Raw genomic sequence first — 54760 nt, forward strand, 5'->3', positions numbered from 1 at the left:
GCTCGACCGCATCGAGACGCAGCTCATCGCCAACCGCCTGCCGCTCGTGGGCGTGAGCGTGGCCGCGGTTCCCTGGGCCAACACGCCCTTTGTCCTCACGCTGCACTGGCACGGCTTCGTCGAGACGAGGCTCGCGGACGTGACCGATGCGAACGTCGTCGCCTACCAGCCGGTGCCCAGCTCGGCGCTGCAGGTGAACGAGCGCTGGGATCGCCTCGAGGAGCTCGAGAACGCGGTGCTCGACGTGGCCTGGGAGCTGGGCTCGTGGGATCTGGCTCGCCGCGAGGCGCCCCCGTTCATTCGTCCCGGCTCGAGCGCACAGGAGTCCCTGGAGTGCATGGGCGCCTTCGGGAATCTCCCCATCACCCTCGAAGGCCAGTTGCCCATCGTGGCCGAGGTGCCGGACGGAGAGGAACTCATCGATGCCGCCGGGCGATCGGGCTACGTGCAGTGGATGTTCCGCCCTGTTCGCGGCGGCGTGTGGGCGGACATCGCGGACGATACGACCTTGCAGGAAGGCGGGTACCGCAATCCCCCCTGCCCGATGCTGGCGGCGCCGACGAGGCCCGGCGCAGCACGGCGCGTGGTGTACCAGTTCGGCCGGAGCGACAAGCTGGTGAGTTGACCGCCGGCAGCTACCGGGGCGGCAACAATGTCATGATGCGGCTGGCATTTCCCTTCCAGGCGCCCCATGTCCCTCACACCGGGTGATCACGATCTGGTCATCGGCTCGTCGTGGTCTCTCGGCCAGCGATCGGGCCTGCTGTTGCTCGCGATGCTCGTGCCGGCCATCCTGCTGTTCGATTTCGTCTCCGGGAAAGGCGTTTCGCTGCAACTTTTCTACCTCGTTCCCGTCGGCATCGCGGCGTGGACCCTCGGGGCGCGTGCCGGCTACGCGATCGCGGCCGCCACGGGCCTGTCGTGGGCATTCGTGGCCCTGGCCTCCCGGGGCATGGAAAGCACGCTCGGCGCCCTGGCGTGGGAAATCGGCTCGACCTTCGGCCTGTACCTGTTCGTGGCCCATGTCCTCACGCGTCATCGCAGGTTCATGGAAGGGCTTCGCGCGACGGCGCGGGTGGACGGCGAAACCGGCGCCCTGTCGCGCCGCGAGTTCGATCGGATCCTGGACTCCGAGGTGCGGCGCTCCCGGCGCTATCGCCGGCCGCTGGCGCTTCTGCTGTTCGACATCGCGGAGGTTCGCGGCCAGGCGGCCGGCCACCTGGCCGCTGCCGTCCGCTCGCTGCAGGCGCAAGCCCGCGAGGTGGACTCCGTGGCGAGAATCGCGGACCGGCACTTCGCGGTCCTCCTGATCGAATGCAAGGAGCCGGAGCCCACTCTCGTTTACGAACGGCTGCGCGATGTCCTGGTCACCAACCTGCGGCTTGCGGCGACGGACGTCGCTGCCGGGCTGGTCATCTACCGGGGCGCCTCCGTGATCTCCGGCGGCACTCTCCTGGCGCTGGCCGAGAGCCATGCCGCCCTGGCCAAGACCGGCACCGGATTCGCCGAAGCGCAGGCAGATTGACCGCTGCTGCGCCGGCCGCGGCGTTCAAAGGGGCTTTTTCAGCGTCATTGCGCCCCTGATCTCCTTCGTGCGGTAGCCCACGGCCTTGTCCTGCGGGTAGAGCGCGGCCAGCTTCTCGCGCACGGCGGGCTTCATCGCCGCAGGATCGCCATGACAGCCCAGGCAGAGCTCCTGGGTAGGCAACGCCTTCATGTAGCGGTAGGACTTCTGCCCGCCTTCGGCGACGACCTCACCCTTTTCGAGCGTGGCCGGGTTCTCGCCTGCCGCGGCACGACGGTCGAAGTCCTCGAGCACGGCGCGCTCCCAGGCGTCGGGAGTCGCCTTCGGGTTGCGGTTCTTCAGGCTCACGCGGCGCACGGCCCATCCCGATTCCTCGGAGGCCGCCTTCGCAAGTTGCGGCGCCTTGTCGCGACAGACCGAGATGGCGCCCTCCGGCCCGCCTTTCTCGATCTCGACGCTCAGGACGGCCAGCAGTTTTGGGGGCAGGGCGCCGGCGACCTTGCGGGCTTCCGGGAGGAGGTCGGAGGCGAATGCGGGGAGCGCGGCGAGCAGAACGGTGGCGAGCAGGGTCTTCTTCATGGCGGGGTCCGGGGGAGGGTCGAAAGGGGCCGCCTGGCACGCGACCCGGCGGCGCCTTCATCTGGCGCTCTCCACGCGGTGTCCGGCAATACCTCCTTTGAGCAACCCCACCAGCGACTGTGAGCGCACACTCCGAGCGTTCTGCAGCCTGCCGCTCTTGAACTTGGGCCGCAGCGGCCTTATTATTAGCACTCGCTGCGGGTGAGTGCTAATGCCCGCCTTATTCGCGTCGGGGAGCCACTCCCTGAATGCCCTTCCGAAACACTCAGACAACCGAGGAGTCCAGCAATGAAACTGCGTCCCCTGCATGACCGTGTGATCGTCAAGCGCCTGGAAGAGGAGCGCAAGACCGCCTCCGGCATCGTGATTCCCGACACCGTCGCCGAGAAGCCCGACCAGGGCGAGGTGATGGCGATCGGCCCCGGAAAGAAGAACGACGAGGGCAAGCTTTTCCCCGTCGACGTCAAGGTCGGCGACAAGATCCTCTTCGGCAAGTACTCGGGCACCACCGTCAAGATCGACGGCGAGGAGCTGCTCGTGATGCGCGAAGAAGACATCATGGCCGTCGTGGCCTGATCGCTTCCCCCCAATCATTCGAAGAGGAACAACCATGGCTGCCAAAGACGTCAAATTCAAGGAACATGCGCGCGTTCGCATGGTCGCCGGCGTGAACATTCTCGCCGACGCGGTGAAAGTCACCCTGGGCCCCAAGGGCCGCAACGTGGTTCTCGAGCGCTCCTTCGGCGCCCCCACCGTCACCAAGGACGGCGTGTCGGTCGCGAAGGAAATCGAGCTGAAGGACAAGTTCGAGAACATGGGCGCGCAGATGGTGAAGGAAGTCGCCTCCAAGACCTCCGACATCGCCGGTGACGGCACCACGACCGCGACCGTGCTCGCCCAGTCGATCGTGGCCGAGGGCATGAAGTACGTGGCCGCCGGCATGAACCCGATGGACCTGAAGCGCGGCATCGACAAGGCCGTACTCGCCACCGTCGAGGAGCTGAAGAAGCTGAGCAAGAAGTGCGAGACCAATGAGCAGATCGCCCAGGTCGGCTCCATCTCCGCCAATGCCGACGAGAACATCGGCAAGATCATCTCCGATGCCATGCAGAAGGTCGGCAAGGAAGGCGTGATCACGGTCGAGGACGGCAAGTCGCTCGACAACGAGCTGGACATCGTGGAAGGCATGCAGTTCGACCGCGGCTACCTCTCCCCGTACTTCATCAACAATCCGGATCGCCAGATCGCCATCCTCGAGGACCCGTTCGTCCTCCTGCACGACAAGAAGATCTCCAACATCCGCGACCTCCTGCCGGTGCTCGAGCAGGTGGCCAAGGCCGGGCGTCCCCTCCTCATCGTCGCCGAAGACGTCGATGGCGAGGCGCTCGCGACGCTCGTCGTGAACAACCTGCGCGGCATCCTCAAGACCTGCGCCGTCAAGGCACCGGGATTCGGCGACCGCCGCAAGGCCATGCTGGAGGACATCGCCATCCTGACGGGCGGCACGGTGATCGCCGAAGAGCTCGGGCTCAAGCTCGAGAACGTGACCCTGAAGGACCTGGGCAAGGCCAAGCGCATCGAAGTGGCCAAGGAAGACACCACGCTCATCGATGGCGCCGGCAAGGAAGACCAGATCAAGGCGCGCGTGGCGACCATCCGCGCCCAGATCGAGGAAGCCACCAGCGACTACGACAAGGAAAAGCTCCAGGAGCGCGTGGCCAAGCTCGCCGGCGGTGTTGCGGTGATCAAGGTCGGCGCCGCCACCGAAGTCGAGATGAAGGAGAAGAAGGCCCGCGTGGAAGACGCGCTGCACGCGACGCGCGCTGCCGTGGAAGAAGGCATCGTCCCGGGCGGCGGCGTGGCGCTGCTGCGCTGCAAGGCCGCGATCGAAAAGGTCAAGGGCGACAACACCGACCAGGATGCCGGCATCAAGATCGTGCTGCGTGCCGTCGAGCAGCCGATGCGCGAAATCGCCCGCAACGCGGGTGACGAGCCCTCCGTGGTCGTGAACAAGGTCCTCGAAGGCAAGGGCAACTACGGTTACAACGCCCAGACCGGCGAGTACGGCGACATGGTGGCGATGGGCGTTCTCGATCCCACCAAGGTCACGCGCTGCGCTCTCCAGAACGCGGCTTCCGTCGCGGCTCTCATGCTCACGACCGACGCGATGGTTGCCGAGTCGCCCAAGGAAGACAAGGGCGGCGGCATGGGCGGCGGCGGCATGGGCGGCATGGGCGGGATGGGTGGCATGGGCGACATGGACATGTAACCCGCCTCCTCTCCCCGCTCCTTCAGGAGAGCAGTCGGGGGTGAGGAAAACGAAAGGCCCGCTTCGGCGGGCCTTTTTCTTGTGCCCGCCGGGCTCAGCCGGTGCGGCCGTCGGGCAGCTCGCGCCGCAGGTAACCCAGCCTGCAGCTCTTTTCGAGCTTGCCGGCGAACTTCGGAAAGTCGAGCCCGTAGCGCGCGCGCATCGCCTTGGCTTGCCCGTCGATCCAGCGCCAGCGCGGCTCGAAGGCGGGGTCGCGGAAGGCGAAGGCGACATGGTTTCCGTCGTCCGCGATGGGGAGCAGGATCACGTTGCCGGCGAAGACGGTGCGGATCATGGCGAGGTGCGCGAGTCTCTCGGCCTTCTCGCCCACGAGGTTGGCCACCATCACGCCGCGCTTCGAGAGAATGCCGCGCACGTCCTCGTAGAATTCGCGCGTGCACAGGGAGGGCGCAACGCCGTCGCGGTCGAAGGCGTCCACCAGCACGGCTTCGGGCTTTTCCTCGCACTGGGCAACGTAGCCTGCCGCGTCGGCCAGCGCCACCGTGAAGCGCGCATCGTCCGGCGGGACCAGGAACTGGTCGCGGAACGCGAGGATGTCGGGGTCGATCTCGACCGCCGTGATGCGTGCGGCAGGCAGGTGCCGATGGCAATACTTGGCGAGCGAGCCTCCGCCCAGGCCCAGCAGCAGGATCGCGCGCGGGTCGGGCAGGAACAGCAGGAACCCCATCATCTTGCGGGTGTAGGCGAACTCGAGCGCGAAAGGATCCGCCAGCCGCATCTCGCTCTGGATGAAGGCGCGAGTGAAGTACAGGCAGCGCGCCCCGTCGTCCTCGATGACGAACGGCCTCGAATAGGTCCGGGCGAGCACGCGATCCAGTGTCGCTTCGCGGTCGCAGTCGTCCGCCTCGAGCAGGCGGATCACGCCGCCTTCGTTGGCGAAGGGGTTCGGCAGTTCCAGCATCGGGCTACGCCGCCTGCAGCATGAACTCGACCTTGACTGCCTCGAAGGGAAATTCCACGCTTCCGTCCCCGGTTCGGTTCAGCACGCCGGCCTTCAGCAGCGCCGTTACGTCGCCGTGTACCGCCTTGACGTCGCGACCCACGCGCCGCGCTGCCTCGCGGATTGAAACGGGGCCGGCGCCGCACAGGGCCTTGAGAAGCTCCCATCGCTTGGCTGTCAGGACCTTCCAAAGCAACTCGGGAGTCGCGAACCCGATGCGTGCCTCGCGTTCGGCGCGCCCGGTCTTCATGGCGAGGGTCGCATCCTCCAGCGTCGTGGCCAGGGATCGAACTTCAAGAACGACGGTTTTCACGGTTCCACCTTTCAATGTCTGCGCGGAAGTCGGCCATCAACTTGCCGGGCGAGGAGAACGCATAGGATCGTTCGGCCCTGCCGAAGTGCCGATGATCGCCCTTGCCGCGTTCGTTGTCGTACAGCACCACGCACTTGCCGGCGACGACATAGGCCAGCCTGCACTTGTAGCCACGTGTCGAGGGCTCCACCGGACGCGGAACGCGCCACAGGGCAATCTCGGCGAAGGCATCCTCCTCGAGAACGACGCGATGGAGGACCAGCGCGACGGCTTTCATGTTGGAGAGAATAACAACACATCCAGGTGTTGTCAATTACTCCAACACAGAGCCCTTCAGCGCGCTTGTCCCATCGCCGAGAACACGCGGTCACGCCGCTCGCGGTCGCTCCCGTCGGCCACGCCCGGCTGGGCGCACCAGGCGAGGAGGCGATCGCCTGCCGTGCCGCCACCGGCCGCGGCGCCGCCGCCGAAGCGTTCCTTCAGCAGCTTCACCTGCAGGGCCAGGCGCTGCGGCTGGAGCTCGGCGGGACTTTCGAGGCCGAGCGCCATTTCCAGCTCGAGGAGCCCTTCGCGCCGCGCCTGGCTGCCCCGCTCGATGCGAGGCCGGTACTGCCCGGCGGTGGAGGCTTCCACCAGCGCGGCGAGCGCGGCGTCGCGCCTCGCAGCCATCTTCTTTTCCCACGCGGCAGGCAGCTCGGGCATGGCGCTCCAGCGTTCCTTCGCGGCTTCGGGCGATGCGGCCCCGGCATCGGCGAGCAGGGCGGCCTCGAGTTCACCGCACAGGCGGTCCTTCTCGTCGAGCGTCTTCCACACCGCGGCCTCGCGGGAGCGAACCCGGGCCGAGAGCGACGCTTCCACGTCCTTCACCGCGCTCCTGAATCTTCCTTCGAGCGCGCGTAACCCCGGGTCCGCCCCGCGCGTGCCTGCCCGCCAGCGATCCTGCAGGTCACGCAGCGCGGTGCGAGCTTCCTTCTCGTCCCTGTCGGTCGCCTTTGCCAGCTGTTCGAGCTGCGCGCACGTGTCCTCGAGCGTGCGGCGGCCTTCCGTCTTGCGGCCGTCCTCCTCCTTGCGCTTCGCATGGCGCGCCTCGAACACGCCATCGCACGCGGCGCGGAATCGTTCCCACAGCGCCCGTTCGTCGCGCTGCGCCAGCGGGTGCGCCTTGGAATGCTCCTGCCAGCGCGCCTGGATGGCCTTCACCAGCGAGGGGGCCTCGCGTTCCATCGCCCGGGGCAGCAGCGCCTCGACTTCCGCGATCAGCGCCAGGCGGCCGTTCTTCGCCTCTTCGCGCGCGCCGGAAAGCGTTGCGCGCAACGGGGCGAGCGCTTCCTTGAGGCGGGCGTCGAGCTTCTTCCACGCGCCGGGATCGACACTGCCCAGTTCCCCCTCGCGCCAGGCGCGGTCCGTTTCGCGTAGCCAGCGCTCGATGGCGCGCGGATCCGGCGTCTCGCCCAGCAGGGTGGGCACATGCGCGCCGGCGGCGACGATGAACTCCTCGCGCTGCTTGCGCGCGAGTTTCCTTTGCGCCGCCAGCTCGGCGAAATGCCGGGCGGCGGGCGCGTAGGCCTTTTCGCAGGCGCCGTCGAAGCGTTCCCAAAGCGAACGGGGCACGCCGGCGTGTTGCGCGTCGAGCGCCTTCCACTCGTCGCGAAGCTTCTTCACCTCGGCGGCGGTGCGCGACGCGTCCTGCGGCTGCGTGACGAGCGTCTCCGCGCGTTCGCACAGCTGCACGCGCGCGTTCTGCTGGCCGAACGATTCCCAGCGCTCCAGCTCGCCCAGTTGCTGGCCGATACGGCCCATGCGCTGCTGGGCCGGCTTCGGCAACGCCGCGGCATCGGACTTGATCGCCTTCATCTCGTCCACCGCGGCACGCGCCGCGTGCACCTGGCCCGCGGCCAGCGCCTGCTCCGCCACGAGCAGCAGGGCGTGGACGCGATCCTGCACCACGCTCGCTTCCTCGCGAGCGGCCTGCGCATGGCCGAGCCGGCGCTGCTCGATGACCATGAGCGCCGCCTCGAAGCGGCGGGTGAGGGCGGGCGTGCGGATGGCGCGGTCGAGCGCCTGCCAGCGCTCCGGCAGTTGCGCGTTGTCCACCGACGTATCGGCGGCCAGTTGCTCGGCTTCGACCACCAGCGCCTCGGCGCCGGCCAGCGCCCGCAGTTCCTGCTCCCAGGCATCGAGGCGGGCCCGCGCCGCGGCAAGCCGGGACTGCACCGCCTCGTCGCCCAGCCCGCGTGCCTCTTCGCCCAGCGCAGCGAGTTCCGTGCGAAGATCGGTAAGCGCCTCCGGCCCGTCGGGAGAGGAGAGGTTCGCGATCCAGTCGTTCACGCGACGCGCGAAGCGCGCGCGCGCCGCCTGCTCGACCTGCTCGCGGTCGAACCGCGCCTGCAGGGCCCGGCGCGCCGCCTCGCAGCGCTCGAGCCGGGTCGCGTCCTCGTGCATGTCCAGCGCCTGCCAGCGGCGATTCAGGTCAACGACCGCCGTGAGGATGGGGCCGGGCGTGCCGGCGAGCGCTTCCAGTTGCGCGAGGATCGCGTCGGCCTCGCAGGCCTGGCCCTCGCGGTCCTTCATCGCCTCCAGGCGCTGCTTCGCGAGACGGGCGACGCCGCGGTCCTTGTTCTTCGCCGCCTCGACGAGCGCGCGCAGGCCCTCGGGAGAGCGGACGCACTCGGCCGCCGCGAGCCGCGTTTCCGCGTGGCCGCCCGCCAGCGCCAGGTCGACGAGCAGCGGTTCGTCCCGAATGCCGGCGATCGCGACGAGGCGCCGCTCGGCATCCTTCGCGTGCCGCGCCACGTCGCTGCGGATCGCGTCGCTGCAGTCGGGCGCGGCCAGGAAGGCCCGGGCGTCGGCTGCATCGGTCGTGGCCGCGAGCACTCGGCCGAGCGCGGCGGCCAGCGCCGCGCGCATGTCCGCGTCCGTTTCCTTTCCCCAGGCGGTCCCGAGCGCGGCGAGGCTGGTGCACCGCTCCGCCGCGGCGGTGCGCACCTCGGGCGCTGGATCGCCGGTGACGAGCGAGGCGAGTTCGGATGAATCCGGCGGCAGGTGCGCCACGCCCAGGACGCGCTGCGTGGCCTCGGGATGCTCGTGAAGAGGGGTGCGGGAGAAGAGCCGGGTGACCATGGTGGGGGCGGGAGTCGGTACGGGGGGCCCACGCGGAACGGGGGCTGTACCCGAATGATAATCCCTGCCGGACTGATCTGAATCAGCCGGGCGCATTGCATGCTCCCGGACCGCCCCGTACACTTCGACCCGATCCTATCGGTCTTCGATAGCGAAACTCGATAATGGGCGAGAAGGAAATCTACGGCGGCCTGGTCCGCTTGCACGTGCTGCACCACGCGTGCCATGAACCCATCTTCGGCCAGGGGATCATGGACGAGCTCGCGCACCACGGCTACCGGCTGGGTCCCGGGACGATGTACCCGATCCTGCACGGGCTCGAGCGGGGCGGGTACCTGAAGTCGTCGGTCGAGAAGGTCGGCAAGCGCAACCGGCGCACGTACATCGCCACTGCGGCCGGAAGGAAGGCACTGAATGCGGCGAAGGGAAGGGTCTGGGAGCTGTTCAGGGAGTTGTTCGAGGACGAGCTGTCGAGCGTGCCGCGGAACAAGGTGGCTCGTGACGGGAAAACCATGAAGAAAACGGGAGAAGGGCAATGAAATTGCATTCAGGCATGGGCATCACCAGCATCGCGGCAACCGCGATCCTCGTTTTCACGCCGCTTGGCGCGTCGGCGCAGGCGATCGGCGGGACGGTGACGGACGGAGGCAGGCAGGCCATTTCCGGGGCGACGGTCTTTCTCGTGCCCGCGGCCGACGTGGCGAAGATGAAGAAGGCGCCATCCTTCAACATCCGCCGCGATGTCGATGACGACGAGCCGATGGACGACAATATTGCCGCCAACGGCGACAAGTACCAGCACGCGGAAACCGACGGCAAGGGCGAATTCAGCTTCCCGAGCGCGGCGGCCGGCAAGTATTTCGTGTACGTCGTGCCCGCCGACGAGAAGCATCTGCCCGGCGGCACGCTAACCAACAAATCGATGACGACGGCCGAACTCGCTGCCAAGCCGCTGGCCATCCAGGTGTCCGGCAAGGTCCCGGCCAACGCGACCTTCATCGGCACCTCCAAGTGCATGAAGTGCCACGACGACTACGTCGACATGGGCAAGACCCTGCACAAGCTGGGCATCACGGTCATCGGAAAATCCAGCAAGCTGCAGGACTTCTCGCGCTTCCCGAACTTCAACGACGGGCTGAAGAAGCTCCAGGCCGGGACGAAATTCTACTTCTACGCCTATGACAAGGGCCGCGGCTTCGACAAGTACCAGGTCTCGACCACCGCGCCGGCCGACAAGGCCTCCCTGAGCCACACGGCCACCTTCTTCACGGACAAGGACGGCTCGCTGAAGGTCCGCATGGAGAACGCGCGCGACGCGAACGACAAGCCGCGCGTCTACCCGGTCGAGATGACCTACGGCGGCGGCCTCTACAAGCAGCGCTACCTGCTGCGCGTCGGCGCCTCCACGTATCCGTTCCTGCAGTACAACACCGAAGGCAAGGCCGAGTGGGCCGACCGCTCGCGCAAGGTTTGGCGCGACTACCATGCCGACTGGTTCTTCAACGAGACCACGAAGAAGCTGACGGACCCGCCCGTCAAGAAGTCCTTCGAGAAGGAGTGCGCCTCCTGCCACTTCAACGGCTACTCGCTCACGCCGACGGTCGGCGGCGACCTCGTTGCCGGCGCGGCCAACGATCCGAACGGCGAGCTGGACATCGACGGTGACGGCGTGCCCAACGAGCTGAACATCGGCTGCGAGAACTGCCACGGCGCCGGCTCCGAGCATGCCAAGGCGCCCCTGAAGCGCAAGGCGTCGATGATCGTGAACCCGGCGAAGCTGGCTTCCGAGCGCTCGATGGTGATCTGCAACCAGTGCCACAGCCGTCCGCAGGGCACGATGAAGAACGACCAGCCGATCAACAGAGAAAACCGGATGCTCACCCCCGGCATCAGCCGCAACGAGTATCTGGTCAACCACACCTCGCGCGAGGACGCGGCGCAGAGCGATTTCTGGCCCGACGGCGTGCACTCCAAGTCGCACCACCAGCAGGCCACCGACGTGGTGCGCTCCAGGCACTACATCAACGAGACCCAGATCCTCAACTGCGCCAGCTGCCATGACCCGCACGGCAAGTCCGGCCTCAAGTACCAGGTGAAGGCCGCGGTGCGCGACGGCAAGGACTCGCTGTGTGCCAGCTGCCACAAGGTGGACATTAAGGCGCACACGCTCAAGACGGTGGGCGAGGAGCACACGAAGAAGATCGCCTGCGTGGACTGCCACATGACCAAGACCATGCAGACGGGCGCCGGGTTCGGCAAGGGCATCGACGGCAAGGGCGGCGCCAACTACTGGATGAACGACATCACTTCGCACCTCTTCGACGTGCCGCGCATTTCGAACAAGGGCGTGAAGGGCGTGGCGCCGGGCGCGGCAATGCCGATCCCGTACACCAACGCCTGCGGCACCTGCCACGAGGCTGAAAAGATGTAGGCGAGCGGATTCGCCCGCGTCACCGGAAGGCCCGCTTCGGCGGGCCTTTTTTCATGGACGGGCGGTCCTCGCTCCGCGCCTTGCTACACTGGCATGCCAATTCCCTCGACGCCCGGCTTGTCACCCCACCCCGCCATATCCTTCGACGTGGTCGTCATCGGCGCCGGCGCGGCCGGCATGATGTGCGCCGCGACGGCCGGGCAGCGCGGCCGGCGCGTGCTCCTCGTCGATCACTACCCGAAGCTCGGCGAGAAGATCCGCATTTCCGGGGGCGGGCGCTGCAATTTCACCAACCTGCACGCCTCGCCCGCCGAATACCTCTCGAAGAACCCGCCCTTCTGCCGCTCGGCGCTGGCACGCTACACGCCCCGGCACTTCATTGCGCTCGTGGAGAAGCACCGCATCGCGTATCACGAGAAGACGCTGGGGCAGCTTTTCTGCGACGAGAGCGCGACGCAGATCATCGACCTGCTGAAGGCCGAATGCGACGCGGGCAGCGTCGAATGGCGCATGCCCTGCGAGGTGCGTGGCGTGGAGCGGGAGGGGGTGCGCTTTCGCGTCGATACCGCGGCCGGCGCTGTCCTCGCCTCATCGCTGGTCATCGCCACCGGCGGTCTCACGGTGCCGAAGATCGGCGCCACGCCCTTCGGTTACAAGGTGGCGCAGCAGTTCGGGTTGGCGGTCGTGCCGCCGAAGCCTGCGCTCGTTCCCCTGAGCCTCGACCCGGAAACGCTCGCGCGCTATGGCGATCTCTCGGGCGTCTCGGCGGATGCGGAGGTCTCCTGCCGCGGCGCGCGGTTTCGCGAAAGCCTCCTGTTCACGCACCGAGGACTTTCAGGCCCGGCGATCCTGCAGGTTTCGTCCTACTGGCAGGACGGGTCCGCGGCCGATCCCCTGCACGTGAACCTGCTGCCGGGAACGGATATCGTATCCTGGCTGGGGGAAAGCCGCCGCTCGAAGGCGCATCTCGCCACGCGGCTCGGCGAACGCCTTCCGAAGCGATTCGCGGTGGCGTGGTGCGAGGCTCACGACCTGGCGAAGCCCATCGCGGAACTGTCCGACAAGGCGCTCGCGGAAGCGGCGGAAATGCTGGGCGACTGGCCCGTGCGCCCCTCCGGGACGCTCGGCTACAACAAGGCGGAGGTGACACTGGGCGGCGTGGACACGCGCGATCTCTCGTCGAAGACGATGGAGGCGACCTCGGTGCCCGGGCTCCATTTCATCGGCGAGGTGGTCGATGTCACGGGCCACCTCGGGGGATTCAACTTCCAGTGGGCGTGGGCCTCCGGCCACGCCGCGGGAGAGGCCGCCTAGCGCGGCCCTATTTTCCGTCCGCGTACTTGTCGCGCAGCGCCTGCGTCGCGCTGCGGAAAAGGCCGAGATCGCTGCCGACGGCCACGAAAGTCGCTCCCCACTCCAGGTAGCGGCGCGCATCGGCCTCGACGGGCGCCAGCGTTCCGGCGGGCTTGCCGCCCGCGCGGGCGCGCTCGAAGACATGCTTGATCGCGGCCTGGACATCGGGGTGAGCCGGATTGCCCAGGTGCCCGAGGGCTGCCGCGAGATCCTGCGGACCGACGAAGAGCCCGTCCACGCCGTCCACGGCGGTGATGGCGTCGATCGCCTCCAGGCCACCGCGGCTTTCGATCTGGACCATCACCGCGATGTTGTCGTCGATGATACTCAGGTAGTCGGGCACCGTGCCGAAGCGGTTGCTGCGCTGCGAAACGGAGACGCCGCGGATGCCGCGCGGCGGATAGCGCGTCGAGGCCACGGCGGCGCGCGCCTGCTCGGCGGACTCCACGAACGGCATCAGGAAATTGTGGACGCCCGCGTCGAGCAGCCGCTTGATGATGACCGGCTCGTTCCACGGCGGGCGCACCACGGGGGCGCTTGCACTGTCCTTCAGCGCCATGAGCTGCGGCACGAGCGTCGATACGTCGTTGGGCGCGTGCTCGCCATCGACCAGCAGCCAGTCGAAGTTTGCAAGTCCCAGCACCTCCGCGGTGACGGGATTGGCAAGCGAGCACCAGCAGCCGATGAGGCGCTTTCCCGCGAGGAGGTCCCTGCGGAAGGCGTTGGGGGGGGAGCGGTAGGGGGCGTTCATGGCGATCTCCTAGTCGAATTTCGCGCCGGATTCCTTGACGACTTTCGCCCAGCGCGTTTTCTCTTCGCGGATGAAGGCGCCGAAGTCGGCGGGCGAGCCGGGCCGCGTCTCGGCACCGGCTTTCGCGAGACGGTCCTGCATCTCGGGCGTGGCGAGAATCTTCGTGATCGCGGCGTGCAGCTTGGCGACGACGTCGGCCGGCGTGGCCGCGGGCGCGACGATGCCCTGGAAGGAGCCGGTCTCGAACCCCGGCAGCCCCGCGGATTCGGCCACGGTCGGGATGTCGGGCGCGGCGGCGAAGCGCTTCGCGCTGGAGATGGCGAGCGCCTTGAGCTTTCCGTCCTTCACCGCGGGGTAGGTCGCGAGCATGCCGTTGAAGAGCACCTGCGCGGAACCGCCCATCACGTCGGCGATGGCCTGCGAGCCGCCCTTGTAGGGGATGTAGGTCCACTGGATGCCGGTGCGCATCGCGAAGTCGATGCCCGCGAGGTGGTTGGCCCCGCCGATGCCGGAAACCGCGAAATTGAGCGAGTTGGGCTTCGCCTTGGCAAGCGCGATGAGCTCCCTCGTGTTCTTCGCGGCAACCGACGGGTGCACCGCGAGGATGTGCGGGGAGTAGGCGACCATGATCACCGGCGCGAAGTCCTTCACCGGGTCGAAGGGCAGCGTCGGGAAGACGCTGGGCGCGATGGCGAGCGAGCCGATGTCCCCGAGGAGCAGCGTGTAGCCGTCGGCCGGCGACTTGGCCACGAAGTCGGCACCGATGTTGCCCGTGGCGCCGGGCTTGTTCTCGATGATCACGGTCTGGCCGAAGGCTTCCGTCAACTTCGGCCCCAGCGAGCGAGCCAGGATGTCGGAGGTGCCGCCCGGCGGGTAGGGGATGATGATCTTGATCGTCCTGGCGGGCCAGGCCTGCGCGAGTGCGGCGCTTGCGAAGACAAGCGTGGAGGCGAATGCGGCCAGTGTGCGGAAGATGTTCATGGGGCTCCTGCGTCGGATGTCGTTGTTGTCGGCTGCGGCGTCAGACGGGTGTGAGAGCGCGCCCGTCCGTGAAGAAACTCTCGAGGTTGTCCAGCACCAGCTGGCCCATCGCGGCACGCGTGTCCGTCGTGGCGCTGGCGATGTGCGGGGTGAGGACGACGTTGTCCAGCGTGAAGAAGGCCTCGGGCACGCGCGGCTCGTCGGCGAACACATCGAGCGCCGCACCGGCGATGCGCCTTTCCGAGAGGGCCGCCAGTAGCGCGGGCTCGTCCACGACGGACCCGCGCGCGATGTTCACGAGGAAGCCCTCTTGCCCGAGCGCCTCGATGACGGCCGCCGAAACGAGCCCGCGAGTCGCCTCGCCGCCGGAGGTGGCGACCATGAGGAAGTCGCACCAGCGGGCCAGGTCCGCGAGCGAATGCTCGAAGGCGTAAGGGGAATCCGGAATTTGCCGCCGGTTGTGGTAGCGGATTTCCATGTCGAAGCCTTCGGCGCGCGCGGCGATGGCGAGGCCGATGCGGCCCAGGCCCACGATGCCCAGGCGCTTGCCGCTCGCCTTGGTCGCGAGCGGCATCGGGCCCCCGGGCCAGCGGCCGGCGCGCACGTAGCGATCGCCGGCCGAGATTCCGCGGGCGACGTCGATCAGGAGCGCGATGGCGAGGTCGGCGACGCAGTCCGTGAGTACGTCCGGGGTGTTGGAGACGGTCACGCCCTTCGCCTTCGCGTGGGCCACATCGACGTTGTCGTAGCCGACGCCGAAATGCGAGATCAGCCGCAGCCCGGGCAGCGCGTCGATAAGCGCCGCATTCACGCCGTTGCGGCCCGAAGAGGCCACGGCCTGGATCGAGGCGCCGTTCTCGGCAAGGAAGCGTGCGGCATCCGGGGCGTTGCCCAGGTTGAGGTGCACGCAGCTCGCGGCGAGCCCCTTCTCCACGAGGGGCAGGAGGGGGCCCAGTTGCAGGACGGTCGGTTTCATGGTGGTTCGATCCTAGTGGATCTCGGGGTCGGGCGTCGGCGCGCCATCCTCGAGGAAATCGAAGTCGCAGCCCTGGTCGGCCTGCGTCACGTGCTTCAGGTACAGCGTGCCGAAGCCGCGGGTGTAGTGCGGTGCCGGTGGCTTCCACGCGGCGCGGCGGCGCGCGAGTTCCGCCTCGTCCACCAGCAGGTCGAGGCGCCGCCCGGAGACGTCGAGCGAGATCCGGTCGCCGTCCTTGACCAGCGCCAGCGGGCCGCCCACGTGCGACTCCGGCGCCACGTGCAGCACGCACGCGCCGTAGCTCGTGCCGCTCATCCTCGCATCCGAGATGCGAACCATGTCGCGCACCCCTTCCTTGAGCAGTTTTTGCGGAATCGGCAACTGCCCCCATTCGGGCATGCCCGGCGCGCCCTGCGGTCCGGCGCCCTGCAGGACGATCACCGAGTCGGCCGTCACGGCAAGCGCCGGATCGTCGATGCGCGCGGCCAGGTCCTCGTAGCTTGCGAACACGACTGCGGTGCCGGTGTGCCTGTGCAGGCGCGCCTCCATGGCCGGGGGCTTGATCACCGCGCCACGGGGTGCGAGGTTGCCGGTGAGGACGGCCAGGCCGTCGCGCTCGACCAGCGGATTGTCTCTCGTCCGGATCACGTCGTCGTTGTGCACGGTCGCGCCGGCGAGGTTCTCGCCCAGCGTGAGGCCGTTCACGGTTCGTGCTTCGGGGTGGAGCAGGTCGCCCAGGCGCGAAAGCAGGCCGCGCAGCCCTCCCGCATAGAAGAAATCCTCCATCAGGTACTTGCCGGACGGCCGGATGTTCGCGAGCACCGGGGTCCTGCGCGCCAGCGCGTCGAAGCGCGCGAGGTCCAGCGCCACGCCCGCCCGGCGCGCGACCGCGATGAGGTGCACGATCGCGTTGGTGGAGCCGCCGAGGGCGAGCACGGCGGTGACTGCGTTGTCGATGGCGCGCGCGTCCACGACGTCGCGGATCTTCAGGTCCTCCCACACCATGTCCACGATGCGCTTGCCGGTGAGCGTGGCCATCTGCGCATGGCGCGAGTCGGGCGCGGGGATGGAGGCCGCGCCCGGGAGGGTGAGCCCCATCGCTTCCGAGGCGCTCGTCATCGTGGAGGCCGTGCCCATCGTCATGCAGTGACCCGGCGAGCGCGCGATCCCGTTCTCCACTTCCTGCCAGTCCTGCTCGGTGATGTTGCCGGCGCGCAGCTCCGCCCAGTACTTCCAGGTGTCGCTGCCGCTGCCGAGGAAGCCGCCGCGGAAGTCGCCGCGCAGCATCGGGCCGGCGGGCACGAAGATCGACGGCAGGTTCATGGAGAGGGCGCCCATGACGAGCGCCGGGGTCGTCTTGTCGCAGCCGCCCATGAGCACGCAGCCATCGACGGGGTAGGAGCGCAGCATCTCCTCGGTCTCCATCGCGAGGAGGTTGCGGTAGAGCATCGTGGTGGGCTTCTGGAACGGCTCGGAAAGCGTGAGGGCGGGCATCTCCACGGGGAAGCCGCCCGCCTGCCAGACGCCGCGCTTCACTTCCTCGGCGCGCTGGCGCAGGTGCGTGTGGCAGGGGTTGATGTCGCTCCAGGTATTGACGATGGCGATGACGGGCTTGCCCGCGTAGTCCGAGCGGGTGAAGCCCATCTGCGCCGTGCGCGAGCGGTGCCCGAACGAGCGCAGGTCGTGTACCCCGTACCAGCGGTGGCTGCGCAGCTCCTGCGGCTTCTTGCGGCGTTCAGTCACTTTGCATGGTCCCGCCCGCGTCCACGACGCCCTGCCAGCGCGCGAGCTCCCTGTCCAGGGAGGCCGCGAAATCGGCGCCCGGGAGGGCAAGGCCGCAGGCGGCGGCGAAAGCGAAATCAACAAGTCGTTTCAAGGCTGGTCGTCCTCGGTCGGGGAAGATCGGCGGAGTGCGGATCGGGCTGCGGGCTGTTTCGCCGCCATCATAACGCGGCGCGTGCGGCCTCCCTATCGGCTGCTGCGCAGCCTTGCCAGGAACCGGTAGGCCGGTTCCGTCAGGAGCATCACGATCACGAATCGCGCCACGTGCGCCGCCGTGACGAAGGCCACGCCGACGCGAAGCACCTTGGCCGTGATCGCCATCTCCGCAATGCCTCCCGGGGAACACGCGAGCAGGATCGTGGCGGGCAGCACGCCCATCGACCACGCCAGGCCGAAGGCGAGGAGCGTGCAAAGCGCGAGCATGAGGACCACGGAGGCGAGCACGGCCGTCATGAAGCGCGGCGCCTTGCGCAAAAAGCTTTGCTGGAAGCGCGCGCCGAGGTTGCACGCGAGGAGCAATTGCGCGGCGTTCGTCATCCACGACGGGATCGAGGAAAACACGAGGCCGGCTGCCGTGAGCGCGATGACGAAAAGGAGCGGGCCCATCATGAACGGGTTGGGTAGCCGGGTGCGGCGCCACGCGAACGCCGCGGCGAGGGCGAGCGCGGCGAGCATCGCGAGCTTCGCCGGGTCGAACGCCACCGAGACGGGGCGGTAGTCGTCCGTGCCCGCCTGGCCCAGCAGCGTGATGGCCACGGGCACGGAAGTCACCACCACCAGCAGCCGCAGCGAATGGGCGAGCGCCACGCGATCGACCAGGGCGCCGTGCCGTTCGGAGAGGTTCACCATTTCCGCCGCGCCCCCGATGGCGCTGGAGAAGAACGCCGTGGCGGGATCCACGCGGGCGAATCGCTCGAGGAAGAAGCTCGCGAAGACACCGATCAGGAAGACGCCGGAGCCGGCGGCGAGGAGCGCCAGCCCGTGCGCCAGCACCTCGTGCGCGACGGTCGGCGTGAAGTACAGGCCCAGGGCGACCCCGATCACGAGCTGCCCTGTTTCCCGGCCGAACGGGGGTGATTCCAGGCTGGCGCCGCCAAACTGGAAGATGGCCATCCCCGCGAGCGGCCCGATCATCCACGGCAGCGGCGTCCTGAGCCAGGCACACAGCGCGCCGCTGGCGACGCACACCGCGAGCGCCCCTGCGATCGCGGCCATCTTCCTGATTTCCATGGGCCGCATTGTGCCCGTCGCCGGGGCCGCGCGGGGTCGGCGCCATCTTCGCCGGGTTGACGTGCGTCAAAAGCCGGGTGGGACTTAAGGCTAATCTGCGCTCTGGCAGGAAAGCGGTTGCAGGTCTTGACCCGCTCGACCACACAATGAACCCCTATGTAGTCTTCCTCCTGTACATGGCCGCGATCCTCGGCGTCGTGGCCGTGATGCTTTTGCTCAACCGCATCCTCGGGCCGAAGCCGCAGGACACCGAGACCAAGCTCGAGCCCTTCGAATGCGGCGCGACGCCCGTGGACGCGCACAACGTGAAGGCGGTGCCGATCAAGTACTACGCGGTGGCCATCATCTTCATCCTGTTCGACCTGGAGACCGTGTTCCTCATCATCTGGGCGCTGGGCGCCCAGCCGCTCACCGGCTTCATGCTCTTCACGCTCGGGCTCTTCGTCGCCCTGCTGGTCCTGATCCTTCTCTATGTATACAAGGCGCGGCTCCTCGAAGGGGTCACCGAGTGACGATGGACACGCGCACGATCCCCATCCACCCGGCGCAGTCCACGGGCAGGTCCGCGTCCTTCGAGTACCTCTCGACGCGCAAGGACGAGCTCGTCGGCTGGGCGCGCAAGTTCTCGCTCTTTCCCTACCCGTTCGTCACCGCCTGCTGCGCCATGGAATTCATGGCGGTGAGTTCCAGCCCCTACGACACGGACCGGTTCGGGGCCGCGCTGCCGCGCTTTTCGCCGCGCCAGTCGGATCTTCTGATGGTGGTGGGCACCGTCACCCACAAGCAGGCGCCGATCCTCCTCAAGGTGTACGAGCAGATGTGCGAGCCCAAGTGGGTGATGGCCTTCGGCGTGTGCGCGACGAGCGGCGGCTTTTACCAGAACTACGCGGCGCTGCCGGGCATCGACAGGATCATTCCCGTGGACATCTACATCCCCGGGTGCCCGCCGCGCCCCGAGACGGTGATCGACGGGATCATGAGGCTCCAGGAAAAGATCGCGGGCCAGAAGCACCCGATCATCACGGGGGATTTCTAGGGCCATGGCCGGCGAACGAGGCGGCAAATGACGATGGACGCAGGGGTTTTCGACCGGATTGCGGCACGCCTTGCGGCAGGGCAGGGGCAGGCCTGCACCTCGCACGGCGTCCTCGTCGTGAATCTCGCGCCCGCAGCGGTCGCGGATGCGGTGCGCGCGCTCAAGCTCGAGTTCGGCTTCGACGTCTTCCTGGACGTGACCGCCGTTGACTGGCCCGATGATGCGCTGCGCTTCGAGGTGGTCTGGCACTTCTACTCCACGCAGCACAAGGTGAGGGTGCGGCTGAAGACGCGCGTCGCGGAAGCCAATCCGGTCGCAGCCTCGCTTACGTCCGTGTACGGCTCGGCCGCGTTCATGGAGCGCGAGTGCCACGACATGTACGGCATCGTGTTCGAAGGCAACGCGGACCTGCGCCCCATCCTTCTCTACGAAGGCTTCGTCGGGCACCCGCTGCGCAAGGACTATCCCAAGGACCGCGAGCAGCCCCTCGTGCCCTATCTGGACGCCGCCGCCGGCGACCGGGGCGAATAGCCATGGCCGCCAACCCCCGCATCGCGAACCCCACCCGTTCCGCCTTCACCCGGAGCGAGCGCGACGACACGGTGATCGTGAGCATCGGCCCGTCGCACCCGGCCACGCACGGCACCATCCAGATCTACGCGGAGCTCGACGGCGAGCGGATCCTGCGCGCCGACGTGCATTGCGGCTACCTGCACCGCGGCTTCGAGAAGGAGTGCGAGTCGCACACCTGGCACAACCTCATCCCGTACGTGGACCGCCTGAACTACTGCTCGGCGCTCATCAACGATTTCGCCTACTGCGACACCGTCGAGCGGCTGATGGGCGTGGAGATCACGCCGCGCACGAAGTACCTGCGCACGCTCCTGTCGGAATACTCGCGCCTGGCGGACCATCTCACGTGCATCGCCGCTACCCTCATGGAGCTGGGGGCGATGACCGCCTTCCTGTACCTGGTGATGATCCGCGACTACGTGTACGAGCACATCGCGGACCTGACGGGCGCGCGCGTCACCCAGTCGTACGGCCGCATCGGCGGGCTGGCGAGGGACATCCCGAACGGCTGGCTGGGGCGCCTGGCGCAGATCCTCGACCAGTACGAGGAGTTCATGGGCCGCGTGCACGGCCTGGTGGACAGGAACCGCATCTTCATCGACCGCATGCGCAATGTGGGCGTGCTCACCACGGCCCAGGCGCTCGACTACGGCTACACGGGCCCGATGCTGCGCTCCACCGGCGCGCCGCGGGACCTGCGCAAGGACACGCCCTACCTCGCCTACGCGGAACTCGACTTCGAGGTGCCCGTGGGCATCAAGGGCGACAACTACGACCGGTACTACGTGCGCGCCAGGGAGATGGACGAGTCCGTGCACATGATCCGCCAGCTCATGGACATGCTGCCGGACGGCCCCCTCAACGTGGACGACCGGCGCTGCTCGTTCCCCGACAAGCCCCTGGTCTATGGCGAGATCGAATCGCTCATCAACCACTTCAAGCTCGTGATGGACGGCCCGCGCGTGCCTGCCGGCGAGATCTACCACGCCCACGAAAGCCCCAACGGCGAGCTCGGCTTCTACCTCGTTTCCACCGGCGAAGGCGTGCCCTACAAGGTGCACTGCCGCGCGCCCAGCTTCGTGCACATGGGCGGGGCGCACAAGATGCTCGAGGGCTACCAGCTCGCGGACCTCGTGCCGACCTTCGGCTCCATCAACATGATCGGCGGGGAGTGCGACCGGTGAAGCACCTCATCCCCGAGTTCGAGAAGATGAAGGAGCGCTACCCCCAGGGGTTCGAGTCCTCGCTCGTGCTGCCCTGCCTGCGGCGCATCCAGGAGGACCGCGGCTTCGTCGCCGAGGAGGACATCGTGGCCCTCGTGGAGTACCTGAAGGTGCCCCGCATCCAGGTCGAGGAAGTTCTCTCCTACTACACGATGCTGCGCAGGCAACCCATCGGCCGTCACCACCTGCAGGTCTGCCGCAACATCGCCTGCTCGATGCGTGGAGCGGAAGGCGCCATCGGCCACCTGTGCAGGAAGCTGGGCATCCAGCCCGGCGAGACCACGCCCGACGGACGCTTCACGCTCTCGACCGTCGAGTGCCTGGGTTCCTGCGGCACGGCGCCGGTGGTGATGGCGAACGAGGCCTACCACGAGGACATGACCGCAGACAAGCTCGACCGGCTGATCGAGCAGCTCATGGTCGGGGAACGAGCCGGGGAGGGCAAATAGCCATGCCCGGCCGCCAGCTCATCATGAATTTCGAGGTAACGCCCACCTCGCACACGTTCGAGGCCTACCGCTCGCGCGGCGGCTACGCCACGATCGAGAGCACGCTGAAGACGATGCAGCCTGCCGACGTGACGAAGGAAGTCGCCGACTCGGGCCTGCTGGGCCACGGCGGCGCGGCCTTCCCCGTGGGGCGCAAGTGGGGCGTGATGAAGCCCATCCCCGGCGAGATCCACTACCTGTGCGCCAATGCCGACGAGGGCGAGCCGGGCACCTTCAAGGACCGCTGGATCCTCGAGAACGCGCCGCACCTGCTCGTCGAGTCGATGCTGATCACGTCCTACGCCCTGGGCGTGCGCCACGCGTTCGTCTATATCCGCGGGGAATTCGACCTGCCGTGGCGCCGCATCCAGGGCGCCATCGACGAGGCGTACGCGGCCGGCCTCCTGGGCGCCAAGCTCTTCGGCACCGAGTTCGCGCTCGACATCGTGGTCTATCGCGGCGCCGGGTCCTACGTCTGCGGCGAGGCCTCCGGGCTCATCACCTCGATCGAGGGCAGGAAGCCCTATCCGAGGAACCGCCCGCCGCGGCTCACCGTGCGCGGCCTCTTCCAGAAGCCCACGGTCATCAACAACGTGGAATCGCTCGCCAACATCACGGGCATCGTCCGCATGGGCGCGGCGGAGTTCCGCAAGGTCGGCACGGCCAAGAGCCCCGGCACGCAGCTCATCTCCATTTCCGGCCACATCGCGAAGCCCGGCGTCTACGAAGTCGAGTACGGCTACCCGTGGGCGAAGTTCCTCGACGAGGACTGCGGCGGCATGCTGCACGGCGCGAAGATGAAATGCGTGGTTCCCGGCGGCATCTCGACCAAGGTGCTCACGCGCCCCGAGATCGAGAACCTCACGCTTTCCCACGAATCGGTGAACCCGGCCGGCTCGGGCCTGGGCTCGGGCGGCATGATCATCATCGCCGAGGGTACCTGCATGGTGCGCCTCCTCCAGGTGCTGCTGCGCTTCTACCACCACGAGTCCTGCGGCCAGTGCACGCCGTGCCGCGAGGGCATGGGCTGGATGCACCGGATCATCGACCGGATCGTGGAGGGCAAGGGCGCGCCGGAAGACATCGACCGCCTGTACGCGATTTCCCACGCCAACGACGGCACCACGATCTGCGGCATGGGCGACGCCGCGGGCTATGCGACGGTGGGCATCCTCAACAAGTTCCGCGACGAGTTCGAGTACTACATCACCAACAAGCGCTCGAAATGCGACGGGAGGCTCGAATGCCTCGCCTGACCATCGACGGACGCGAAATCGAGGCGCAGGCGGGCCAGACCGTCATGCAGGCGGCGACGGAGGCGGGGATCTTCATTCCCTACTTCTGCTGGCACCCGAAGCTTTCCGTGCCCGGCAACTGCCGCATCTGCGTGGTCGGCGTCGAGGACAAGGGCGGGGAGTGGGTGGAGATCGCCTGCAACATGCCGGTCGCCGAGGGCATGGTGGTCTTCACCAACTCGGAAAAGGTGAAGGCCCGGCGCAAGGCCACGATGCAGTTCATCACCCTCAACCACCCGGTGGACTGCGGCATCTGCGACAAGGCGGGCGAGTGCACGCTGCAGGACTACCACTACGAGTACAACGGCGAGCGCTCGATCTCGCTCGACGCCAAGGTGCACGCGACCAAGCACTACGACCTCTCGGAGCGCATCGTCCTCGACAACGAGCGCTGCATCCAGTGCACGAGGTGCGTGCGGTTCACGCGCGAGATCTCGAAGTCGAACGGGCTGGGCATGCAGAACCGCGCCGACCATACGCTGGTGCGCGCCGTGGAGGACGGAAGCTTCGCCTCCGACCCGTATTCCGACAACGTGATCGACATCTGCCCCGTGGGCGCGCTCCTTTCGCGCTCCTTCCTGCACAAGGCGCGGGTCTGGTATCTCAAGCCCACGGCCTCGGTGTGCCCGGGCTGCGCACGCGGGTGTGCCGTGAACCTGTGGCACCGCCGCCCGGAGTGGAAGCTGCGCTCCGCGGAGCAGCGCGTCCACAACGACGAGATCGACCGCGTCACGCCGCTCGACAACCCGGCGGTGAACGGTCCGTGGATCTGCAACAAGGGCCGCGACCTCGCCCGGGTGTTCGGCCGGGCTCGCGCCGAGGGGGCGATGCTCAAGGGCCGCGCGGCGGACCTGCAAGGCGCCATCAAGCAGGCGCGCTCCCTCATCGCTGCGGCGAAAAGGCCCGTGGCCATCGTTTCGAGCTGGGGATCCAACGAGGAACTCGCGGCGTTCAAGGCCGCCCTGGGCGGTCGCATGACCGCGTTCGTGAAGCCCGACCACCAGCCCGAGCCGGGCGAGGTGGTCGAGGATGCGATCCTCATCCGCGCCGACAAGAATCCCAACACCGCCGGTGCGCGCGCCCTCTTCGGCGACGCGGCGCCCGACATCCCGAAGGATGCGGACCTGGTGCTGGTGTGGGGCGAGGGCTTCGACTTCGGCCGCATCCCGGCGGGGGCGAAGATCGTGTACCTCAACGCCTGGCTGCAGCCGGAAAACGGCCACGCGGACGTCTTCCTCGCGGTGAGCATCCAGACCGAGCGTGACGGCCACTACACCAACTTCGCGGGCGTCACGAGCGCGTTCTCGAAGTGCTTCGCGAAGCCCGCGGGCGTCGCGGACGCCGAGGCACTTTTCGCGGCGCTCGCGGGAACCGCCGGAGGCGGCGAATGATCGCGGATCTCGTCATCGCCCTCGTCTTCATCGGCTACGCGATCAGCGTCCTGATGGGGTTCGGCACCATCCTCACCTGGGTGGAACGCAAGCAGGCGGCCGTGATGTCGGACCGCATCGGGGCCAACCGCGCCTACATCCGCATCCCGTTCACGCAGGTGAAGCTGGTGTGGTGGGGCCTTTTCCACGGCATGGCCGACGGGCTGAAGATGCTCCTCAAGGAGGACTTCAAGCCGCGCACCTACGACTGGTACGCCTACGCCGTGGCGCCGTGGGTGGTGTTCACGCCGGTGCTCCTCGTCTTCGCGGTGATCCCGTTCGGGGGCATGCTCACCCCGGCGAAGCTCTTCGCGCCGCTCGCGCAGCTCTTCGGCGACAAGAGCTACCCGATGCAGATCGCGAACCTGGACGCGGGGATCCTCATCGTGTTCGCCTTCAGCGGCCTGCCGGTCATCGGCGCGATGCTTGCCGGCTGGTCGTCGTCCAACAAGTTTTCCCTGCTGGGCGCCTTGCGGGCCGGCTCGCAGATGATCTCCTACGAGCTGGTGCTGGCTCTCACGACCCTGGGTCTCATCCTCATCTACGGCACGGTGAACCTGGACACGATGGTGCGCATGCAGTCGGGCACCGTGCTGGGGTTCCTGCCGGCGTGGGGCATCGTGTACCAGCCCTTTGCGGCGATACTTTTCCTCACGGCGGCCATCGCGGAGAACAAGCGCATCCCGTTCGACCTGCCCGAGGCCGAATCGGAGCTGATCGCCGGCTACTTCACCGAATACAGCGCGATGAAGATGGGCCTTTTCATGTTCGCCGAGTTCATCGAGATCGCGATCGTCGGCGCCCTCTTCACCACGCTCTTCCTGGGCGGCTACAACCTGCCTTTCATGACGGATGCGGGCTTTGCCTTCCCGGGCGGCGCGCTGCTCGGGTTGCCGCACGGTGCCGTCGTGGTCACGCAGCTCGCCGTGTTCCTCGCCAAGGTCTTCCTCGTGTGCAGCTTCCAGATCCTCATCCGCTGGACGCTGCCGCGCTTCCGCTACGACCAGGTGCTGGTATTCGCCTGGAAATTCATGTTCCCGCTGGCGCTCGCGAACCTGTGCGTGACCGCCGTGGGCGTCTGGGCGCTACGCGCATGAGCAGGAAGACCCACGTGCGCAAGCAGTACTGGAACGAGCCGGAGATGGGGCTCTGGGAGCGCGCCTACCTGCCCGAGATCCTGCGTGGCCTCTTCATCACCGGCGGCGTCTTCCTGCGCAACATGTTCAAGTGGATGACCGGCCGCAAGGGCGCGCTCACCTCCTACTACCCCGAGGAGACGCGCTTCGACTACGCGGCCGGAAACCGCGGCAAGCACATCCTCACGCAGCGCCCCGACGGCTCGCCGCAATGCATCGCCTGCAACATGTGCGCGACGGTGTGCCCTGCCAAGGTGATCGAGATCGAGGCGGCCTTCGATCCGCAGGACATGGCCCATCCCAAGTACCCGGCGCGCTTCGAGATCGACTACTCGCGCTGCGTGTTCTGCGGCCTGTGCGTGGAGGCCTGCCCCGAGGACGCCATCCGCATGGTGAAGGAAGTGCCGAACCTGCCGGCCACCGACCGCTGGAACATGTGGCTCGGCAAGGAGGAGCTCCTGACGTGGCAGCCGCACGGCGACGTGGCGAAACCCTACCCGCCCGCGCCGAAGGGGGACCGCGCATGATCCGCGACCTGCTCGCCAACCTCGACACGCTGCTGCTCTGGGCCTTCGCCGGCTGCGCCTTCGTGAGCGCCTCCCTCATGCTCGTGCTGCGCCAGCCCATGCGGGTGGCGATCGCGCTCGTCTCCTGCATGGTGTTCCTGGGCGGGGTGTACGGGCTCCTCGGGGTGCACTTCATCGCCGCCTTCCAGGTGCTCATCTACGTGGGCGCGGTGATGGTGTTCATGGTGTACGCCATCATGCTGCTCGACCCGCGCGACGAGACGGTCACCGGCAAGTACTCGAAATTCTACTGGCCGGGGCTGATCGGGTTCGCGCTTCTGGCCGAGGCGCTCGCGGTCGGCTACTGGAACGACCTTCCCCACGCCCCGCGCGGCGCCGCGGGCGAGCCCTTCGACATCATGCGGTTCTCGGCGGCCTTCCTGTCGGAATACTGGCTGCACTTCGAGCTCACCTCCGTGCTGCTGCTCGCGGCGGTGGTGGCGGCCCTGGCCGTGATCAAGGAAAACCGGAGGCACGACCGTGGATAAGGTCCAGATGCTGCAGGTCCTCGCGGGGTCTCTCTTCGCCCTGGGCCTCACGGGCGTCATCATCCGCAGGAACGTGCTGGTGATGCTCATGTGCATGGAGCTCATGCTGAACGGCGTGAACCTGAGCCTCGTCACCTTTGCCCATACCCTGGGGTCGGCGGTCGGCGCGGTGCTCGTGTTCCTCATCTTCGTGGTGGCCGCGGCCGAGATCGCGATCGCGATTCCCGTCGTGCTGCTCCTCGTGCGGCGCAAGCGCACGCTCGACATAGAGTCCTATTCGGACCTCAAGGGCTGAGCGCCATGGACTCGGACTTTCCCAGAGGGGGGGGGGGAGGGGCGCCGGGGCCCCCAGGCGGCGGCCCGAACCGGGGGGGGGGGGGGGGGGGGGCGGACCATGGGACTGCTCACCCTCATCGTCCTCCTCCCGCTCCTCGGGTTCCTGGTGAACGGGCTGCTCGGCAACCGCCTCGGCAAGGGCTTCGTGTCGGCGGTCGGCTGCGGGCTTCCGGCCATCGCCTTCGCGGTCGCGGTGAAGTGCCTCCTGGACCTGAAGGGCGGCGGCTGGACCCCGATCGCGGAGACGGCGTACCTCTGGACGATGGTGGGGCAGGACAGCTTCGAGGTCGCCTTCTGGTTCGACCGCCTGAGCGCGGTGATGGTGCTCGTCATCACGGGCATAGGCACCCTGATCCACATCTACTCCATCGGGTACATGCACGAGGACAGGAGCTACGCGCGCTATTTCGCGTACCTGAACCTGTTCCTCTTCTTCATGCTGCTGCTGGTGCTGGGAAGATCGCTGCTGGTGCTGTTCGTCGGCTGGGAAGGCGTGGGGCTCTCCTCCTACCTGCTCATCGGCTTCTGGTTCGGCGACATGGAAAAGGCCGCGGCGGGCAAGAAGGCCTTCATCGTGAACCGCATCGGCGACGCCGCCTTCCTGCTGGGCATGTTCGCGATCTACTCGGTGCTCGGCACGCTGGACATGCCGAGAATCAACGCGGCCTTCATGGGCGCCTCCGCCCCGGCCGTGTCGGCGAGCCTCGTGGGCATCCTCCTGTTCATCGGCGCCACGGGGAAATCGGCGCAGATCCCGCTCTACGTATGGCTGCCTGACGCGATGGCCGGCCCAACGCCCGTCTCCGCGCTCATCCACGCGGCGACGATGGTGACGGCCGGCGTGTACCTGATTGCGCGCATGTCCGGCATCTACCTGCACGCGCCCGAGGCCTCGTCGGTCATCGCCGTGATCGGCGCGATGACGGCGCTCGTGGCCGCCACGATCGCGATCGCCCAGGACGACATCAAGAAGGTCCTGGCCTATTCCACCGTCTCGCAGCTGGGCTTCATGTTCGTGGCCCTGGGCGTCGGCGCCTACGGCGTGGCCGTCTTCCACGTGGTCACGCACGCGTTCTTCAAGGCCTGCCTCTTCCTGGGCGCCGGCAGCGTGATCCACGCCATGTCGGGCGAGCAGGACATCAAGAAGATGGGCGGCCTGGCCAAGAAGATCCCGATCACCTTCGTCACCTTCGCCATCGCCACGGCCGCGATCGCCGGCGTGCCGCCGCTTTCCGGGTTCTTCTCCAAGGACGAGATCCTGTGGTTCGCGCTCGCCAGCGACAAGGGCGGCTCGGTCCTGCTGCTCGCGGTGATGGCGTTCACGGCGCTGCTCACCGCGTTCTACATGTTCCGCCTGCTCTGGCTCGCGTTCTTCGGCAGGCCGCGCATGCTGAAGGAGGTCGAGCACCACATCCACGAGTCGCCGCTTTCGATGACGGGCGTGCTCATGGTGCTGGCGCTACTGTCGGCCGTGGGCGGCTTCCTCTCGATCCCGCATTTCCTCGAACCGATGGTGGCGCTGCCCGGCGTGAGGCCCGGCATGAACGCCTTCCACTACTGGGTGGTGGGTGGCTCGGTCGCCATCGCGGTCGTCGGCTTCGTTGCCGCCGCCTGGTTCTTCGCGGGGGATGCCTCGCGCGCAGCCCGGGTGAGGGAGGCCTTCGCGGGCGTGCACAAGGTGCTCTTCAACAAGTACTACGTGGACGAGTTCTACGAGCTCGTCATCGGACGCCCGCTGCACTGGGTGTCGGAGAACGTCTTCCTCAAGCTCGGCGACCGGTTGCTCATCGACGGCACCCTGAACGGCCTGGCGGCGCTGGCGCAGGGCGCGGCGGGCCGGCTCTCGCGCGTGCAGTCGGGAAGCCTGCACAAGTACGCGTTCCTCGTCCTCGTGGGCATGGTGGCGAGCCTCGTCTGGATGTGGCGCCATGGCTGACAGCACGATCCTTACGCTGGTTCTCTACCTTCCCGTGGCGGGCATGCTCGCCATCGCGGCGCTGCCCGCGGGGCGCGACGGGCTGGTGCGGACCTTCACCCTGTCGGTGATGGTCGTGCAGTTCGCGCTCTCGATCATCCTGTACGCGCACTTCGATCCGGCGGTGCCCGGCCTGCAGGCCGCCACGAGCGTGGCCTGGATCCCGGCCTGGGGCGTGAGCTACCTCATCGGGCTGGACGGCTACAACATCCTGCTGGTCATGCTCACCACCTTCCTGGGGCCGCTGGTCACCGCGGGCGCCTTCAGTGCCATCACGAAGGAAGTCAAGCTCTTCTACGCGATGGTGTTCCTCATCCAGTTCGCGATGCTCGGCACCTTCGTCGCGCAGGACCTGTTCCTGTTCTATCTCTTCTGGGAAGCGATGCTGATCCCGATGTTCCTCATCATCGGCATCTGGGGCGGCGAGCGGCGCATCTACGCGACCCTCAAGTTCTTCCTCTACACCGCCTTCGGCAGCATCCTCATGCTGGCCGCGGTGATCTACCTCGTGTATTCGCTGTGGACGACGACCGGGATCACGTCCTTCGCGTTCGCCGACCTCTACAAGGCGCGCCTGCCGCTCGAGGCGCAGCAGTGGCTGCTCGCCGCCTTCGCGATCTCGTTCGCCATCAAGGTGCCGATGGTGCCGTTCCATACGTGGCTGCCCGATGCCCACGTCGAGGCGCCCACGGCCGGCTCCGTGATACTCGCGGGCGTGCTCCTCAAGATGGGCACGTACGGCTTCATGAAGCTGGGCTTCCCGCTCTTTCCCGACGCCACGCGGCTCGCCACACCGCTCCTGTCCACGCTCGCCGTGGTGAGCATCGTGTACGGCGCCTGCCTCGCGCTGGTGCAGAAGGACATCAAGAAGATCATCGCCTACTCCTCCATCAGCCACCTGGGCTACGTGATGCTGGGGCTGGTGAGCCTGGATCTCCTGGGCATCCAGGGCGCGGTGATGCAGATGGTGAGCCACGGGCTGGTCGCCGGCGGGCTCTTCCTGATGGTGGGGATGATCTACGAGCGCTGCCACACGCGCGAGCTCGCGGCCTACGGGGGCCTGGCGAAGGTGCTGCCCGTGTATTCCGTGTTCTTCCTCATCCTCACGCTCGCCTCCGTGGGGCTTCCGACCACCAGCGGGTTCACGGGCGAATTCCTCGTCCTGATGGGCGCGTTCGCGGCCGGGTGGCGCGAATCGGCGGGCGGATCCTCCTACGCCCTCTGGGTGGCCGGCATCGCCGTCGCCGGCGTCGTGCTGGGCGCGCTCTACATGCTCTGGTTCGCGCAGCGCTTCCTCTTCGGCGCCGAGCGCGTGCCGCACGGGCCGGTCGCGGACCTCAACCTGCGCGAGAGGTCGATCCTCGTGATCCTCGTGGCGGCCGTCTTCTGGCTCGGGCTCTTCCCCGACTCCGCCATGAAACGCACCGAGCTGGCTGCACGCGCCTACCAGGAGCTGGTCGCGACACCCCGGACGCCCATGGCGACGAAGGTGACCGGCCCGGTGCCGGCGGAGGCCGCGCGATGAACTTCACCGCCGTCTCGATCGCCATGGCCCCGGAGCACCTGCTGCTCGCGGGCATCGTCGCGCTGATCGTCCTCGACATCATCTCCGGGCGCGCGCGCGCGGCGCTGCCCATCGCAGTGGTCTTCGTCACGGCCGCCGCCATCGCGGCCGCCTGGCTCGGCTTTGCCGGCTGGACAGGCGCTCCGTTCCCAGGCCAGTTCGTCCTCACGCCGCCCACCGCGTTCGCGAAGGCGCTGGTGCTGGCGCTCGCGGTGCCGGTGCTGCTCATGTCGAAGGAGGACTTCGGCGAGGGCGCCTTCTATCCGCTGCTGCTTTCCTCGCTCTACGGCGTTTGCCTGCTCGCGTCCGCCGAGAGCTTCCTCACGCTCTTCCTCGGCATCGAGCTCATGTCGATCCCGGTGTACGTGCTGGTGCTGATCGGCTTCCGCCGGCCGGAGAGCGCGGAGGCGGCGCTCAAGTACCTGGTGCTGTCCGGCACCGCGAGCGCGTCGTTCCTGATGGGCGCTTCCCTCATGTACGGGTCCACGGGCTCGCTCGGGCTGGCGAGCTTCGGCACCGCGCTTTCGTCGCCTGACCTCCTCGCCCGCACGGCCGTGGTGATGGTCGTGTCCGCGTTCTTCCTCAAGGCCGCGATCATCCCGTTCCACGGCTGGGCGCCGGACGCGTACGAAGCGGCGAGCGTTCCGTCCACCGCCTACATGGCCGTCCTGGTGAAGGCCGGCGTGCTGATCGCGGCGGCGCGCGTCTTCGGCACGGCGCATGTGGCCGAGCCGCTGGTGGGGCTGCTCGCCATCCTGCCGCTCGTGTCCATCGTCTGGGGCAACCTCGCGGCGATGCGCCAGCCGGGGCTGCGCCGCATGATCGCGTACTCGTCCATCGCGCACGCGGGCTATCTCTTCTTCGCGTTCTTGGGCGACGGGCCCGGCCGCTTCCAGGCGGTGCTCTTCTACCTCGCGGCCTACGGCGTCATGAACCTGCTCGCCTTCGCGGCGCTGCCCGCGAACGAGAACGACATCGAGCGCGACAGGCTCGAGAACCTCAAGGGCCTGTTCGCCACGCACCCGTTTGCCGCGCTCCTCATCGGCATGGCGATGCTTTCGCTCGCGGGCATCCCGCCGTTCCCGGGCTTCATCGCGAAGTTCCTCATCTTCAAGAACGTGATCGCCGCGGGATACACGACGTGGGCCGTGCTGGGCCTCGTGGGCAGCTACCTGGGCATCTACTTCTACCTGCGCGTGATCCAGTTCATGTTCATGAGCCCCGAGGCGGCGGCTTCCGGGCATGCGCCCTCGCGCGGCATCGCCATGGGCGCGAGCCTCATCTGCCTCGCGGGTTCCATCGTGATCGCCGTGCTGCCGAGCCTCTTCCTCGCCCGGTTCTAGGGGCCGCTTCGCCCGGCTTGGCTTTGGGCACTCCGAAAAGCTATAATTTGCGGCTTTCCCCGGCCTGGTAGCTCAGTTGGTAGAGCAGAGGACTGAAAATCCTTGTGTCGGTGGTTCAATTCCGCCCCAGGCCACCAAACAAAACAAAGGCTTGTGACCCTTATCCGGGGCACAAGCCTTTTTTGTTTGTGCGGCGTTCCGTGTACTCGTGCCGAGCCCATGCACCGAACGTCATTCCCCGGGGAGCGAGCCGGCGCTCCCCACCGGGTCGAGGCACGAGCAAGCACAGCCGGAATCGAGTACCCCTTGCGCCGCGCCTTTAAAGAGGACTAATATGGTACTGATTAAAGCACCGGAGCAGGGACGATGTTGAGACTGAGCAAGATGGCCGACTATGGCACGGTGGTCATGACCACCATCGCACGGGAGCCGGATCGCGTTCACAGCGCGGCCGAGCTCGCGTCGCGCACCGGGCTCGGCGTGCCCACCGTGAGCAAGATCCTGAAGACGCTGGCCGGAAAGGGGCTCGTCGAGTCCCTTCGTGGAGCAAAGGGCGGGTATCTGCTGCCTCGCTCGCCGGCGAGGATATCGATCGCGCAGGTCATCACGGCCATGGACGGGCCCATCGGCATGACCGAGTGCAGCACGATGCCCGGCCTTTGTTCGCAGGAGTCGGACTGCACCATCCGATCCAACTGGCTGCGCATCAACCGCGTGATCCGGCGGGCGCTGGAAGAAGTGACGCTGGCACAGATGGCAAAGCCCATTCCGCAGGCGATCGTCTTCGGGGCGATGGCGAGGGGGCAACCGATAACTCCCGCCTGAGAGGCGCGCAAGCCGCCGCCGATCGGCAACCTCATCGGAGAGAGAACATGTCACCCGCAGCAACGGCACTGGAAGAACTGGTCAACCGCGAATACCGGCACGGCTTCGTGACGGATGTCGAGTCGGACACCTTCGCCCCGGGGTTGGACGAAAGCGTGATTCGCCGGATCTCGGAGCGCAAAGGCGAGCCGGAGTTCATGCTCGAATGGCGCCTCAAGGCGTTCCGGCACTGGTCGACGATGGCCGAGCCCGAGTGGGCGAGCGTGCATCATCCTCCCATCGACTACCAGGCCATCCGTTACTACTCCGCACCGAAGGGGCGCAAGCCCGGGCCTTCGAGCCTGGACGAGGTCGATCCGGAACTGTTGCGCGTGTACGAGAAGCTCGGTGTCCCGGTCAGGGAGCGTGAGGCCCTCGCCGGTGTCGCGGTGGACGCCGTGTTCGACAGCGTCTCCGTCGGCACGACCTACAAGGCGAAACTGGCCACCCTCGGGATCATCTTCTGCTCGTTCTCCGAGGCCGTCCGGGAACACCCCGAACTCGTCCGCCGTTACCTGGGCTCGATCGTGCCCCACACGGACAACTTCTTCGCGGCGCTCAACGCCGCCGTCTTCACCGACGGCTCGTTCTGCTACGTCCCTCCCGGGGTGCGCTGCCCCATGGAGCTGTCGACCTACTTTCGCATCAACGCGAAGGACACCGGGCAATTCGAGCGCACGCTCATCATCGCGGACGAGGGGGCCTACGTGAGCTACCTCGAGGGCTGCACGGCGCCCATGCGCGACGAAAACCAGCTGCATGCGGCGGTCGTGGAACTCATCGCGCTCGACAACGCCCACATCAAGTATTCGACGGTGCAGAACTGGTATCCGGGGGACAAGGACGGCAAGGGCGGCATCTACAACTTCGTCACCAAGCGTGGCGACTGTCGCGGCGCCAACTCGCACATCTCCTGGACCCAGGTCGAGACGGGTTCGGCGATCACGTGGAAGTATCCGAGCTGCATCCTGCGCGGGGAGAACTCGGTGGGCGAATTCCATTCCGTGGCCCTCACCAACCATCACCAGCAGGCCGATACCGGCAGCAAGATGATCCACATCGGCCGGAACACCCGCAGCACCATCGTCTCGAAGGGCATCTCGGCGGGCCGCGGGCACAACGCCTATCGCGGCCTCGTCAAGGTTGCCAGGGCCGCCGAGGGCGCGCGCAACTTCACGCGATGCGACTCGCTGCTTCTGGGCGACCAATGCAGCGCCCACACATTCCCGTACATCGAGGTGAGGAACCCCACCGCGAAGGTGGAGCACGAGGCCTCCACCTCGCGCATCGGCGAGGACCAGCTCTTCTACTGCATGCAGCGGGGCATCTCGGCCGAGGACGCCGTCTCGATGATCGTCAACGGCTTCTGCAAGGAGGTGTTCAAGGAACTGCCGATGGAGTTCGCCGTGGAGGCGCGCAAGCTCCTTGGCGTGAGCCTCGAGGGCAGCGTGGGCTGACCGGGCGGGCATCCGAAAGGAGAAGGGACATGCTGGAAATCAGGAATCTGCAGGTGAGCGTGGAACGCAAGCCGATCCTCAATGGCATAGACCTCGCGGTCAGGGGCGGTGAGGTGCACGCGATCATGGGCCCCAATGGATCGGGAAAGAGCACGCTCGCGCAGGTGCTGGCCGGCCGCGACGGCTTCGAGGTGACCGGCGGCGAAGTGCGCTACCTGGGGCGGGACCTGCTCGCCATGCCTGCCGAGGAGCGCGCGCGGGAAGGAGTCTTCCTCGCCTTCCAGTACCCCGTCGAGATTCCCGGCGTGAGCAACGCCCACCTGCTGAAGGCCGCGATGAACGCCGTGCGCTCCCACCGCGGCCTTGCGGAACTCGACGCCCAGGAGTTCCTCACCCTCGTCCGGCGCAAGCTCGCGCACATGGGGATGGCCGACGACCTGCTCTACCGGGCGGTCAACGAGGGCTTCTCGGGCGGGGAAAAGAAGCGCAACGAGATCCTCCAGATGTCGCTGCTGGAGCCCAGGCTCGCGATTCTCGACGAGACCGATTCCGGCCTGGACATCGATGCGCTGCAGGTCGTCGCCGACGGCATCAATGCGATGCGCAACGCCGATCGCGCGATGATACTCGTGACCCATTACCAGCGGCTCCTCGACCATGTCGTGCCGGACTTCGTTCACGTGCTTTCCGGCGGGCGCATCGTGAAATCGGGCGGCAGGGACCTCGCCCTGGAACTCGAGGAGCGCGGATATGGCTGGCTCGACCCGGGCGCGGCCGCGCGCGCGACCCGGGCACCCTCGCAGGAGGCGGTCGTGCGATGAACACCGAGAGCCGCGATCGCTTCGTCGCTGATTTCCGGCGCGTCGTGACGGCGCTGCCGGGAGCGCGGCAGCCGTGGGTTTCGCGGGCGCGCCATGCCGCGCTCGATCGGTTCGCCGCGAGCGGGCTTCCCACCCTGAAGGACGAGGACTGGAAATACACCAGCCTCGCCCTCCTGGAGAAGCAGGCGTTTCTCGCCCTGCCGGGCGGCACGGCCGATAGCTTAGTCACGCCGGCTCAGATCGCGGCGCTTGCGCCCGACGGCCTGCAGGGGCACCTGCTTGTCTTCGTCGATGGCCGCCACCACCGCGGACTGTCCCGCCTCGGATCGCTTCCGGCGGGCGTTGCCGTCGCAAGCCTGGCCGATGCGCTGGAGAGCACGCCAGCCGCTCTCGAGGAGTTCCTGCTCGACGGCGCGCACCAGACGATTCTCGGTGAGCTCAATACCGCGTTCATGTCCGACGGCGCCTGGATACACGTGCCGCGCGGCGTCGAGGTGGTCGAGCCCATCCACCTGCTGTACATCGCCACCGCCCAGGGCGCAGCCATCCATCCGCGCAACCTGATCGTGGCGGAAGAGGGCGCGCAGGCCACCGTGATCGAGCACTATGCCGACCCGGACGGGGTCGCAAGCTTCACCAACGCCGTCACCCGGATCGTCGTGGGCCGCGATGCCGCGATCGAGCACTGCAAGCTGAACCGCCAGGCCCCCGAAGCCATACACATCGCCGGCATTCACGCGGTGCAGGGGCGCATGAGCCGGCTTGCCTCGCATTCGGTCAGCCTCGGCGGGCGTCTGGCGCGAACCGACATCACGTCGTCACTGGATGCGGAGGCGGCTATCGCGGAGCTGAACGGCCTGTACCTGGCCGGCGGCAGGCAGCACGTCGATCACCACACCCTGATCGACCACGCCCGGCCGGGGGGAACGAGCCGTGAACACTACCGGGGGATCCTCGACGGCGCGTCCCGAGGCGTCTTCAACGGCCGGGTGGTCGTTCGCCCGGGGGCGCAGCGAACGGATGCGCACCAGGCCAACGACAACCTGCTGCTCTCCAGGGACGCCGAAATCGACACGAAACCCCAGCTCGAGATCTACGCCGACGACGTGAAATGCACGCACGGGGCCACCGTCGGGCAACTGGACGAGGCGCAGGTCTTCTACCTGCGCTCCCGCGGCCTGGAAGATGCGGTGGCGCGTAGCGTTCTCACCCAGGCGTTCGCCCGCGACACGATCGAGCGCGTTCGCGCAGCGCCCCTGCGGGCCCACCTGGAGCAGCTGGTTGTCGCGCGCCTGCCCGGCGCAATGGCCCTCGGAGCGTACGCATGAACCCCGCTTCCGCGTCCGTCACCCGGATCGCAGGCGCGGCCCCAGGCGTGCGGCGTTGGCGCGAGGATTTTCCCATCCTGGCCGAGCGCGTCCATGGCAGGCCCCTCGCCTATCTCGACAACGCAGCCACGACCCAGAAGCCGCAGGTCGTCCTCGACGCGCTGACCGGTTACTACGCACGCGACAATGCCAACGTGCACCGCGGCGTGCATACCCTGAGCCAGCGCGCGACGCACGCCTACGAGTGCGCGCGTGGCAAGGTGCAGCGCTTCCTCAATGCCGGGGAGGCCGGGGAAATCGTGTTCGTGCGCGGCACCACGGAGGCCATCAACCTGGTTGCACAGAGCTTCGCGCGGCCGCGCCTGGCTCCCGGCGACGAGATCGTCGTGAGCGCCATGGAGCATCACTCCAACATCGTCCCGTGGCAGCTCGTATGCGAGGCCACGGGGGCCAGGCTCAAGGTCGTCCCCATCGACAACGAGGGTGCATTCCTGCTGGATGCCTACGAGGCGATGCTCGGCCCGCGCACGCGGCTCGTCGCGGTGACCCACCTGTCCAACGCGCTCGGCACGATTGCCCCGGCACGGCGCATCGTCGAGCTGGCACACGACAGGGGCATTCCGGTGCTGCTCGACGGGGCACAGGCGATCTCCCACCTTGCCGTCGACGTGCGCGCGCTCGGTTGCGATTTCTATGCCTTCTCGGGGCACAAGGTCTTCGGACCAACCGGAATCGGCGCGCTCTATGGCCGGGCTGACCGGCTGCGGTCGATGTCGCCGTACCAGGGCGGGGGCGACATGATCCGCACGGTCACCTTCGAGAAGACCGAGTTCGCGGAAATCCCCTACCGCTTCGAGGCGGGCACGCCGAACATCGCGGGCGCGATCGGGCTGGGCGCGGCGCTCGACTACGTATCGACTATCGGACTGGACGCGATCGGCGCCCACGAACGAGACCTGGTGGCGCGCGCGACACGGGGGCTCGCGGCCATTCCCGGCCTGCGCATCATCGGGACCGCGCCGGACAAGGCGAGCATCGTGTCCTTCACGCTCGATGGCGTGCATCCGCACGACATCGGCACCATTCTCGACCAGGCCGGGGTGGCGATACGAGCGGGGCATCACTGCGCCATGCCGGTGATGCAACGGTTCGGCATTGGCGGCACGGCCCGTGCGTCGTTTGCGTTCTACAACACGCGAGACGAAGTGGATGCGCTGGTGGCGGGAGTCGACCAGGCGCGCAGGATGTTCCGATGACCGACGCATTGCGCGAGCTCTACCAGGACATCGTCTTCGACCACTACAGGAAGCCGCGCAACCGGCGCGCTCTCCCGGGGGCGAGCCATACGGCCGAAGGGCACAACCCGCTGTGCGGTGACCATGTCGCGGTCCACCTGGATGTCGCGGATGGGGTCATCCGGGACGCCACCTTCGAGGGCGAGGGATGCGCGATCGCGACCGCGTCCGCTTCGCTGATGACCGAAGCGCTGAAGGGAAAGCGGGTCGCGGAGGCAAAAGACCTACTCGACGGGTTCCACCGCATGGTGACCGGTGCGTCGCCTGCGCCGCATCCGGAACTCGGCAAGCTCGAGGCGCTCGCCGGCGTGCGCGAATTCCCGGTGCGGGTGAAGTGCGCCACGCTCGCATGGCATGCCTTGCAGGCGGCGCTGCATGACCGGCCGGCGCCGGTTTCCACCGAGTGAGGAGGCGATGACGAACGAATTGCACGCCACTGCCGTGGCACCCTCCGAGGCCGTTCGCGAAGGTGTGGTCGCCGCCCTGCGCACCGTCTTCGACCCCGAGATTCCGGTCAACATCTACGATCTCGGACTGGTCTATGGCATCGATGTCGACGCCGAAGGCAAGGTCGAGATCCGGATGACGCTCACCGCACCCGGCTGCCCTGTCGCCGGGTCGCTGCCGAGCGAGGTCGAGGTGAGGCTCGAGGAAGTGCCGGGGGTCACCGCGGCGAACGTCGAGCTCGTCTGGGAGCCGCAGTGGAGCCCGGACCTGCTCACCGAGGACGTGAAATTGCAGTTGGGCCTCATCTAAATGGGCCGACCGTCCATGGATCACCTGTTGCAGGCCTTGCTTCGCCATGGATGAGGCCGGATTCCGGAGCCTGGACGCGCTGCTTGTCGCGGTGCGCTCCTGCCGTGTGTGCGCCGCGCACCTGCCGTTGGGGCCCCGCCCGGTGCTGCGCGCGGGCGAGACGGCGCGCATTCTCGTGGTCGGACAGGCACCAGGAGCCCGCGTCCATGCCACGGGCATCCCGTGGGACGACGCGAGCGGAGTACGCCTGCGTGCGTGGCTCGGCATGGACGAAGAGACGTTCCGCGACGCCTCGCGCGTCGCGATCGTTCCGATGGGCTTCTGCTATCCCGGTCGCGGCCGCAGCGGTGACCGGCCGCCGCGTCCCGAATGCGCGCCGCTATGGATGGACAAGTTGCTCGCCCGCCTGCCGCGCGTCGAACTCACCTTGCTCGTCGGGCAATACGCCCAGCGTCACTTCCTCGGCAAGCATCGCAGGGCTACACTCGCGCAGACAGTGCGTTCGTGGAGCGATTACGCGCCGCAATACCTGCCGTTGCCTCATCCGTCGCCGCGCAACACGCCGTGGCTCCAGCGCCACCCCTGGTTCGAGCGGCAGCTGGTTCCGGAGTTGCGCGCCCGGGTCCGCGCGGTCATGGAATCCTGAAAGGAGTGCTCGACATGGAACACCCGATGTATCCCGACACCACGAAGGAACTGGCGCAGAAGCGAAGAGAGCTGGCGCCGGACGTCTACGGCGCTTTCCGGGAGTTCGGCAAGCGTGTATTCGCCGATGGCGCGCTGCCGTCGAAGACCAAGCAGCTCATTGCGGTCGCGGTGGCGCACGTGACCCAATGCCCCTATTGCATCCGGGGCCACTCGGAACTCGCCCTGAAGAACGGCGCGACCGAGCAGGAAATCATGGAGGCGATCTGGGTCGCCGCCGAGATGCGGGCCGGCGCCGCCTACGCGCATGCCGCCATCGCGATCGACGCGATGAATCAGGTGGCCGGCCGCTCCGGCGGCCACGACTGAGCGGGGGCACGATGCCGGCACGCCTGAACTATTTCACCGCCGCGCCCGAAGGCGCCGCCGCGATGCGTGGACTCGAAGCCTACGTGCGCGCAAGCGGCCTGGACGAGTCGCTGCTCGAACTCGTGAAGACGCGCGCTTCCCAGATCAATGGCTGCGCGTACTGCATCGACATGCACACGAAGGATGCCCGCGCCAACGGCGAGACGGAGCAGCGCCTGTACGCCCTGTCCGCCTGGCACGAGACGCCCTTCTATTCCGGGCGCGAGCGCGCGGCGCTCGCGTGGACCGAGGCCCTTACCCGCATCGCGGAGCATGGCGTTTCGGACTCCCAGTTCGCCGCGGCGAAGGCGCAGTTCAGTGACAGGGAACTCGTCGACCTGACGCTCGCCATCGTGGCGATCAACGGGTGGAACCGGCTCTCGGTTGCGTTCGCCAGCGTGCCGGGCAGCTATCAGCCGCGGCCGCCCGATCCGGGTCGTGCCCCGGGTTCCCGCGCCGTCTGAGCCATGGCGATGGCACACGTCGTCCTGCCGGAGATCGCCTGAATGCGAACGAAGCCTATTCCCCCTGCCAACGTTCGGCTGAAGCGGGCGTACGAGCCGCCCGCGTCCTCGGACGGCACGCGCATTCTCGTCGACCGGCTGTGGCCGCGCGGCGTGCGCAAGGAAGACGCCGCGCTCGACGGCTGGGTGAAGGAAATCGCGCCCAGCACGGAGCTGCGCAAGTGGTTCGGTCACGATCCCGGGCGATGGCCCGAGTTCCGGCGCCGGTATGCCCGGGAGCTGGATAGCCACACGGACGAGATCGAGCGGTTGCGGGCGCTCGCGCGCAAGGCGCCGGTCACGCTGGTCTTCGGCGCCCGTGACGAAGAGCACAACGACGCCGTCGTGTTGCGCATGGTTCTGCTCGGCGGCGAACCGTCGGATCCGTGAGCGCAGGGGCTGCGCTTCGGTGGTGGTCGCCACGGGAATATACTCACCCGGAGGATACGTCCGTCGTGCGCGCGAAGCTGCGTGATCACGGCGGTCAGAAGGGCGCCTGGCAATGCTGAATCCGGATACTCGGGGCACGGTGCTTACCATCGGCCATTCGACGCGCTCACTGGAGGAATTCGTCGGCCTGCTCCAGGCGCATGCGGTCACGTGCGTGGTCGATGTGCGCAGCGTTCCGCGCTCGCGGCACAACCCGCAGTTCAATGGCGACGCGCTTTCGCCGGCGCTCCAGGGCGCGGGTATCGCGTACGCGCACGCACCGGGCCTCGGGGGCTTTCGCCGTCCGGTCGCGCGATCGTCCAACGAGGGTTGGCGCAACCTCTCGTTTCGCGGCTACGCGGACTACATGCAGACCACCGCCTTCGCCGACAACCTGGAGGACCTCATCGACAGGTCCGGTCGCGATCGCGTCGCGCTCATGTGCGCGGAGGCCGTGCCGTGGCGCTGCCATCGCTCGCTGATAGCCGATGCTCTCGTGGCACGCGGTATCGTGGTCGAGGAGATCGTGTCGCGAACGCGGCTCGACAGGCACGTGATGACATCCTTCGCGGCGGTGGATGGGACCGCGATCACCTATCCCGCAAACGTGAGCGTGGAAGCCCGGCCTTGAACGAGGCGAAACGAATCCCCGGTGAACCTCGGATCTTCTGCTCGGTCTGTCGACGGGAGGCGCCGCGTTCGCTGGCCGTGGGCGGCGAGGCGGACGACTATGTATTCCACTTCTGCGGCCTGCACTGCTACGCGATCTGGAGAGGTGAGGAGCACGCGCAGTGCGATCCGGACGTGAAAGGGCGCGATGGGCACTGAGGGCAAGCGACGGCCGGTCTTTTTCAACCTCGCACAGATCTCGCTTCCGGTGGGTGCGCTGGCTTCCATCGCCCATCGGGTGGCGGGCGTGATCCTTGCGGTCGGTCTTCCGTTCGCCGTTTACGCGCTCGATCTGTCATTGCAGGATCCCCGGGGATACGCGGTGGTGGCCGCGGCGGCGTCGAGCGTGCCCTTGCGCCTGGGCACCGTGATGCTGGCCTGGGCGCTGGCGCACCATCTGCTGGCAGGGGTACGCCACCTCCTCATGGACGTGGACATCGGCTCACGCCTGGCCGACGCACGTCGCAGCGCGTGGATCGTGAACGTCGGCGGTATCGCCATCGCCTTGCTTGCCGCCGCAGCCCTGCCATGAAAAGGCCCGTGACCGGTCTGGGAGCCTGGCTCGTGCAGCGCGCCAGTGCGGTCTACTCGCTCGTCTTCATCGTGTTCGTGCTTGTCCATTTCCTCGTCGATCCGCCCACCTCGTACGTGGCATGGCACGACTGGGTGTCGGGCAGGGGCGTGAGCATTGCCGCGTCGGTCTTCTGGATTGCCTTGCTGGCGCATGCCTGGGTGGGGCTTCGGGACGTGCTCATGGACTACGTCCATTCGATTGCCATCCGCTTCGCCATGCTTGCATTGCTGAGCGCCTGTCTGGCGGGGATGGGCGCATGGACCATTCGAATCCTGCTGATGGCGCATCGCTGAGACGAGCGCCAGAGCCCACGGCAAGGAACGGGAGACCCCGGTGAAACTGTCTATTTTTCGCTTCAATCCGGAACGCGACGAAAAGCCGTACATGCAGGACTACGAGGTCGAGCTGCAGGCGACCGACCGGATACTCCTGGATGTCATCCTGCGCATCAGGATTCAGGATGATTCGCTCACCATCAGGAAATCCTGCCGTGAAGGCGTGTGCGGCTCCGATGCGATCAATATCAACGGCCGCAATGGACTGGCTTGCATCACCCCCGTCAAGGGCCTGAAGGAGCCGGTGATACTGCGCCCGCTGCCGAGCTTCCCGGTCATCCGCGACCTCGTGGTCGACATGACGCGGTTCTTCGAGCAGTACCATTCCATCAGGCCTTACCTGATCAACGATGAACCTGCCCCGGAAAAGGAGCGCCTGCAGTCGCCGGAGGATCGCGCCAGGCTCGACGGGCTGTACGAGTGCATCCTGTGTGCGTGCTGCACGAGCCAATGCCCGTCGTCCTGGTGGAATCCGGACAAATTCGTCGGGCCGGCGGGTCTTTTGCAGGCCGAACGCTTCATCGTGGACAGCCGGGATCGCGCCACGAAGGAAAGGCTCGATGATCTGAACGACGTCTATCGGCTGTTCCGCTGTCGCTCGATCATGAACTGCACCGAGGTGTGCCCCAGGGGCCTGGCCCCGTCCCGCGCCATCGAGAAGATCAGGCTGATGATGGCGAGGGAGTCGCTGTAATGCCTGGGCTCGCCACACACCATGGCCACGAAGTGCAGCGCTCGAAGGCGGCGCGATGATGGCAAGCCCGGCCAGGCCGGTCGTGCTGACGGGAGACCGGACCACCGGCCCGCTGCATCTCGGGCACTACGCGGGCTCCCTGAAAGCACGCCTCGAGCTGCAAGACGAGGCCGAGCAGTACGTTCTTCTTGCCGACACGCAGGCCTTGACCGACCACGTCGGACGACATGCCGAGGTCAGCGGGAACGTCATCGAGGTGGCCATGGATTATCTGGCGGTCGGCATCGATCCGGCCAGGTCCACCATGTTCATCCAGTCGCAAGTCCCCGAGCTTGCCGAGCTGTCCATGCTGCTCATGAACCTCGTGACGCTGGCCCGGCTGGAGCGCAACCCCACGATCAAGGAAGAGATTCGACTTCGCGGATTCGAGCGCGACATTCCTGCCGGCTTCCTCGTCTACCCCGTCAGCCAGGCGGCGGACATCACGGCGTTCAAGGCCACCCTCGTTCCCGTCGGTGAAGACCAGCTGCCCATGATCGAGCAGACGAACGAGCTCGTGCGCAGCTTCAACGCCAGCGTGAGCCAGGACGTGCTCGTCGAGTGCAGGGCCCTGCTGTCGCCCGTCGGCCGGCTTCCCGGCATCGACGGGAAAGCGAAGATGAGCAAGTCCATGGACAACGCGATCGCCTTGAGCGCCGGACCCGACGAGATCCGCAGGGCCGTGAAGCGCATGTACACCGACCCGGGACACCTGCGGGTGGACGATCCGGGTCGGGTCGAAGGCAACGTCGTCTTCGCCTTTCTGGATGCCTTCGAGCCCGATACGCGGCAGCTCGCGGCTCTCAAGCGTCGATACCGGGAAGGCGGCCTCGCCGACAGCACGCTCAAGCGGTTGCTCGAGGAGCGGCTTCAGGAAATCATCGAGCCCATACGCCTTCGGCGGCAGCGCCTGGCGAGCGACCGCGGCGAAGTCATGATCATCCTGAAGCGGGGTACGGAATGCGCCAGGAGCGTGGCGGCGGCGACCATCGCACAAGTCAAGCGCGCCCTGGGTCTCGCCTATTTCACGTAAGCGGGCCGGAACCGCGCGGATGCGTCAAGACTCCAATGTCGGAGAAATGAGACGGACAACAGGTGACCATGCGATGACTATCCAACCCCAGCCCCCACCACCGGCCGAGCATGTCGACGAGTTGCTGGATGAAGCCGGCCGGGAAAGCTTTCCCGCCAGCGACCCCCCTGCGGTGACGCCCATGCGCGGCCCGGTCACTCCTGTGCCTGACACAAGTCCGCCGGAGGACGCGCAGTCGATGGCCGCGCGATAGACGGCGCCGTCCGCGGTGCCCGCTGGCCGGGGCGGCTTCGTCGTCCCATTTCCCGGAAGCGCCAGCAGGGTTTCCCGATGCTCGCGCAGGCGATGTCGGACCACGAGAGAAGCAGACGGAGAAAGCCGATCATGAATGACGCTGCACAATCGCCAACCGAAGAAGACGAGGCGCTTTCGCCCTGGTGGATTCGCGCCGTCGTGTTCGTGATGGCGCTCGGCTTTGCCGGCCTCATCACGATCACCCTGCTTGCCTACCGGAACGCCCCGCCGATCCCGGCGCGGGTCGTCGACGCGCAAGGTGTCGATCTGTTCAGCGGCGACGATGTCAGCGACGGCCAGGCGGTATTTCTCAAGTATGGCCTGATGGACAACGGAAGCATCTGGGGTCATGGCGCGTACCTGGGGCCCGATTACTCGGCGCAGGCCCTGCATCGAATGGGCGAGGACACCGCCGAAGCGATCGCTCTGCAACAATTCCACGTCTCCCTGGCGGCATTGTCACTCTCGCAGCAGGCGGCAGTGCACGCCGAAACTGCCGTGGACCTCAAGACCAATCGATACGATGCGGCCAGGGATACCCTGCACCTGACGATGCCGCAAGCGGTCGCGTTTCGCCAGCAGATCGGCTACTGGCGCGATTACTTCCAGCATCCGTCACGCAATGGCGGCCTGGCGCGCAATCTCATCACCGATCCTGTCGAACTGCACCAGCTTTCGGCTTTCGTCACCTGGGCGGCCTGGGCGTCGGTGGCCGCCCGGCCCGGCGAGGACTATTCCTACACCAACAATTTCCCTTACGACCCGAGCGTGGGCAATCAGGCGACGTCCGGCGCGCTGTTGTGGAGCGCACTGAGCCTGATCGTGCTGCTGGTCGGCATTGGGGTCGTGCTCGTGAGCTTCGGGAAATTCGATCACCTCGGTTGGATCACTCGCGGCCATCACGTGCATCCGCAACTGCTGCCGGGGCAAGCCAGCCGGGGGCAGAAGGCATTGGTCAAGTTCTTCGTGGTCGTGGCGCTGCTGTTTCTGGCGCAGACACTGGTTGGCGGCGCCACCGCACATTACCGCGCCGACCCAGGCAGCTTTTACGGCTTCGATCTCGAGCGCATCTTTCCAAGCAACCTGATGCGGACCTGGCACCTGCAGCTGGCGATCTTCTGGATCGCAACCGCCTATGTAGCGGCGGCGCTTTTTCTCGGTCGCGCGGTGCGCGCCGACGAGCCGCGCTGGTTCGCCGGCTGGACACACGTGCTGTTCACGGCATTCACCGTGGTGATCGTGGGGAGCCTGCTGGGCGAGTGGCTGGGCATCTCGCAACGGCTTGGCCGCTGGTGGTTCTGGCTTGGTGACCAGGGTTGGGAGTACCTGGAGCTCGGCCGCCTGTGGCAGTTCCTGCTGGTCGTCGGGCTGCTGCTCTGGTTTGTCCTGTTGTGGAGACTGGTGCAGCCGCGCACGTTGGCCGATCCGGCGGCCAAGCCCCTGGTCAGGATGTTCATGCTGGCCGCGCTGGCCATTCCGGTGTTTTACGTCCCCGCCTTGCTTTATGGCGCCAGGACCAACTTCACGGTAGTCGATACGTGGCGCTTCTGGATCATCCACCTGTGGGTGGAGGGGTTCTTCGAGTTCTTCGCCACGACGGTTGTGGCGCTGACGTTCCATCAACTCGGCCTGACCCGCCTAAGCGTCGCGCTGCGGGTGATCTATCTCGACGCCATCCTGTATTTCCTCGGCGGGCTCATGGGCACCGGCCACCATTGGTATTTCACTGGCCACACCAACGTCAACATGGCGTTATCGGCGCTGTTCTCCGTTCTCGAGGTCGTCCCGCTGACCCTGCTCACGCTGGACGCCTGGGACTTCGTGCGCACGACGCGCGGCGAATGCGACGTGTGCGGGAAAGCGGTGACAACACCGCACAAATGGACGTTCTACTTCCTGATGGCGGTCGGCTTCTGGAACTTCGTCGGTGCGGGAATTTTCGGGTTTCTCATCAACCTGCCGATCGTCAGCTATTACGAGGTCGGCACGCTCTTGACCCCGAACCATGGCCACGCCGCGATGATGGGAGTCTTCGGCATGCTGGCGATCGCGCTGATGGTGTTCGTGCTGCGCCAGGCCAGCGACGATGCGCACTGGGTTGGCATCGAAAAGTACGTCAAGGTTGCCTTTTGGGGCACCAACGCCGGCCTGGCGCTGATGGTGGCGATGAGCCTGTTCCCTGGCGGCGTGCTGCAGCTCTGGGACGTGGTCCAGCACGGGTACTGGCACGCGCGCAGCCTTGAATACACCGGCAGCGATCGCTCGCGTCTGATCGAATGGCTGCGGATGCCGGGCGACGTGGTATTCATCGTGTTCGGTGCCGTGCCCCTGGTGATCGCTTCGATCAAGGGCTATCTCGGGGTGCGCGCCACGGCGACGGGCTTGAATTCGCGCGCCGGCTGAGCGGGGGACCGCGCTGCCGTAATATTCCGCAAAGCTGTAGACGCCTCCGGATTCCCTTCGTGACGATGGATGACCTAAAGGTATCGAAGGACGTCGACGCGCTGCGCCTGGTGGTGGTGTACGCCCTCAACTCCGGCGTCGTCGTTGTCGCCTCGATGGTCGCGATGGCCGTGCCATTGCTCAAGCTGCGTGCCCGTGCGAGATTCCTGTTTGGACGCTCGCCCGGCTCGGAATGTCTGCAGCGCGTCCAATCAGCGGCGTGGTCCGTTCCGGGAGTCCGGGGGGTTTGTAACCTGCGCGTTTAGTTTGTGGGCCCGTACACGGTGCACGCCGGGATGATCGTCGAGCTTGCGCCGGAAATGGCAGTCCGGGAAGCCGATCGGATCGCCAACGAGGTCCACCGCAGAGTTCACGACGAGGCCCTTCCCGGTTACTGCTTCGTACAAGTGGCCCCCGAACCGACGCAACGCGACGCGGCCCTGAGCCTCGCTCAGTGATGATGCGCGGCGGCGTGTTCGCCCTCATGTGATTGCGGTTCACGCTCGGGGTAATGGCCGTGGATCCCCGTGGTCGCTGCGTCCCACAGCCGTTCGACGTAGTGGACGTACGGCACATACGCTTCGACATATTTGCGGCCCGCAGCCACGTCGTTCGGATCGAAGGCCTGCTTCTCCGTCGCCGCGCGAAAGCGCGCGCGCACGCCGGTGCTCACCGCATCTGCCAGAAGCTCAATCACCGCGTCGACCGAGCCGGATTTTAGCGCGCGATCCGCGGCCGGTACTGCAGGCCCCAGGTCAAGACCCGCTGGCTTCAGCCCCGTAAAGGGGGCGCCTTCCCCGGCCCGATGGATGCGCACAAGTGTTTCGAAGAAGTGCCGATCGGCCAGCGAGCGCGCTTTTGGGCCGAGATCGCGAACCGCCTGTGCGTGATCGAACGCATGCCGGACTTCGGGCTCGTCTTCCGGACGCACCCACGGGAGCACCAGGTTCAGGTTCTTTTCCTCGACGGCCTTCTTCGCGAGCGCCACCAGCGGCCCGTCCAGGGTGTCACAATGGGCGAGCCCCCAGAACAGCAGCACCCCGGATTCAGCGCCGCCACCGGGCAGCAGATTGACACCAAATACCTGCGCGGCAATCCGCTCTGCACCAAGCAAGACGATGGCGAGCAGCAGTTGCGTATGTCGCGACGCTAACCGATTCCAAGTCATAACGCCTCCCATGTCTTCAACTTGCCGTGAGCATTTTGCAACGAAATCGGGGAACCAGCTTGATGCCGGTCAGCGCAGCGCTTTCCAGCCCGGGTGATCGAAGTAGTCCCCATAACGGTTGACCGTCTGCACCGCCAGCACGGCACCCGCCGCCGGTGCGGTCTTCGACTTGCCCTGCATGGCGTCCGCCCCCGCGATGAGTTCGGCCACGATGATGTGCAGGTTCTCGTCAGCCGCGGGCTCGAGCTTGCACTCGGCGACGATCGTGGCAACCTTCGCTTCGACCGTCGTGCCGAGCATCTTGTAGTCGGCCGGCGTCAGCGTGCCCTTGTGGATGCTTTCGTGCTTCGCCGCGAGAGCGGCGCGCAGTTCCCCCATCGCCTTGCGAAGCGGCGCGTCGGTTGCCCATTTCTTTCCGTGGTCAAGGGCGAGCTTCGCCGGCTCTCCGGAGGCGTGTTGATGCGAATCGGCTGCGAAGGCGGCAAAGCCCGTGCCGAGAGTCAGTGCAGCGACAAGAGTGGCGGCGAACAGGTTGCGACGGGTAGTCATGGAAATCTCCTCAGTGGTGAATGACGATGGTCTGGGGATCATCGGCGTGCTCGATCAGGAGCGTGCGCACGCGGGCTTGCCAGAGTGATTGGAACAGCGCCGCTTCCTCGGCCGTGGCCGTGGCGGCGAAGCAACGCTGCAGCAGCGGGGACATGCGGGGGTCCGCCGGCACGCGCTCCAGGCGAGCGAGCACCGTGACGGCGGCACCGGTATCGACACGCGCAAGCCGGATTTGCCCCGGGATGTCGACGCCGAAGAAGAGCAGGTCGCGGCGATCGAACTTCCCGCCGATGCCCTTGAAACCGGTGTCCTGCGTCGCGCCCGTGAGCAAGCTCACCACGTTGGCGACCACGCCGGTGGTGCCTTCCTCACGATGCTCGCGCAGTTCGACCCGAATGCCGCCACGCTCCGGCAGGGCGTTCGGATAGAGGGCGCCGAGCGCGGCGCGGGTGGACAGATATGCCGCCGCCACGGTCGGGCAGGAATGGCCGGCGAGCTTCACCACGTCGGCATAGCCGTATTCGATGACGCCGTCCTGCGCGGCTCCGAGAAATGCGGCCAGCGGGTCGCGGACGGTGATCCGCGGCGCGGCGTCAAAGAACGCGGGGAATTGCATTTGTCGGCCTCCTTTCCCTGAATCGCCCGGCTTGCGCAATGCTTCCGGCATGTATAAGATAGTATCCGATTACTTACTAAACGTCAAGCCGCGGATCCCCATGGCCACCCTGAATGCCGTCCGTGCCGCACCGCGCCACCGCCTGAGCACCAGCCAGCGGCAGCGCGAAATCGTCGCCACCGTGCTCGCGCTTGCCCGCGAGCGCGGCCCCGACACGATCACCACCCAGGCCATCGCCGACAGGATGGGCCTCACGCAGGGTGCGGTATTCCGGCACTTTCCCGACAAGGAGGCGATCTGGCTCGCGGTCTTTGCCTGGGTGCGCGAGTCGCTCGGCGCGGCGATCGCGGCGGCAATCGAGAAGGCGGATTCGCCGTTGGCGAAGATCGAGCGGGCGTTTATCGCCCACGTGGCCTTCATTGCGGCCAATCCGGGCGTGCCGCGCGTCATGTTCCACGAGATGCAATACCCGGGCGATTCCCCGGTGCGTGCCGAGGTTCGGGCGATGATCACGACGTATCGCCAGAGACTCAGGCAGCTCTTCACGCAAGCGAAGGCGGCGAACGAGCTTCCGGCAAGCCTCGACACCACGCTGGCGTCCATGCTGTTCATCGGCGCGGTGCAGGGACTCGTCATCCAGTCGTCGCTCGCCGGCGACGAGGCGGGAATGGTGCAGCGCGCGCGCAAGCTCCTTCCGCTGCTGGTCGACGGTTATCGCGGACGGAGGAAACCATGAATTTGCGCCCCGGCCGCAAGGCGGCGCTCGGCGCCGTCGGCATCGGCGTCGCGCTGCTGCTGGCATGGCTCGTGACGAGCCAGGGACCGCTCGCGTCGACCAAGGTCACCGTGGCGAAAGTCGAGCGAGGCACCCTCACCGCCAGCACGTTCGGCATCGGCACCGTCGAGGCGCGGCGTGCCTATGCGCTCGGCCCCACGGTCGCCAGCCGCGTACTGCGGGTCCTGGTCGACCAGGGCGATGCGGTCAAGGCGGGGCAATTGCTCGCGGAACTCGATCCCGTGGACCTCACGGACCGCGTGACCAGCGCGCAGCTTGCGGCCGAGCGCGCGACTAGCGCCATTCGCGCCGCGCAGGCTCAGTTGGATGAGGCGCGCAGCCGCTCCCGCACCGCGCGGGTGAGTGCCGAGCGTTCCGTCGAACTGCGTGCGAAGGGATTCATCAGTCAGGAGGCGGTCGAGGCCAAGGCGTACGAGGCCACGGCTTCGGATGCGGCGGCCGATGCCGCGGCGGCGCAGTTGGCCGTGGCGGTGCGCGATCGGGAACGCGCGCTGTCCGATGTTTCCGGCGCCGGCAAGCTGAGGGCCCAGGCGCGCCTCGTGAGCCCGGTGGACGGCATCGTGACCTCGCGCCTCGTCGAATCCGGGACGACCGTGGTTGCCGGGCAGGCCGTGCTCCAGGTCATCGACCCCGCGAGCCTGTGGATCCGGGCGCGCATCGACCAGGGTCACGCGGGAGGTGTTCGCGTCGGGCAGCCGGTGGAGATCGCTCTGCGCTCGGACCAGAAGCGCACCTATCGCGGGCAGGTGCAGCGCGTCGATTGGGTGAGCGATGCAGTCACGGAAGAACGCATCGTCAATGTGGGCTTCGCCGCCCGGCCCGAAGCCGCCTCGGTCGGCGAACTGGTCGAGGTGACGATCGGCATCGACCAACTCGTCAACGCTCGCTCCGTGCCCACGGCAGCGGTCAAGCGGATCAACCGGCAGGACGGCGTTTGGCGGGTGCGCCAGGAACGCGCCATGTTCCAGCCGGTGAAAGTCGGCATCACGACGCTGGACGGGCGAAGCCAGATCCTCGATGGTCTCGAAGACGGCGACGAGGTCGCCGTGCACAGCGACAGGGCACTGCAGCCGGATGCCACCGTCAAGGTCGTCTCCGCCCTCGTGGGCTCCGCACCATGATCAACCTGGCCGCCCGCGACATCCTGCACGGATGGGGCAAGTTCGTGTTCACCGGCGTCGGGCTCGGCCTGCTCATCGGCGTCACGCTGTCGATGGCGGGGATCTATCGGGGCCTGGTCGACGACGGGCAGGCGTTGCTCGCCATCGGCGGCGCGGATCTCTGGGTCGTTCAGCGCGATACGCTGGGTCCGTACGCCGAACCGTCGAGCGTGCGCGACGATGCCTATCGGGCGCTCCTCGCGGTCCCGGGCGTCGCGGAAGCCGGAAACGTCACTTACCTCACCATGCAGATCCAGCACGACGCAGGGGAGGTGCGCGTCATGCTCGTCGGCATCGAGCCGGGACACCCCGGAGAGCCGGGCTACCTGGTTGCGGGCCGCCCGATCACGCGCTCGCATTACGAGGCGATCGCGGACGTGCGAAGCGGCCTGAGGCTCGGCGAACGCATTCGCATCCGCCGGCACGAGTACACGGTGGTCGGGCTGACGCGCCGCATGGTGTCGTCGGGCGGGGACCCGATGATCTTCGTGCCGCTCAAGGATGCGCAGGAGGTGCAGTTCCTCAAGGACAACGATGCGCTCGTCAACGAGCGGGCGCGAACCGCCGCCAATCCCGAATTCAACCGCCCGGGCGTGCCCGGGCTCCTCGAGGCGGTGCAGGCCAGCCAGTCCAACAGCCACAGCGTGAACGTCGTGCTGCTGCGGCTGGCCCCCTCCGCCGACGAAATGAAGGTGGCGGACCAGATTCGGCGCTGGAAGCATCTGGAGGCCTACACGCGCTCCGACATGAACGAGATCCTCGTTGCCAAGCTGATCGACACCTCGGCAAGGCAGATATTCATGTTCCTCGTGATCCTCTCGATCGTGAGCGCCGCCATCGTCGCGTTCATCATCTACACGATGACCCTGAACAAGGTGCGCGAAATCGCGGTCCTGAAGCTGATCGGCGCGCGCAACAGCACCATCGCCGGGATGATCCTGCAGCAGGCGCTCGGCCTGGGCGCGATCGGCTTCATCGTCGGGCGCACCGCCGCGACGATGTGGGCCCCGATCTTTCCCAAGTACGTGCTGCTGCTCCCCGGGGACGCCGTGCGCGGCGCGCTGCTCGTGCTGGCGATCTGCGCGCTGGCGAGCGTTGTCGCGATCCGCGCCGCGCTGCGCGTGGATCCCGCGGCGGCGATCGGGGGATAGGTGAATCCGGCGATCGAAATCGGCGGGCTCACCAAGCGTTACGGCGAGGGCGACGCCGCCGTCGATGCGCTGAAGGGCGTGGACATGGTCATCGAGCCGGGCGAGGTGGTGGGGTTGATCGGCCCCAGCGGCTCCGGCAAGAGCACGCTGCTCAAATGCCTCGGCGCGGTGATCGAGCCCACGACGGGCCGGATGGCGCTGGCCGGCGAGACGATCTATGACAATGGCTGGAAGGTTGCCGATCTGCGGGCGCTGCGCCGCGACCGCATCGGGTTCGTGTTCCAGGCCCCCTACCTCATCCCGTTCCTGGACGTCACCGAGAACGTGGCGCTGCTGCCGATGCTCGCCGGCGTGCCGAATGGCAAGGCGCGCGACCGGGCGCGGGAGATGCTCGCGGCACTGGATGTCGGGCATCGCGCGCAGGCGCAGGTGGCGCAACTCTCCGGCGGCGAGCAGCAGCGCGTCTCGATCGCACGCGCTCTGGTGAACGAGCCGCCGATCATCCTCGCGGACGAGCCCACAGCGCCGCTGGACAGCGAGCGGGCGCTGACCGTGATCCGCATCCTGAACCAGATGGCGCAGCGGTTCCGGACGGCCATCATCGTCGTCACGCACGATGAGAAGATCATTCCGACATTCAAGCGGATCTATCACATCCGGGACGGCCGGACCTACGAGGAGGCCGGCGAGGGGCGCGCGGCCTGACAGAGCGCGCGAACCTGGTGCCCGAAGGACGGTCGAAGACTTCATGCAACGGGAATGTCCGGAGGGACATTCCCGCGTGAAGCCGGCTTTCACGAGATGATCTGCGGCAACCCTTGGGAGGGAGCGTTCATGGCGATCCAGCATGCGGCACCAGGCGACCTGATCGATGTCCTGCCCCTTGGCGAAAGGCTTCGCCATGCGGGCTCGGAAACGCTGATCAGGACGACACACCTCGAAATCTTCCGTTACGTGCTGCGTGCGGGCGAGGCGGTTCGCAAGCACGCTGCGTCCGGGTTGATGGTCATTCAATGCCTGGAGGGCGCCGTGGATTTCGAGGCGCAAGGCCGGGTGCAGGTGCTTGTGGCGGGCAGCATGCTCTACCTGGCGGATGGCGAGCCACACGCTCTCAATGCGCGGGAAGACTCGTCGCTGCTCGTGACCGTGTTGTTGCATCGCAAGTGACGCGGCGACAAGACTCGTCGCCGTGGACGCTGAGGAGTTCGCAGTATCGGCCATCGTCGGAGGTGCGGATGCGTACAGATCAGGCTGCTCCGGATCACAAGCCCGGAAGCACCGTGGCCGGTGAGCAGAGTTCCCTCGTAGTCGAGCTCTCTGCGGGCGATCTTCCGGCACATTGCCCCAACGCCAGGATGCCGCTGTGGTCGTCACACCCGAGAATCTTCCTGGATGTCGTGAACCAACGCGAAGCGATGTGCCCGTATTGCGGCACACGCTACCGACTCGGTGCCAGTGTCGATTTATTCGGATTCGACACCCGTGGCCTGCATCAGCATCACCGGCAGCACTTCCTGGAGCCGGATGCGGAACACGCGGAATCGGCTGCGCCAACGGCCGGCCACCGTGCGGACGCAAATGCGTGGGCTGACGCGTCCGGGAACACGACGCCCGAATTGATGACGCGCTGGCTGAAGGGTCGCAATTGGCGCTGACAACGGTGTCGACAGTCCTCTATTTCAGCGACATTCACATCGAGATCCGGGAAAAGGAAGGCCGGCCCGGATGGACTGCCATCCAGCCGCTCGATCTGGGGCCGGATCTCACGCGCTTTGCCGGGACGACGGATCTCCTCGTCCTGGCCGGCGATATCGGCAGAATGCACTCGCGGCGCAATGTGTCGACGCTGCGCTACGCCGAGCAAGCCGCCTCCTATCTGGGCTGCCCCGCGATCGTGGTGCCCGGCAACCATGAATACTATCGCGGGTCGTTCGATGACGAGCGCGAAGCCCTCCTGGCCGCGCGGGTCGCGGGCGTAACGGTGCTCGACCGGGGGCAGGCCCGTCATTCCTGCGCGGCGGGCTCGCTGCGAATTCTGGGCGCGACGCTGTGGACGGACTATGCGGTACTGGGGGATCGCGAGAAAGGCATGCACGAGGCGGAGCAGGCGATCGAGGACCACCGGCTGATCACGCGGCGCGGCGGTGCACGGTTCCTGCCGCAGGATGCGCTCGCGGAGCATCGCCTGGCGAGCCGATGGCTGGCGCAGCGGCTGTCGGAGCCGCACGACGGGCCGACGCTCGTCGTGACGCACCACGTGCCTCATTCCGCTGCGCGCAACCCGGCTTACGGAGCGACCTCGCTCTCGCCCGCGTTCGACAGCGACTGCGATGACCTGATCGCGGCCGCCGCCAGGGCGCAGGTCGTGGCATGGATCTTCGGCCACAACCATTGGAGCCACGAGGTCGAGGTGGGTGGCGTGCGTCTGCTGTCCGCCCAGCGAGGGTATCCGGCGGAAGGCACTGCCTGGAACGGCCCGGGCATCCTGCGCATCTGAGCGCGGAGTGTCGAGGCAGGCGGGAGGTACGACATGCCGGGTGAACTGGAAAGCCCGGCTTCACGCTCAACTGCCACACGACGCCTCGGGACACGATCTTGATATGAGCGTTGGTGGATCAAAAGACGAATAACTTTCGTTTTACGTCATGCTGGATTCGGCTCAGCATGGCCCAAGGAGCGAACAAACATGAACGAGCCCCATGACGTCGCCGTGATCATCGGCAGCCTGCGCAAGGCGTCGTACAACCGCAAGATCGCCCAGGCCCTGGCCGAGCTGGCGCCGGCGCGGCTGAAGCTGGAAATCGTCGAGATCGCGCAATTGCCCCTTTACAGCCAGGACTACGACGAGGCGACTCCGACCGAATACGCGCCGTTCCGCGAACGCATCGCGCGCGCCGACGCGGTGTTGTTCGTGACCCCGGAGCACAACCGCTCGATGCCGGCGGCGCTGAAAAACGCGCTCGACGTGGCC

At 67.1% G+C, this 54760-nt stretch carries 63 protein-coding genes and 1 tRNA gene (2 of these 64 running past the window's edge); 50 read left to right on the forward strand and 14 right to left on the reverse strand.

Annotated elements, in window-relative coordinates:
* Both IPP91_10065 and IPP91_10070 read left to right on the forward strand, forming a co-directional pair.
* Nucleotides 1-625: the 3' portion of a diguanylate cyclase gene (locus IPP91_10065; GenBank protein MBL0142416.1), read on the forward strand. The gene continues 8 nt to the left of window position 1, outside the view; 625 of the gene's 633 nt are visible here — the last part of the coding sequence; its start codon lies off the left edge, out of view; the stop codon is at nt 623-625.
* A 66-nt stretch (nt 626-691) separates the two neighbouring features.
* On the forward strand, nt 692-1525 hold the full coding sequence (locus IPP91_10070; protein MBL0142417.1) for a GGDEF domain-containing protein: 834 nt from the start codon (nt 692-694) through the stop codon (nt 1523-1525).
* Between the two features lie 24 nt (nt 1526-1549).
* Here IPP91_10070 and IPP91_10075 read toward each other — a convergent pair whose 3' ends face one another.
* Complete coding sequence (locus tag IPP91_10075; GenBank protein ID MBL0142418.1) at nt 1550-2104, reverse strand: DUF3365 domain-containing protein; 555 nt, start codon at nt 2102-2104, stop codon at nt 1550-1552.
* A 288-nt stretch (nt 2105-2392) separates the two neighbouring features.
* On the opposite strand from IPP91_10075, the gene groES reads away from it, so the two are divergent.
* Nucleotides 2393-2680 carry a co-chaperone GroES gene (groES, locus tag IPP91_10080; GenBank protein MBL0142419.1) on the forward strand — a complete coding sequence of 96 codons (288 nt, stop codon included), beginning with the start codon at nt 2393-2395 and terminating at the stop codon, nt 2678-2680.
* Between the two features lie 34 nt (nt 2681-2714).
* Nucleotides 2715-4373 (forward strand): chaperonin GroEL, encoded by a 1659-nt coding sequence (gene groL / locus IPP91_10085; GenBank protein MBL0142420.1) that lies wholly within the window; start codon nt 2715-2717, stop codon nt 4371-4373.
* Between the two features lie 94 nt (nt 4374-4467).
* Here the strand turns inward: groL and IPP91_10090 are convergent, their stop codons facing one another.
* Genes IPP91_10090 through IPP91_10105 form a run of 4 tightly spaced genes read right to left on the reverse strand, consistent with a single transcriptional unit; the run spans nt 4468 to nt 8806 of the window.
* A complete protein-coding gene (locus IPP91_10090) occupies nt 4468-5334 on the reverse strand; it encodes a fused MFS/spermidine synthase (GenBank protein ID MBL0142421.1) in 867 nt (288 codons plus the stop codon).
* 4 nt (nt 5335-5338) lie between these two features.
* Nucleotides 5339-5686, reverse strand: a complete 348-nt coding sequence (locus IPP91_10095; protein ID MBL0142422.1) for a DNA-binding protein — start codon at nt 5684-5686, stop codon at nt 5339-5341.
* A complete protein-coding gene (locus tag IPP91_10100) occupies nt 5667-5963 on the reverse strand; it encodes a hypothetical protein (GenBank protein MBL0142423.1) in 297 nt (98 codons plus the stop codon). Before IPP91_10100 ends, IPP91_10095 begins: the two co-directional genes overlap by 20 nt.
* Before the next feature lie 56 nt (nt 5964-6019).
* Nucleotides 6020-8806, reverse strand: a complete 2787-nt coding sequence (locus IPP91_10105; protein MBL0142424.1) for a DUF349 domain-containing protein — start codon at nt 8804-8806, stop codon at nt 6020-6022.
* A gap of 164 nt (nt 8807-8970) precedes the next feature.
* Between IPP91_10105 and IPP91_10110 the strand changes: the two genes are divergently transcribed.
* The 3 genes from IPP91_10110 (at nt 8971) to IPP91_10120 (ending at nt 12551) form a co-directional block, all read left to right on the forward strand.
* The gene (locus IPP91_10110) at nt 8971-9345 is read left to right on the forward strand and encodes a helix-turn-helix transcriptional regulator (protein ID MBL0142425.1); all 375 of its coding nucleotides are present in this window, start codon (nt 8971-8973) and stop codon (nt 9343-9345) included.
* The gene (locus IPP91_10115) at nt 9342-11237 is read left to right on the forward strand and encodes a hypothetical protein (protein MBL0142426.1); all 1896 of its coding nucleotides are present in this window, start codon (nt 9342-9344) and stop codon (nt 11235-11237) included. The genes IPP91_10110 and IPP91_10115 overlap by 4 nt, the downstream gene beginning before the upstream one ends.
* Nucleotides 11238-11330: 93 nt before the next feature.
* A complete protein-coding gene (locus IPP91_10120; protein ID MBL0142427.1) occupies nt 11331-12551 on the forward strand; it encodes an NAD(P)/FAD-dependent oxidoreductase in 1221 nt (406 codons plus the stop codon).
* A 7-nt stretch (nt 12552-12558) separates the two neighbouring features.
* Here the strand turns inward: IPP91_10120 and garL are convergent, their stop codons facing one another.
* The 6 genes from garL to IPP91_10150 form a co-directional block, all read right to left on the reverse strand.
* Nucleotides 12559-13341: a 2-dehydro-3-deoxyglucarate aldolase gene (gene garL / locus IPP91_10125; protein MBL0142428.1), complete on the reverse strand. Its 783-nt coding sequence runs from the start codon at nt 13339-13341 to the stop codon at nt 12559-12561.
* Nucleotides 13342-13350: 9 nt separating this feature from the next.
* Entirely contained in the window at nt 13351-14322 is a 972-nt protein-coding gene (locus tag IPP91_10130; GenBank protein ID MBL0142429.1) for a tripartite tricarboxylate transporter substrate binding protein, read from the reverse strand.
* Nucleotides 14323-14362: 40 nt separating this feature from the next.
* Nucleotides 14363-15298, reverse strand: coding sequence for a 2-hydroxyacid dehydrogenase (locus IPP91_10135; protein MBL0142430.1), 936 nt, complete (start codon nt 15296-15298; stop codon nt 14363-14365).
* A gap of 12 nt (nt 15299-15310) precedes the next feature.
* Nucleotides 15311-17041, reverse strand: coding sequence for a dihydroxy-acid dehydratase (locus IPP91_10140; protein ID MBL0142431.1), 1731 nt, complete (start codon nt 17039-17041; stop codon nt 15311-15313).
* Entirely contained in the window at nt 17034-17174 is a 141-nt protein-coding gene (locus IPP91_10145; protein MBL0142432.1) for a hypothetical protein, read from the reverse strand. Before IPP91_10145 ends, IPP91_10140 begins: the two co-directional genes overlap by 8 nt.
* A gap of 92 nt (nt 17175-17266) precedes the next feature.
* Nucleotides 17267-18310 (reverse strand): AbrB family transcriptional regulator, encoded by a 1044-nt coding sequence (locus tag IPP91_10150; GenBank protein MBL0142433.1) that lies wholly within the window; start codon nt 18308-18310, stop codon nt 17267-17269.
* A 146-nt stretch (nt 18311-18456) separates the two neighbouring features.
* On the opposite strand from IPP91_10150, the gene ndhC reads away from it, so the two are divergent.
* From ndhC to IPP91_10325, 35 genes are all read left to right on the forward strand, one after another.
* The gene (gene ndhC, locus IPP91_10155) at nt 18457-18822 is read left to right on the forward strand and encodes an NADH-quinone oxidoreductase subunit A (GenBank protein ID MBL0142434.1); all 366 of its coding nucleotides are present in this window, start codon (nt 18457-18459) and stop codon (nt 18820-18822) included.
* 2 nt (nt 18823-18824) lie between these two features.
* On the forward strand, nt 18825-19346 hold the full coding sequence (locus IPP91_10160; protein ID MBL0142435.1) for an NADH-quinone oxidoreductase subunit B: 522 nt from the start codon (nt 18825-18827) through the stop codon (nt 19344-19346).
* Between the two features lie 33 nt (nt 19347-19379).
* The gene (locus IPP91_10165; GenBank protein ID MBL0142436.1) at nt 19380-19877 is read left to right on the forward strand and encodes an NADH-quinone oxidoreductase subunit C; all 498 of its coding nucleotides are present in this window, start codon (nt 19380-19382) and stop codon (nt 19875-19877) included.
* 2 nt (nt 19878-19879) lie between these two features.
* Entirely contained in the window at nt 19880-21103 is a 1224-nt protein-coding gene (locus IPP91_10170; protein MBL0142437.1) for an NADH-quinone oxidoreductase subunit D, read from the forward strand.
* Nucleotides 21104-21129: 26 nt separating this feature from the next.
* Nucleotides 21130-21591, forward strand: a complete 462-nt coding sequence (locus IPP91_10175) for an NAD(P)H-dependent oxidoreductase subunit E (protein MBL0142438.1) — start codon at nt 21130-21132, stop codon at nt 21589-21591.
* A 2-nt stretch (nt 21592-21593) separates the two neighbouring features.
* Entirely contained in the window at nt 21594-22886 is a 1293-nt protein-coding gene (gene nuoF, locus IPP91_10180; GenBank protein ID MBL0142439.1) for an NADH-quinone oxidoreductase subunit NuoF, read from the forward strand.
* Nucleotides 22874-24316, forward strand: coding sequence for a (2Fe-2S)-binding protein (locus IPP91_10185; protein ID MBL0142440.1), 1443 nt, complete (start codon nt 22874-22876; stop codon nt 24314-24316). The genes nuoF and IPP91_10185 overlap by 13 nt, the downstream gene beginning before the upstream one ends.
* The gene (locus IPP91_10190; GenBank protein ID MBL0142441.1) at nt 24313-25452 is read left to right on the forward strand and encodes an NADH-quinone oxidoreductase subunit H; all 1140 of its coding nucleotides are present in this window, start codon (nt 24313-24315) and stop codon (nt 25450-25452) included. The genes IPP91_10185 and IPP91_10190 overlap by 4 nt, the downstream gene beginning before the upstream one ends.
* 44 nt (nt 25453-25496) lie before the next feature.
* The gene (locus IPP91_10195; GenBank protein MBL0142442.1) at nt 25497-26018 is read left to right on the forward strand and encodes an NADH-quinone oxidoreductase subunit I; all 522 of its coding nucleotides are present in this window, start codon (nt 25497-25499) and stop codon (nt 26016-26018) included.
* Complete coding sequence (locus tag IPP91_10200) at nt 26015-26545, forward strand: NADH-quinone oxidoreductase subunit J (GenBank protein ID MBL0142443.1); 531 nt, start codon at nt 26015-26017, stop codon at nt 26543-26545. Before IPP91_10195 ends, IPP91_10200 begins: the two co-directional genes overlap by 4 nt.
* Entirely contained in the window at nt 26538-26840 is a 303-nt protein-coding gene (nuoK, locus tag IPP91_10205) for an NADH-quinone oxidoreductase subunit NuoK (protein MBL0142444.1), read from the forward strand. Before IPP91_10200 ends, nuoK begins: the two co-directional genes overlap by 8 nt.
* Before the next feature lie 99 nt (nt 26841-26939).
* Nucleotides 26940-28817 (forward strand): NADH-quinone oxidoreductase subunit L, encoded by a 1878-nt coding sequence (gene nuoL, locus IPP91_10210; protein MBL0142445.1) that lies wholly within the window; start codon nt 26940-26942, stop codon nt 28815-28817.
* Nucleotides 28810-30381, forward strand: coding sequence for an NADH-quinone oxidoreductase subunit M (locus IPP91_10215; protein MBL0142446.1), 1572 nt, complete (start codon nt 28810-28812; stop codon nt 30379-30381). The genes nuoL and IPP91_10215 overlap by 8 nt, the downstream gene beginning before the upstream one ends.
* Nucleotides 30378-31763: an NADH-quinone oxidoreductase subunit N gene (locus tag IPP91_10220; GenBank protein ID MBL0142447.1), complete on the forward strand. Its 1386-nt coding sequence runs from the start codon at nt 30378-30380 to the stop codon at nt 31761-31763. The genes IPP91_10215 and IPP91_10220 overlap by 4 nt, the downstream gene beginning before the upstream one ends.
* A gap of 61 nt (nt 31764-31824) precedes the next feature.
* Nucleotides 31825-31900: transfer RNA gene (locus IPP91_10225), tRNA-Phe, on the forward strand.
* Between the two features lie 229 nt (nt 31901-32129).
* Nucleotides 32130-32588 carry an SUF system Fe-S cluster assembly regulator gene (locus IPP91_10230; protein MBL0142448.1) on the forward strand — a complete coding sequence of 153 codons (459 nt, stop codon included), beginning with the start codon at nt 32130-32132 and terminating at the stop codon, nt 32586-32588.
* A 47-nt stretch (nt 32589-32635) separates the two neighbouring features.
* A complete protein-coding gene (sufB, locus tag IPP91_10235; protein ID MBL0142449.1) occupies nt 32636-34084 on the forward strand; it encodes a Fe-S cluster assembly protein SufB in 1449 nt (482 codons plus the stop codon).
* A gap of 29 nt (nt 34085-34113) precedes the next feature.
* Nucleotides 34114-34905, forward strand: a complete 792-nt coding sequence (gene sufC / locus IPP91_10240; GenBank protein ID MBL0142450.1) for a Fe-S cluster assembly ATPase SufC — start codon at nt 34114-34116, stop codon at nt 34903-34905.
* The gene (sufD, locus tag IPP91_10245; GenBank protein MBL0142451.1) at nt 34902-36233 is read left to right on the forward strand and encodes a Fe-S cluster assembly protein SufD; all 1332 of its coding nucleotides are present in this window, start codon (nt 34902-34904) and stop codon (nt 36231-36233) included. Before sufC ends, sufD begins: the two co-directional genes overlap by 4 nt.
* On the forward strand, nt 36230-37489 hold the full coding sequence (locus tag IPP91_10250) for a cysteine desulfurase (protein ID MBL0142452.1): 1260 nt from the start codon (nt 36230-36232) through the stop codon (nt 37487-37489). The genes sufD and IPP91_10250 overlap by 4 nt, the downstream gene beginning before the upstream one ends.
* Entirely contained in the window at nt 37486-37935 is a 450-nt protein-coding gene (locus IPP91_10255; protein ID MBL0142453.1) for an SUF system NifU family Fe-S cluster assembly protein, read from the forward strand. The genes IPP91_10250 and IPP91_10255 overlap by 4 nt, the downstream gene beginning before the upstream one ends.
* A 7-nt stretch (nt 37936-37942) precedes the next feature.
* A complete protein-coding gene (locus IPP91_10260; protein MBL0142454.1) occupies nt 37943-38284 on the forward strand; it encodes a DUF59 domain-containing protein in 342 nt (113 codons plus the stop codon).
* 46 nt (nt 38285-38330) lie between these two features.
* On the forward strand, nt 38331-38930 hold the full coding sequence (locus tag IPP91_10265; protein ID MBL0142455.1) for a uracil-DNA glycosylase family protein: 600 nt from the start codon (nt 38331-38333) through the stop codon (nt 38928-38930).
* 14 nt (nt 38931-38944) lie between these two features.
* Nucleotides 38945-39298, forward strand: a complete 354-nt coding sequence (locus IPP91_10270; GenBank protein ID MBL0142456.1) for a carboxymuconolactone decarboxylase family protein — start codon at nt 38945-38947, stop codon at nt 39296-39298.
* An 11-nt stretch (nt 39299-39309) separates the two neighbouring features.
* On the forward strand, nt 39310-39801 hold the full coding sequence (locus tag IPP91_10275; GenBank protein ID MBL0142457.1) for a carboxymuconolactone decarboxylase family protein: 492 nt from the start codon (nt 39310-39312) through the stop codon (nt 39799-39801).
* 42 nt (nt 39802-39843) lie between these two features.
* Complete coding sequence (locus IPP91_10280) at nt 39844-40230, forward strand: DUF488 domain-containing protein (GenBank protein ID MBL0142458.1); 387 nt, start codon at nt 39844-39846, stop codon at nt 40228-40230.
* Nucleotides 40231-40342: 112 nt separating this feature from the next.
* The gene (locus tag IPP91_10285; protein MBL0142459.1) at nt 40343-40900 is read left to right on the forward strand and encodes a DUF488 domain-containing protein; all 558 of its coding nucleotides are present in this window, start codon (nt 40343-40345) and stop codon (nt 40898-40900) included.
* A gap of 14 nt (nt 40901-40914) precedes the next feature.
* Nucleotides 40915-41097, forward strand: a complete 183-nt coding sequence (locus IPP91_10290) for a DUF3330 domain-containing protein (GenBank protein ID MBL0142460.1) — start codon at nt 40915-40917, stop codon at nt 41095-41097.
* Nucleotides 41087-41470 carry a succinate dehydrogenase, cytochrome b556 subunit gene (gene sdhC / locus IPP91_10295; GenBank protein ID MBL0142461.1) on the forward strand — a complete coding sequence of 128 codons (384 nt, stop codon included), beginning with the start codon at nt 41087-41089 and terminating at the stop codon, nt 41468-41470. Before IPP91_10290 ends, sdhC begins: the two co-directional genes overlap by 11 nt.
* 8 nt (nt 41471-41478) lie before the next feature.
* Nucleotides 41479-41805 (forward strand): succinate dehydrogenase, hydrophobic membrane anchor protein, encoded by a 327-nt coding sequence (gene sdhD, locus IPP91_10300; protein MBL0142462.1) that lies wholly within the window; start codon nt 41479-41481, stop codon nt 41803-41805.
* A gap of 40 nt (nt 41806-41845) precedes the next feature.
* A complete protein-coding gene (locus IPP91_10305) occupies nt 41846-42541 on the forward strand; it encodes a succinate dehydrogenase iron-sulfur subunit (protein ID MBL0142463.1) in 696 nt (231 codons plus the stop codon).
* A gap of 58 nt (nt 42542-42599) precedes the next feature.
* A complete protein-coding gene (trpS, locus tag IPP91_10310) occupies nt 42600-43613 on the forward strand; it encodes a tryptophan--tRNA ligase (protein ID MBL0142464.1) in 1014 nt (337 codons plus the stop codon).
* Between the two features lie 384 nt (nt 43614-43997).
* Nucleotides 43998-46310: a cbb3-type cytochrome c oxidase subunit I gene (locus tag IPP91_10315; GenBank protein ID MBL0142465.1), complete on the forward strand. Its 2313-nt coding sequence runs from the start codon at nt 43998-44000 to the stop codon at nt 46308-46310.
* A 65-nt stretch (nt 46311-46375) separates the two neighbouring features.
* Complete coding sequence (locus IPP91_10320; protein MBL0142466.1) at nt 46376-46615, forward strand: hypothetical protein; 240 nt, start codon at nt 46376-46378, stop codon at nt 46613-46615.
* Nucleotides 46616-46645: 30 nt separating this feature from the next.
* Nucleotides 46646-46807, forward strand: coding sequence for a hypothetical protein (locus tag IPP91_10325; GenBank protein ID MBL0142467.1), 162 nt, complete (start codon nt 46646-46648; stop codon nt 46805-46807).
* Here the strand turns inward: IPP91_10325 and IPP91_10330 are convergent.
* From IPP91_10330 to IPP91_10340, 3 genes are all read right to left on the reverse strand, one after another.
* Nucleotides 46801-47517: a hypothetical protein gene (locus tag IPP91_10330; GenBank protein MBL0142468.1), complete on the reverse strand. Its 717-nt coding sequence runs from the start codon at nt 47515-47517 to the stop codon at nt 46801-46803. The genes IPP91_10325 and IPP91_10330 overlap by 7 nt on opposite strands.
* A 69-nt stretch (nt 47518-47586) precedes the next feature.
* Entirely contained in the window at nt 47587-48066 is a 480-nt protein-coding gene (locus tag IPP91_10335) for a hypothetical protein (GenBank protein MBL0142469.1), read from the reverse strand.
* A 10-nt stretch (nt 48067-48076) separates the two neighbouring features.
* Nucleotides 48077-48682 (reverse strand): hypothetical protein, encoded by a 606-nt coding sequence (locus tag IPP91_10340; GenBank protein ID MBL0142470.1) that lies wholly within the window; start codon nt 48680-48682, stop codon nt 48077-48079.
* A gap of 100 nt (nt 48683-48782) precedes the next feature.
* On the opposite strand from IPP91_10340, the gene IPP91_10345 reads away from it, so the two are divergent.
* The 8 genes from IPP91_10345 to IPP91_10380 all read left to right on the forward strand — a co-directional run.
* Nucleotides 48783-49418, forward strand: coding sequence for a TetR family transcriptional regulator (locus IPP91_10345; GenBank protein ID MBL0142471.1), 636 nt, complete (start codon nt 48783-48785; stop codon nt 49416-49418).
* Nucleotides 49415-50599 (forward strand): efflux RND transporter periplasmic adaptor subunit, encoded by a 1185-nt coding sequence (locus tag IPP91_10350; GenBank protein MBL0142472.1) that lies wholly within the window; start codon nt 49415-49417, stop codon nt 50597-50599. The genes IPP91_10345 and IPP91_10350 overlap by 4 nt, the downstream gene beginning before the upstream one ends.
* A complete protein-coding gene (locus tag IPP91_10355) occupies nt 50596-51789 on the forward strand; it encodes an ABC transporter permease (GenBank protein ID MBL0142473.1) in 1194 nt (397 codons plus the stop codon). Before IPP91_10350 ends, IPP91_10355 begins: the two co-directional genes overlap by 4 nt.
* Before the next feature lie 84 nt (nt 51790-51873).
* A complete protein-coding gene (locus IPP91_10360; protein ID MBL0142474.1) occupies nt 51874-52494 on the forward strand; it encodes an ABC transporter ATP-binding protein in 621 nt (206 codons plus the stop codon).
* Nucleotides 52495-52623: 129 nt separating this feature from the next.
* Complete coding sequence (locus IPP91_10365) at nt 52624-52956, forward strand: cupin domain-containing protein (protein ID MBL0142475.1); 333 nt, start codon at nt 52624-52626, stop codon at nt 52954-52956.
* A 68-nt stretch (nt 52957-53024) separates the two neighbouring features.
* Nucleotides 53025-53444: a zinc-finger domain-containing protein gene (locus tag IPP91_10370; protein MBL0142476.1), complete on the forward strand. Its 420-nt coding sequence runs from the start codon at nt 53025-53027 to the stop codon at nt 53442-53444.
* Between the two features lie 5 nt (nt 53445-53449).
* Nucleotides 53450-54286 carry a metallophosphoesterase gene (locus tag IPP91_10375; GenBank protein ID MBL0142477.1) on the forward strand — a complete coding sequence of 279 codons (837 nt, stop codon included), beginning with the start codon at nt 53450-53452 and terminating at the stop codon, nt 54284-54286.
* A 189-nt stretch (nt 54287-54475) separates the two neighbouring features.
* A protein-coding gene (locus IPP91_10380; protein ID MBL0142478.1) for an NAD(P)H-dependent oxidoreductase crosses the window boundary here: on the forward strand, nt 54476-54760 show its beginning. Its footprint extends 288 nt past the window's final position; 285 of the gene's 573 nt are visible here — the first part of the coding sequence; it begins with the start codon at nt 54476-54478; its stop codon lies off the right edge, out of view.

This window comes from Betaproteobacteria bacterium (assembly GCA_016720855.1).
Lineage (GTDB): Bacteria > Pseudomonadota > Gammaproteobacteria > Burkholderiales > Usitatibacteraceae > FEB-7.

What these genes read in the sequence shown, in the direction of transcription:
- IPP91_10250 (MBL0142452.1), top strand. Translation starts at nt 36,230, where the DNA reads ATGAACCCCGCTTCCGCGTCCGTCACCCGGATCGCAGGCGCGGCCCCA.
- groES (MBL0142419.1), top strand. Translation starts at nt 2,393, where the DNA reads ATGAAACTGCGTCCCCTGCATGACCGTGTGATCGTCAAGCGCCTGGAA.
- garL (MBL0142428.1), bottom strand. Translation starts at nt 13,341, where the DNA reads ATGAACGCCCCCTACCGCTCCCCCCCCAACGCCTTCCGCAGGGACCTC.
- IPP91_10340 (MBL0142470.1), bottom strand. Translation starts at nt 48,682, where the DNA reads ATGCAATTCCCCGCGTTCTTTGACGCCGCGCCGCGGATCACCGTCCGC.
- IPP91_10315 (MBL0142465.1), top strand. Translation starts at nt 43,998, where the DNA reads ATGAATGACGCTGCACAATCGCCAACCGAAGAAGACGAGGCGCTTTCG.
- IPP91_10195 (MBL0142442.1), top strand. Translation starts at nt 25,497, where the DNA reads ATGGGGCTCTGGGAGCGCGCCTACCTGCCCGAGATCCTGCGTGGCCTC.
- IPP91_10070 (MBL0142417.1), top strand. Translation starts at nt 692, where the DNA reads ATGTCCCTCACACCGGGTGATCACGATCTGGTCATCGGCTCGTCGTGG.
- IPP91_10090 (MBL0142421.1), bottom strand. Translation starts at nt 5,334, where the DNA reads ATGCTGGAACTGCCGAACCCCTTCGCCAACGAAGGCGGCGTGATCCGC.
- IPP91_10120 (MBL0142427.1), top strand. Translation starts at nt 11,331, where the DNA reads ATGCCAATTCCCTCGACGCCCGGCTTGTCACCCCACCCCGCCATATCC.
- IPP91_10100 (MBL0142423.1), bottom strand. Translation starts at nt 5,963, where the DNA reads ATGAAAGCCGTCGCGCTGGTCCTCCATCGCGTCGTTCTCGAGGAGGAT.
- IPP91_10335 (MBL0142469.1), bottom strand. Translation starts at nt 48,066, where the DNA reads ATGACTACCCGTCGCAACCTGTTCGCCGCCACTCTTGTCGCTGCACTG.
- trpS (MBL0142464.1), top strand. Translation starts at nt 42,600, where the DNA reads ATGGCAAGCCCGGCCAGGCCGGTCGTGCTGACGGGAGACCGGACCACC.
- IPP91_10330 (MBL0142468.1), bottom strand. Translation starts at nt 47,517, where the DNA reads ATGACTTGGAATCGGTTAGCGTCGCGACATACGCAACTGCTGCTCGCC.
- IPP91_10345 (MBL0142471.1), top strand. Translation starts at nt 48,783, where the DNA reads ATGGCCACCCTGAATGCCGTCCGTGCCGCACCGCGCCACCGCCTGAGC.
- IPP91_10275 (MBL0142457.1), top strand. Translation starts at nt 39,310, where the DNA reads ATGCCGGCACGCCTGAACTATTTCACCGCCGCGCCCGAAGGCGCCGCC.
- IPP91_10220 (MBL0142447.1), top strand. Translation starts at nt 30,378, where the DNA reads ATGAACTTCACCGCCGTCTCGATCGCCATGGCCCCGGAGCACCTGCTG.
- IPP91_10105 (MBL0142424.1), bottom strand. Translation starts at nt 8,806, where the DNA reads ATGGTCACCCGGCTCTTCTCCCGCACCCCTCTTCACGAGCATCCCGAG.
- groL (MBL0142420.1), top strand. Translation starts at nt 2,715, where the DNA reads ATGGCTGCCAAAGACGTCAAATTCAAGGAACATGCGCGCGTTCGCATG.
- IPP91_10215 (MBL0142446.1), top strand. Translation starts at nt 28,810, where the DNA reads ATGGCTGACAGCACGATCCTTACGCTGGTTCTCTACCTTCCCGTGGCG.
- IPP91_10270 (MBL0142456.1), top strand. Translation starts at nt 38,945, where the DNA reads ATGGAACACCCGATGTATCCCGACACCACGAAGGAACTGGCGCAGAAG.
- IPP91_10265 (MBL0142455.1), top strand. Translation starts at nt 38,331, where the DNA reads ATGGATGAGGCCGGATTCCGGAGCCTGGACGCGCTGCTTGTCGCGGTG.
- IPP91_10170 (MBL0142437.1), top strand. Translation starts at nt 19,880, where the DNA reads ATGGCCGCCAACCCCCGCATCGCGAACCCCACCCGTTCCGCCTTCACC.
- sufC (MBL0142450.1), top strand. Translation starts at nt 34,114, where the DNA reads ATGCTGGAAATCAGGAATCTGCAGGTGAGCGTGGAACGCAAGCCGATC.
- IPP91_10370 (MBL0142476.1), top strand. Translation starts at nt 53,025, where the DNA reads ATGCGTACAGATCAGGCTGCTCCGGATCACAAGCCCGGAAGCACCGTG.
- IPP91_10355 (MBL0142473.1), top strand. Translation starts at nt 50,596, where the DNA reads ATGATCAACCTGGCCGCCCGCGACATCCTGCACGGATGGGGCAAGTTC.
- IPP91_10150 (MBL0142433.1), bottom strand. Translation starts at nt 18,310, where the DNA reads ATGGAAATCAGGAAGATGGCCGCGATCGCAGGGGCGCTCGCGGTGTGC.
- nuoL (MBL0142445.1), top strand. Translation starts at nt 26,940, where the DNA reads ATGGGACTGCTCACCCTCATCGTCCTCCTCCCGCTCCTCGGGTTCCTG.
- IPP91_10110 (MBL0142425.1), top strand. Translation starts at nt 8,971, where the DNA reads ATGGGCGAGAAGGAAATCTACGGCGGCCTGGTCCGCTTGCACGTGCTG.
- IPP91_10185 (MBL0142440.1), top strand. Translation starts at nt 22,874, where the DNA reads ATGCCTCGCCTGACCATCGACGGACGCGAAATCGAGGCGCAGGCGGGC.
- IPP91_10130 (MBL0142429.1), bottom strand. Translation starts at nt 14,322, where the DNA reads ATGAACATCTTCCGCACACTGGCCGCATTCGCCTCCACGCTTGTCTTC.
- IPP91_10165 (MBL0142436.1), top strand. Translation starts at nt 19,380, where the DNA reads ATGGACGCAGGGGTTTTCGACCGGATTGCGGCACGCCTTGCGGCAGGG.
- sufD (MBL0142451.1), top strand. Translation starts at nt 34,902, where the DNA reads ATGAACACCGAGAGCCGCGATCGCTTCGTCGCTGATTTCCGGCGCGTC.
- IPP91_10365 (MBL0142475.1), top strand. Translation starts at nt 52,624, where the DNA reads ATGGCGATCCAGCATGCGGCACCAGGCGACCTGATCGATGTCCTGCCC.
- IPP91_10115 (MBL0142426.1), top strand. Translation starts at nt 9,342, where the DNA reads ATGAAATTGCATTCAGGCATGGGCATCACCAGCATCGCGGCAACCGCG.
- IPP91_10285 (MBL0142459.1), top strand. Translation starts at nt 40,343, where the DNA reads ATGCTGAATCCGGATACTCGGGGCACGGTGCTTACCATCGGCCATTCG.
- nuoF (MBL0142439.1), top strand. Translation starts at nt 21,594, where the DNA reads ATGCCCGGCCGCCAGCTCATCATGAATTTCGAGGTAACGCCCACCTCG.
- IPP91_10255 (MBL0142453.1), top strand. Translation starts at nt 37,486, where the DNA reads ATGACCGACGCATTGCGCGAGCTCTACCAGGACATCGTCTTCGACCAC.
- IPP91_10160 (MBL0142435.1), top strand. Translation starts at nt 18,825, where the DNA reads ATGGACACGCGCACGATCCCCATCCACCCGGCGCAGTCCACGGGCAGG.
- IPP91_10230 (MBL0142448.1), top strand. Translation starts at nt 32,130, where the DNA reads ATGTTGAGACTGAGCAAGATGGCCGACTATGGCACGGTGGTCATGACC.
- IPP91_10190 (MBL0142441.1), top strand. Translation starts at nt 24,313, where the DNA reads ATGATCGCGGATCTCGTCATCGCCCTCGTCTTCATCGGCTACGCGATC.
- IPP91_10135 (MBL0142430.1), bottom strand. Translation starts at nt 15,298, where the DNA reads ATGAAACCGACCGTCCTGCAACTGGGCCCCCTCCTGCCCCTCGTGGAG.
- IPP91_10320 (MBL0142466.1), top strand. Translation starts at nt 46,376, where the DNA reads ATGGATGACCTAAAGGTATCGAAGGACGTCGACGCGCTGCGCCTGGTG.
- sufB (MBL0142449.1), top strand. Translation starts at nt 32,636, where the DNA reads ATGTCACCCGCAGCAACGGCACTGGAAGAACTGGTCAACCGCGAATAC.
- IPP91_10200 (MBL0142443.1), top strand. Translation starts at nt 26,015, where the DNA reads ATGATCCGCGACCTGCTCGCCAACCTCGACACGCTGCTGCTCTGGGCC.
- IPP91_10175 (MBL0142438.1), top strand. Translation starts at nt 21,130, where the DNA reads ATGAAGGAGCGCTACCCCCAGGGGTTCGAGTCCTCGCTCGTGCTGCCC.
- IPP91_10075 (MBL0142418.1), bottom strand. Translation starts at nt 2,104, where the DNA reads ATGAAGAAGACCCTGCTCGCCACCGTTCTGCTCGCCGCGCTCCCCGCA.
- IPP91_10325 (MBL0142467.1), top strand. Translation starts at nt 46,646, where the DNA reads ATGATCGTCGAGCTTGCGCCGGAAATGGCAGTCCGGGAAGCCGATCGG.
- IPP91_10280 (MBL0142458.1), top strand. Translation starts at nt 39,844, where the DNA reads ATGCGAACGAAGCCTATTCCCCCTGCCAACGTTCGGCTGAAGCGGGCG.
- sdhC (MBL0142461.1), top strand. Translation starts at nt 41,087, where the DNA reads ATGGGCACTGAGGGCAAGCGACGGCCGGTCTTTTTCAACCTCGCACAG.
- IPP91_10360 (MBL0142474.1), top strand. Translation starts at nt 51,874, where the DNA reads ATGGTCATCGAGCCGGGCGAGGTGGTGGGGTTGATCGGCCCCAGCGGC.
- IPP91_10350 (MBL0142472.1), top strand. Translation starts at nt 49,415, where the DNA reads ATGAATTTGCGCCCCGGCCGCAAGGCGGCGCTCGGCGCCGTCGGCATC.
- IPP91_10260 (MBL0142454.1), top strand. Translation starts at nt 37,943, where the DNA reads ATGACGAACGAATTGCACGCCACTGCCGTGGCACCCTCCGAGGCCGTT.
- ndhC (MBL0142434.1), top strand. Translation starts at nt 18,457, where the DNA reads ATGAACCCCTATGTAGTCTTCCTCCTGTACATGGCCGCGATCCTCGGC.